The following is a 55,966-nucleotide window of genomic DNA, read 5'->3' on the forward strand; positions in this document are numbered from 1 at the left end:
CGAATACGACGGCCTTCCGCATTTCTGACGGGAATATTTTGTAAGTTTGGATCAGTTGAGGATAAGCGTCCGGTTGCGGCAATCGCTTGCTGATAAGAGGTGTGAACGCGTCCGGTGCTGTCATTAATCATCAGCGGCAGCTTGTCGGTATACGTCGATTTCAACTTACTCAATCCACGATGTTCCAACAGCAAGCGCGGTACTTCATGTTCCAGCGCCAGCTCACTTAACACATCCTCTGCGGTTGATGGCTGACCTTTTGGTGTTTTACGAATGACGGGAAGATTCAGCTTTTCCTCATCAAAGAAAATCGCCTGAATTTGCTTGGGTGAGCCAAGGTTAAACTCTTCACCGGCCAGCGCATAAATCTCTTTTTCCAGCTCGGCCATGCGCGTGGTGAGTTCTTTACTTTGCACGCCTAGCATCTCAGCATCGATCATAACGCCGGTGCGTTCGATATCGGATAATACCTTCAGCAGTGGCATTTCAATTTCGCGATACAGCTTTTCTTGATTGGGTGCTTTATCGTTTTTCAGCGCTTTAATTTGTGGCGCAAAGAAGCGATGCAAACGCAAGGTCACATCTGCATCTTCCGCAGCATAGGGTGTGGCTTCTTCCAAAGTAATTTGGTTGAAGGTGAGCTGTTTTTTGCCTTTGCCCGCAATGTCTTCAAACTTAATGGTTTGATGATTTAAGTGTTTCAGGCACAGCGTATCCATATCGTGACGGTTAGCCACAGAGTCCAATACATAGGATTCCAACATGGTGTCATGTGCAATGCCGCGCAACTCGATACCATGATTTAGCAGCACAGAGCGGTCATATTTCAGATTTTGACCGACTTTAAGTATCGTTGGATCTTCCAGCAATGGCTTGAGGCGCGCCAAAGTGGCATCAAAGTCCAACTGCTCAGGCACATCAATATAATCGTGACCTAATGGCAAGTAGGCGGCTTCACCAGGTGTCACTGAAAAGCATAGGCCAACCACACGGGCATCAATATAATTCAGGCTGGTGGTTTCACTATCAAACGATACCCACTTAGCGGTGCTGATTTTTTCAACCCACTCATCCAATTGTGCTTCGGTGAGAATGCATTGGTAGTCAACTTCATCAATGATTTCAACTGCAGGCACGCCGCCTTCCATTGGGGCTGGCTCATCCAATGTTGTAATGATATCGGGGCTGCTTTCTTGTAAGCGAGCTAAGCGCGTGCGCAAGCCCAGTTCGGTATACAGCTCAGCCAGTCGCTCAGTATTTTCTTTGCTGAAACTCAGTGAATCACCCGTGCAGCTTAGATCAAGATCACATTTTATCGTGACCAGCTCGTAAGACAGCGGCAGGCGGGGGATGGCTTCGCGTAAATATTCACCGACTTTGCCTTTGAAGTTATCCGCATTGGCGATGATGTTTTCAAGCGTGCCGTACTCGGCCAACCACTTCACTGCAGTTTTTGGGCCTACTTTATCAACCCCTGGAATATTATCGACTTTATCGCCCATCAGGGTGAGGTAGTCTTTGATCTGATCAGGCCGCACGCCGTATTTGTCGATGACTCCCTGAATGTCGTGGAAGCTGTTAGACATGGTATTGATCAGGCTAACCCGCTCGTTGACCAGTTGCGCCATGTCTTTATCGCCAGTGGAGATAATCACGTCGCCATCATAACCAACGGACAGGGTGCCAATGACGTCATCCGCTTCTACATCGGGGATTACTAACATCGGATAACCTTGCGCCAGTATGATCTCGTGCAGCGGCTCTATTTGATAGCGCAGCTCTTCCGGCATGGGCGGGCGAGTGGCTTTGTATTCCGGAAACAGGTCATTTCGGAAGGTTTTTCCCTTGGCATCGAACACCACGGCCATATGTTCTGGTTCATAGGTTTTGCGTAAGCTATCAAGCATACTCAGCACACCATGAATTGCGTTAGTTTGTCTACCATCTGGGCTAGTCAGGGTGTTGGGTAGGCCAAAAAAGGCGCGAAACAGATAGGATGATCCATCAACGAGAACAAGCGGTTTGCGGGGATTTTTATCTGACATGGTTTGTTGGTATGATGTCCGGAAATAATATGAGTGAGTATAAGCGATGTCCACCCAAGTAACAGCCCCTGTTCTGCCAGAGATTATTTATCCTGCGACAGCGAAGATTGAGTCGCTGCGGCCGGTTTACTCGCCTGAACAAAAAGAGGCGGTTAAGAATAAGATTAAAAAACTGCTTAAGGAGCAGAATGCCGTATTAATCGCGCACTATTACGTGTCTGCGGAGTTGCAAGAGCTGGCGGAAGAAACCGGCGGTTATGTGTCTGACTCGCTCGATATGGCGAAATTTGGTAATGAACATCCTGCGAAAACCTTAGTGGTAGCAGGGGTTCGTTTTATGGGTGAGACCGCGAAAATCCTGACGCCGGAAAAGCGGGTGATCATGCCGACGCTGGAAGCGGAATGTTCACTGGATTTGAGTTGTCCAATTGAAGACTTTGACAAGTTTTGTGATGAGCATCCTGAGCACACGGTGGTGGTGTATGCCAATACTAGTGCGGCGGTTAAAGCACGTGCTGATTATGTGGTGACTTCCGGTATTGCTTTGGATTTGGTCTCTTGGTTGGCTGATCAAGGTAAGAAAATCTTATGGGCACCCGATCGCCATTTGGGTACTTATATTCAGCGCGCTACACAAGTTGAAATGGTGCGCTGGCAGGGTGCTTGTATTGTACATGATGAGTTTAAGTCTCGTGCGCTGGGTGAGCTGATTGAGAAATATCCGGATGCGGCGGTTTTAGTGCATCCTGAGTCGCCAACCGATGTCATTGCATTGGCGGATGTAGTGGGGTCAACCACGCAAATCATCACCGCGGCCAAAGAGCTGCCTAACAAGCAATTCATTGTGGCAACCGATAAAGGCATCTTCTATAAAATGAAGAAGGCGGCTCCTGATAAGGAATTTATCGAAGCTCCAACCAATGGTACTGGCGCGACCTGTAAAAGCTGTGCGCACTGTCCTTGGATGGCGATGAACGGGCTGGATAATTTGTTAGCAGTGCTGGAAAATGGTGATAACGAAGTGTTTGTCGACGAAGAAATTCGTGTAAAGGCATTACGCTCAACCCAACGCATGCTGGACTTTGCTAAGGCATTTGCTGCGGGCGAGTTAGATTCAAAATAAAAAATAGAGTAATACCAGCTGCCTGAAGGAATCGGGCAGCTGGAAAAATTAATGGAATAAAATACATGCGCTCCACAAAAGATTTACTGCTTTATCTGAGTTTGGTTGGCATGGTCGGCTTTGCCGGACTGTCATATTATTTATACAAAGAGTCGGTGATGTCGGGCAAGGCCGCGATTTTCACTAGCAGTAAATCAGGAGAACAAAGTGCTGCGCCCGCTGGTCAAACGCCAACTGCCGGTACGGATGCTCAAAGCTCTGGCGCTATCGACCGCGATGAGGATGGCACTGACACGACTCAAACCGCTCAGGCACCTGTTGTTATTCCTGAAGATAAGCCGGTGGTTCCTGAGGTTCCAACCGAGGAAGACCGAACTGGTTTTCAGCGCGCAAGTCGCATCATGGGCATTAACACTGCCGATGTGAAAGAAGATACCTCCAGCGTCCAGTTCGTCAATATTTTCAAATCCGCCATTCCTTTTTATGAAACCACGCCATGGGGTAGTGGAAAGGACGTTGAGTACGATGCTCAAGGCTGGCCAATTGATTTGCATGGTGGTCAGGCGCTAACTAAATTCCTGAATCGTTTGCCAGTGAATACCGTTCCCGATGGCTTTTACACGGTGCTATACGATGGTAAGGGCACGATCCACTATGGGAATGATGCATCCCTTGTCGCGCACCGTGATGGTATGGATATTATCGAAATCAAAGCCGGCCCTGATCGCATTCTAAATGCGTCGTTGGCGATTAAAGAGATCGATAAGAAAGACTATATTCGCAATATTCGCGTGCTATTGCCGGGCGGTATTTGTAACGGTAACCCCTACATTCGAGTGGATGATGAAAGTGCCTGTAAGCCGGGTGCTTACTTATCATTTGCCTCTCATTACGAGCTGATTCGCTACAACCCTGATTACTTGAATTTTATTAAAGATTTTCAGGTGATTCGTTTTATGAATATGAGCGGCATGACGCGTAATCCAGTGATTGATTGGGATGATCGCAACAAGCCTGAAAAAGCCACTTGGGGGGGGCGCGAAGGGACTTATTCACGGGGCGCGCCGGTTGAGGTGATGATTGATATTGCCAATAAAGTGAATGCCGATGCGTGGTTCTCTATGCCGTATCAGGCTAGTGATGACTATATTCGTAAGTTTGCCGACATGGTAAATGAGCGCCTGAAACCGGGTCTGAAAGCGTATATTGAATACAGTAATGAAATCTGGAATCCAATCTTTGTGCATCATGATTATGCGATTAATCAGGGCCTTAAACTCGGTTTGGATACTGACAAAAATAAGGCGCGTACCAAGTACCATTCACTGCGCAGTGTGCAGGTGTTTGATATCTGGGAAGCGGCCTTTGGTGGTACAGATCGCTTGATTCGGGTAATGGGGGCATGGACAAGTAATCCTCGTATGTCGAATGCCTTGTTGACCTATCGCGATGCGTATAAAAAGACCGATGCTTTAGCCGTCGCGCCATATTTCGGTGCCACAATTAAAGAAATTCAGAACGCTAAAAATGTTGATGATATTTTCAAAGCGATCAATAACAGACGCTCTAAGAAAGGTTTTGCTGCCAGTGTGCGACAAATGGAGCAGCAGTCGAAAGTGGCTGAGGTATTTGATGTCGATATGATTGCCTATGAAGGTGGTCAGCATTTGGTGGATTGGAATACCCGTAAGGCAGATGACGGCAATAACGAACTGTTGTATGCCGCCAATCGTGACCGTCGTATGGGTGACCTCTACAAGAAATACATGGAAGCCTGGGAAAAGGCCGGCGGCAGGCTGTTTGTTCAATTTAGCGCGCCACGTATTTATAGCTGGTACGGCAGCTGGGGGATTAAAGAATACATTTCTCAGTCTCGCTCCGAAGCGCCTAAGTACGATGCGATCCTAAGTTATATGGAGCAAAAGGCTGGGATTAAAGGGCCGGAAGCGACCTCATTGATGAATACAGCCACGGCGCAAAGTGGTGTTGAGTTAAAGAAAGTCAGCTCACCGGATGTGTTGTGGTCGATGAATGATTTCTGGCCGGTGTATTTGCCGAATAAAGACCCATCGAAAGTCTCCAAAATCGCGGCAAAATGGCAGGCGTATTGGGATGAAACCAATCTGTATCTGGCCGTCGCCGTTGAAGATGGCCATGTTGAAACAGGTGATGGCATTGAGCTAACCGTAAAACTGGGTGAAGAAGAGCCCAAGTCACTGGAACTTAAGTACGGCGAAGCAGGGGAGTTTAATCCGTTCTTTACGCAGGTTGAGCATGGTTACAAAGTCTCTGCAGTGATTCCTTGGGAGAAGCTCTCTAAAGTCCCTGAGGTTGGCGATAGCATGGGCTTTGATATCCAAATTACTGATGTAGATAAAGATCGCAAGAAAGCCACTTTACACTGGGCTGAGCGTGCCTCTCAAAAGGCGGGAGACCATAAAATGCTCACTGCCGCAGTGAAAGATGCAACCAAACTCGGCAACACTAAATCAGAAATTGAGTTCATTTTACCCACGGTAACACTGATCGAAGAGTAGGGATGTTTGAGGTGTAATTGCACTTATCGGGTAAGTATTGCTAAGTCAGTACTTACCCTGTTTAATTGTGGACACTAATCAAAATAACAATAAGGTCCCTAGTATGGAGATGCTCACATTTCCAATTCTGATAGTCACATTCCTGATTACTCTGTGGTTGACTAGTCATATTGCCAAACAACTTTACGCGCGTCAGCCGGGCATGCCTTGGGTGTTTACCTCTTGGTTGGTTGGAATTATTTTTGGCATTGCCTCGTTAATCCTGTTGGATGTGTTGGCGCTTGAGCCAATGCTGACTGTGATTCTGCAAATTGCCATGCCGGTGTTCTTTTCAACGCTAGCATTTGTGCTATTTACTCAAGTCTCATGGGGCGGTGCACTCACAACCAATATTGCCGGTGTGTTTATTGGTTTAATTTTATCCGTGGTGGCAATGGTAGTGCTTGGCTTACCTCTGGAGAAAACCTTTAGCGCAGCTAGAGTGGTGTTACACAACGGCAAAGCAGAGATCACCTCAATGGTGACGGGCAAGCCTGCTGATTTGATTGTGACCGAAGCGCCAGTCGTTGAAGATGAAATCGAGCTGGAGCCCGTTTATTCCTCAAGAGACTTCTTGCCGGAAGAGGCTCAAAAAGCCTTAGCCAAGCAAGACGAGGTTGTTTTAAAAACGGCTAAGTATCGCGATATCAATGTGTTCAATGCACGTCGTGCGGTCGGTAAGTTGGTGCGTGCTTCGTGGAAAGACGGCCGTATTTCATCCGGTAAGTTAGAAGCTGTGCAGGGTGGTGATTTGATTGTGACTTTACGTCGTAAGGAAGGCTTAGCACAGGTACCGATCGCGATGTCTAAACTCAAAAAGCTTGAAGTTTATCGCTAGTACCCAGTTGTTAGACTAATTCAGAAAGTGGGGTTATTGATGTGGTTCTTTTTTCTCAGGAACCGGATCGTAGCCCCAAGTTCCCCAAGGGTGGCATTTGCCAACCCGCTTCACCGTAAGCCATAAGCCTTTCAAAGCGCCAAAGCGTTCAATTGCCTGAAAGGAATAACGTGAGCAAGTCGGCTCATGGCGGCAGTTCGCGCCAATCACCGGACTTAAAAATAACTGATAACCCCGGATTAACCAGAGAAAAATCTGCTTCATTTTCCGTAGAGTGTCTTAGGATCAATGAGTGGCTCTGAGTCTGTGATTAGCTCGTTGCCTTCCACGACTCGGTAGAAACAGCTGCGGCGGCCTGTGTGGCACGCTGGACCGGTTTGATCAACTTCTAATAGCAGTGTGTCGGCATCGCAATCAATGCGGAAGCCTTTTAGCAACTGCACCTGACCGGAGCTTTCACCCTTGCGCCATAAAGACTGACGCGAACGGGACCAGTAGCACACGCGGTTATTCTTCAATGTCTCAGCAATCGATGTGGAATTCATCCACGCCATCATCAAGACTTCGCCGGTATCATGCTGTTGAGCAATCGCCGGAATCAATCCATCCTCGTTAAACGTTAGCTGAGCGATAAATTGCTCGATAAAGGTATCATTTGGAATAGCGGCTTGAGTTGTGGAATCAGTCATTATTAGCTTACCTGTACATCAGTTTGACGAACGTAATTGGCCTCTTCGCAGCGACGTAAATAGTCTGCCCAGTGGGCTTCATAGTTATCGCCTAAGTCGCGCAGCAAGTTCCAGTCATACAAACCGCTGTCGTGCTTATCATCAAACACTAATTTCACTGCATAGCGACCAACGGGCTCAATGGCGGTGATATTGACCGACTCTTTGCCCAGTTGCAGTTTTTCCTGTCCCGGCCCGTGGCCACGCACCTCCGCTGAAGGCGAGTAAACCCGTAAATATTCACACGGCAATTGATGCACTACATTATCTGGCCAGGTCAGTTCCAGCACCCGTGATTTCTGATGCAGCGCGATATTGGTTGGTGTCATAACGGTTTTCTCTGTTCAATGGAGGTGAGTAGTGTAGCCACAGGTCGGTTTGAGCGAGACCTTGCTATACCTTACAAGATATAGCGAGACAGATCTTCATCCTGAACCAATGGGCCAAGCGTATCATCAACTTTCTTACCGTCAACAACAACCTCAGCTTCACAGTCTGGCGCACGATATAGCTCATCTTCCAGCAAACGCTCAACAATGGTGTGCAAACGACGCGCACCGATGTTCTCAGTGCTGGAGTTCACATCAAAGGCATGCTTGGCAATGCGCTCAATACCATCTTGAGTGAAGGTCAAATTAACGCCTTCAGTTTGCAGCAGGCCAACATATTGCTCAGTCAGTGATGCGTGAGGCTCAACCAAAATACGCTCAAAGTCTTTTGCAGTTAGAGCTTCTAACTCAACACGAATCGGTAAACGACCCTGCAGCTCCGGAATCAGATCAGAAGGCTTCGCTAAGTGGAACGCACCGGATGCGATAAACAGAATGTGATCGGTTTTGATAATACCGTGCTTAGTCGTTACGCTAGTGCCTTCGATTAATGGTAGTAAATCACGCTGAACGCCTTCACGTGATACATCAGCTCCACCTGATTGGCCTTTGCGAACCACTTTATCGATCTCATCCAAGAAGACGATACCGTTTTGCTCAACGTTTTTAATCGCAATCTGTTTGATTTCGTCGTTGTTCAGCATCTTGTGGGCTTCTTCTTCAGCCAACAGCTTCAGCGCTTCTTTGATCTTCACTTTGCGCTTTTGCTTTTTGTCTGCACCCATATTCGCGAACATGCCTTGTAACTGGCTCGCCATATCTTCCATGCCCGGTGGTGCCATGATGTCTACACTGGCCGCCGCTTGGGCGACATCAATTTCGATCTCTTTGTCGTCTAACTGGCCTTCGCGCAATTTCTTGCGGAATTTCTGACGCGTCGCACTATCGGTGGTTTCAGCGCTAGTCCAGCTAGCATCTGTCGTTTCTGTCTTGGGTGAAGGCAGCAGAATATCTAATACGCGGTCTTCTGCAGCATCTTCAGCACGGTATTTGTGCTTTTCAACTTCTTGTTCACGCGTTAGCTTAATCGCAATATCCGCTAAATCACGAATAATGGAGTCAACTTCCTTACCGACATAACCCACTTCGGTAAATTTAGTGGCTTCCACTTTAATGAATGGCGCGTTCGCCAGTTTCGCTAAGCGGCGTGCAATTTCGGTTTTACCGACACCGGTAGGCCCGATCATCAGAATATTTTTAGGGGTAACTTCATGGCGCAAATCTTCGCCTAACTGCTGCCGACGCCAGCGATTACGCAGCGCAATGGCTACCGCGCGCTTGGCTTGCTGTTGCCCGACAACATGTTTGTCGAGTTCCTGTACGATTTCCCGAGGAGTCATTGACATGGTGATGGATTCCTTAAAGTTCTTCGATAGTACGGTTGTGATTGGTGTAGATACAGATATCTGCTGCAATACCTAAGCCTTTTTCCACGATATCACGGGCCGACATATCAGTATTGTCCAAGAGCGCACGCGCGGCTGATTGCGCAAACGGGCCACCAGAGCCAATGGCGATCAGATTATCTTCCGGCTCAATAACATCCCCATTACCGGTAATGATTAATGAAGTTTCGCTATCGGCGACGGCCAACAAGGCTTCCAGACGGCGCATTGCGCGATCGCTTCGCCAGTCTTTAGCTAGCTCAATGGCTGCACGGGTCAGGTTACCGTTGTACTGCTCCAGTTTGGCTTCAAAGCGCTCAAACAGGGTAAAGGCATCGGCGGTACCGCCTGCGAAGCCTGCAATGACCTGACCATCGTGTAAACGTCGAACTTTGCGAGCGTTTCCTTTCATGACGGTGTTGCCCAATGAGACTTGACCGTCTCCGCCAATTACGACTTTGCCATTCCGGCGTACCGAAAGGATCGTTGTTCCTCGATATTGCTCCACTTATAAGCTCCGCTTTTGATTTAATTCAAGCAAATTATGTTGGGGTGACCAGTTCGTATTTCAAGCAACTTTAAAAATTCGGTATACTGCGCTCTTTACAAAGTGCGGGGAGTTTCCATGTTTAAGCAAGTTTGCTGGGGAAACCGGATTTTTTTAATCATGGTAATGGGGCTGTTTTTTGTCTCATTACTTAGTGGCTGTGGCACAAAGGGTGATCTTTACCTGCCAAAAGCGAAAGCAGCTGACACCACTCAAGATAAGCAGAAAACAAAATAATGGATTACTTTAATTATAAGCAAGGCCAGCTCTACGCTGAAGATGTGTCGGTCAAAGGCATTGCAAATACCTATGGCACACCCTGTTATATCTATTCACGGGCGACCTTGGAGCGCCACTGGCATGCCTTTAATAATGCCTTTGGCGATCATGACCACCTGATCTGCTATTCGGTAAAGGCGTGTTCTAACTTAGCCATTCTGAATTTATTTGCCCGCTTAGGCTCAGGCTTCGACATTGTATCGGTTGGCGAGCTGGAGCGTGTGATTGCGGCTGGTGGAGACCCTGGAAAAGTGGTTTTCTCAGGCGTTGGTAAGCGTGACGATGAAATGCGCCGTGCACTGGAAGTCGGTATTCGCTGCTTTAATATCGAATCTGAGGCTGAATTAGACCGTTTGAATAGCGTTGCTCGTGAAATGGGTAAGGCTGCTGCGATCTCTATTCGGGTTAATCCGGATGTTGATGCGAAAACTCACCCGTATATTTCTACCGGTTTGAAAGAAAATAAATTCGGCATTGATATTAAAACCGTTGAAGCGGTGTATGAGCGTGCGGAAAGCATGCCAAATATCAAAGTCGATGGAATTGATTGTCATATCGGTTCTCAGTTGACAGAAGTATCTCCATTTTTAGATGCGCTGGACCGCGTACTGGATCTGGCTGATCGCTTAAAAGAGAAAGGCATTACCATTAGCCATCTTGATTTAGGAGGTGGACTGGGCGTGCGTTACAACGAAGAAACCCCACCATTGCCTGCTGAATACATGCAGAAAATGATGGAAAACGAGCGCCTGAAAGATTACGAAGTGGTGATCGAGCCAGGCCGTGCGATTGTCGCGAATGCAGCAATTTTGGTGTCTCGTGTGGAATACCTGAAACCTGGCGAAACCAAGAGCTTTGCGATTGTTGATGCGGCGATGAATGACTTATTGCGCCCATCTTTGTATCAGGCATGGCAGCGGATTATTCCGGTGAAGGAAGAACCAGCGGTTGAAAGCAGCTTGTATGACATCGTTGGCCCAATTTGCGAAACTGGCGATTTCCTTGGAAAAGACCGTGAGTTGGCGCTGGAACAAGGCGATTTGATTGCGATTCGCTCTTCAGGCGCTTATGGCTTTAGCATGTCATCTAACTACAACACGCGTCCTCGGGCTTGTGAAGTATTGATCGATGGCGAGCAAGTGCATCAAATCCGTCGTCGCGAGACGATTCAGGAGTTATTTGCTGGTGAGTCTTTGCTGCCATAACTACAGTCAGCGGCAGCGCACCCCGCGTTGCCGCTTTGTAAATCCTCATTTCTACCTATTAGAATCCTTCAGTTGGAAAATACACTCATGAAATTGGAACGCGAAACAATCGAGCTGGGTACTGACATTCGTCATGCGGTCATCTGGTTACATGGCTTGGGTGCCGATGGTAATGACTTTGTGCCGATCGTGCCGGAGCTAAAGCTGGATAAAAGCATTGGCGTGCGCTTTATTTTTCCGCATGCGCCATCTCGCCCAGTCACGCTGAATAACGGTTATACGATGCCAGCTTGGTATGACATTATTTCTTTAGATCGCAGTAAAAATGCCAGTGAAGACGACATTCTGACGACGGTGGGCTGGATTAATGAACTGATCGAAGAGCAAATTCAGCTGGGCATCGAGCCTGAAAATATTATTATGGCTGGCTTCTCCCAAGGTGGTGTAATTGCCCTGCATACGGCATTGCGTTATCCCAAGCGTTTAGGTGGCCTAATGGCACTATCTACCTACTTTCCCTTTGCCGATGAAGTGTTGTCGAAATTGCCAAAAGGCTATGATCAGATTCCGGTATTTGCGGCGCATGGCACGTATGATCCGGTGATTCCAGTGGCATGGTGGGAAGACTATGTGCCAAAACTGGAAAAGCATGGCTTCGATGTACTTTCCAAAACGTATCCCATGGAACATTCGGTACACCCCTCTGAGATTCAGGACATGGGGATGTGGTTTCGGGATGTATTAACGGACTCAACAGACTAAGAGGAATAACTGAAATGACCCGTATCCATTTTGTCGGTGGTGAGAAAGGTGGTGTAGGTAAGTCGGTGTTAGCCAGAGTACTGGCGCAATATCATATTGATAAAGAGAAACCATTTACGGCGTTTGATGGTGATTTATCGCATGGCGCTTTAGTGCGTTATTACGGTGATTACACCCAAGCGGTTGATATTGCCTCGTTTGAAAGTGCTGACCAAATCGCAGAAGCAGCCGTTGAGTCGGGCTGTGATGTGATTGTTGATTTGGCGGCACAGGCTGCGCGTCCGCTGGATAGCTGGATTACAGAATCTGGTTTGGTCGATTTCAGTGAAGATGCTGGCGTGGGAATTACTCTATGGCATGTGATGGATGATGGGACTGATTCGGTCCGTTTGCTGGAAAAGGTATTGGATACCTATGGAGCAGGGCCTCAGTACATTTTAGTCCGCAATCATGGGCGCGGCGGTGATTTTTCCTTATTTGATGAGTCGGACGCTAAGGCCAGAGCGATGGCGCTGGGCGCACGTGTGATGGATCTGCCGAGCTTGCATGCGGGCTCTATGCGCAAGATTGATCGGGCGGGTGCGAGCTTGTGGGCAGCGGCTAATAATAAGGATAAAGTGAAAGGCCCAACGCTGGGTATGATGGAACGCCAGCGAGTTAAAGTCTGGTTGAGTAAAGCTTATGCGGAGTTGGATAAAGCGCTCTAGTTGCTCAAATCATTATTCGTGGCTTGCTAAACTTTTTTGCTGGTTAGCAAGCCACGAAGTTTAGCCTGAAGTATTATTCCTTATAATCAGGCTCACTACGATCAAGCAGCGTTTTCAGGTCATCAAAGTGGCGCTGCGACTGGTCGGGATAGTCATCCAATTCGCTAGCCGTTTTTTCTGCAACTTCATGAGATAGCACCCGTAATGGCTGACCTGTTTGCAGCGCGCGAATATAGGTTTCCGCGGAGCGCTCAAAGTAATATAGGCGATTAAAGGTGTCCGCCACGCTATCACCAAGTACTAGCAGGCCGTGATTACCCATAATCATCACCTTAACTTTGGGATCACCCAGCAAGCGTGAACAACGCTCACCCTCAGCTTCAAATGCCAAGCCCCCAAAGCTGTCATCAATCACATAGCGCTGGTAAAACGTGGCAGTATTTTGATCTATTGGCAGTAAGCGACTGTCGGCCAGTGAAGCTAATACCGTAGAAAACATGGAATGCACATGCATAACGCAGCGCGCATGTGGGCAGTAGCGATGTACTGAGCCATGTAAGCCCCACGCGGTTGGGTCTGGCGCATTGGGCTGCTTTAAGACATCCGGATCATTAGCATCCAACAGTAATAATTCGCTAGCCTTAATCAGCCCAAAGTGTCGTTGATTAGGGTTAATCAAAAACTCAGTACCATCATCATTCACCGCTAAGGAAAAGTGATTAGCGACGGCTTCGTTGAGGTTAAGCCGTGCAGCACTGCGAAAGGCGGCGGCTAAATCAACGCGTTGTTGCCAGTGTGGGTCTTGTGAGTGTGAAGTGGGCATGCTTATTCCTCTTGAGTGTCGGTAACGTTAGGATATTCCTTGCGCAATGCCCGGTAGGTACTACGCATTTCGCCTCGATCAATATAACAGCCGCGTAGGTGGCGCGCGCCACTGCCTTCAATAAATGAGCCGCGACCATGTGCAATGCGATGGTTATCAAACACAATGCATTCACCAGCATTCAGCCTGAAGCGCATTAGGTATTTAGGGTCTTGTAGCATTTGGCCAAATTTACGAAATGCCGGATAAAACTCATCCATAAACGTTTGTGGCATATCGAAAATGTCGGATAAATGTTGGCTAAAACTAATGCCACTGACTTCACCGTTGACCGGATCGAGTTCAATAATACGCTGGCGGGCACGAACATCTTGCGTGTCGGTGGTGTAGCGGAAGGGGACTTTGGTCTCGGTCAGTAGTTTGAAGTAGTCAGGATAATGCTCGCGGAACTCATTAGCAACGCTGGTGGCATCGACAAACAGGCTCTGGCCACCTTCAGCGTCATTGACTCGGCAATGCAGAAATTGCACACCGGGAGCGAGTTCTTCAGGGGGCAAATCGGTATGCAACTCCAATGCTCTGGCGGTATAAGCGAGATTGACGGGCTTTACTTCGGTGCGCACATTAAAGGCGTAACCTGAAAAAGAGGGGCGTACGGTACCAATTAGCTCGCAGGCTTGTTGCAAACCTTCATCGCTATCTGGCATGTCGGTAATCAGTGCAATGCCTTCATCAAGCAGCGCCTCAATCCAGTCAGCGACTTTGGCTGGGCGCGTAATGAGGTCATCAAAGCTAAAGCGGGCAATTTGCTCATATTGATCGGCGTACCAGCTGCGGCGTGCTCGGATGGCAATATCGCCATGGCCGGGTGCATTATCACTGCTTGGTGTGTGCCATTGGCTTAGCCAGTCTTTGTGGTAAGTGCTTTGGTGACCGCTTGGCCAAGTGAGGTATAGGTGATCAGCGTCATCACTGATTTCAAGCGGCCTTAGGTGGTCGGCTTCGGCGAGAATGTCGAAACTTCGTTCCTGCGTATCGGTATCCCAAGAGCTGGGGCAGTTATCCCGCAGCCAGTAATAGTTAAAATAGGCTGCGTCAGCATTGGGCAGGGAAAGGGTCAGACCGTTATCATGAAGCTGTAGCATGCGGATTACCTCGAGCAGGAATTTGGAAATTCCAAGATAATCTTGAGCTGAATTTTGAGATACACCCAAGCTGCCAAGTGATGGCAGATTGGGTGTCTTTACAATGGGGCTTTTAGCTAGCTGCTTCTGGCTGTTGGCGCTCAAATACCCACTTGTCTTTGCTGGATAATTCAGCTGCGTATTTATAGCCAGCGATATCGAAATCTTTGATACCCTCGGGTGACTCAATTCGGTTGCGGATAATGAAGTCTGCCATCATGCCACGGGCTTTTTTGGCATAGAAAGCAATGATGCGCGTCTTACCATCTTTGGTTTCTTTAAAGTCGATATTTAGAATACGGCCTTTAACCTGTTTGGGTTTGACCGATTTATAATACTCATTGGATGCCAGGTTAACCAAGACTGCTTCTTCCTGTTCTGCCAAGACGGCATTCAGACTATCGGTAATCTGATCACCCCAGAACTCATACAAGTTCGCACCGCGTGGGTTTTTCAGCTTGGTTTTCATTTCCAGGCGGTAAGGCTGAATCAAGTCCATCGGACGCAAGGCGCCATACAGGCCTGATAGAATCCGCAAATGATCTTGGGCATAGTTCAGATCATCTTTAGTGAAGCTGGCGCTATCAATCCCTGAATACACATCCCCTTTAAATGCAAACAATGCCGGTTTGGCATTCTCGGGATTAAATGGGGTGTGAAACTGTTGAAAGCGCTCAAAGTTTAGATTCGCGAGGTTCTCACTGATGCTCATCATGCTTTCGATTTGCGGTGGTGCATAGTCGCGCAATTCATCAATCAGAATTTGCGACTGATCAAGCTGAGCCGGCACGCTATAATCCGCGTCTGGCATTGGAAAATCGAAATTTTGGCCCTTAGAGGGCGACAATGTAACGAGCATCAGTGGTTTCCTGTTATCTTATTCTGCCATTAGGTGTTCGTATTTCTTCATCAGGGTATCCTGATCTTCAACGCGATTCGGATCTTTTGGAATGCAATCAACCGGGCACACTTCTACACACTGTGGCTCGTCAAAATGGCCAACACACTCGGTGCAGCGATCAGGGTCGATTTCATAGATCTCATCGCCCATAGAAATGGCGTCATTTGGGCACTCAGGCTCGCAAACATCACAATTGATGCATTCGTCAGTAATAATCAATGACATGGTATTTTCCTGTTACATATCGATAATGGGTTGAATTCTAACAGCGCAGCGTTACAAAAAACATTATTCCCTACAGAGTCTAGCCAAAAACATCCATTTGCCTTTGTGTGAGCCGCTCATAGGAGGTACCGACAAAGTATAAAATGCTATCGGCGACGGGTTGCAACTGCTTTTCCTGATAGTGCTGATAATCGGGCTTAGCGGTGATATTTTCAATGGGGTCGGGTCCATTGAGTGTCATCAGGTATTGGATTCGCTTGCCGGGCTTTTGCATTTTGCGAGCGGCTTTCACATGGGGTGGCTGGCTGCTGATATAGCTCTCTAGCGGGCGGCGCAGGCGTTTGGTGTAAACCAGTTGATCATCGCACTCGCCGGCAAATAGCTGATCAGTGACTTCGCGGACATAATCAGCATAGGGCAGGTCATTAAAGATGCGTCGGTAAAGCTCTTGCTGAAAGGTTTTGGCCAGCGTAGTCCAGTCGGTGCGGACGGTTTCTAAACCCTTAAACACCATGCTGAGTTCATCATTTCGGCGCACAACGCCGGCATAACGCTTTTTGCTACCCGCTTCACTGCCGCGAATAGTCGGCATTAAAAAGCGTAGATAATGCGTTTCGTATTCGATTTCCAGATTGGAGGGGATATCGAAGCGTTCTTGTAAGGTTTGAGCCCAGTGTTGATTGAGTGCCGCGGCGAGTTGCTGGCCGATTTCATTGGCTTCGGTTTCGCTGGCTTGCTCATCCAGATGCACAAAGACCGAGTCGGTATCGCCATAAATCACGGTATAGCCTTGTTCACCAATAAAGGCCGCGCTTTGCTGAATGATTTCATGGCCTCGGCGGGTGATGCTGCTGGCTAACTGCGGATTGAAAAAGCGACAACCAGATGAGCCAAGCACCCCGTAAAACGAATTCATAATAATCTTGATGGCATAGGATAATGGAGCGTCTTTATGCTGCTTGGCCATGTCGCGATCTTTCCAGAGCTGAGTAACTAAATCAGGAAGAATGTAATTATCACGAGAAAAACGTGCGCCTGCAAAACCGGGAATGGCGGGTGACTCAGGTTCGCTCAATCCAATAGCTAAGCCCAGCGGATCAATTTTAAAAGTGCGGATAATACTGGGATACAGGCTTTTAAAATCCAGCACTAACACATTGCGATACAGGCCCGGCATTGAGTCCATCACATAGCCACCGGGGCTGGTGGCTTGGTTTTGCTGGCTACCAATATCGGGCGCGACATAACCTTGGCGGTGCAAGCGTGGCAAATATAAATGATCAAAAGCGGCGGTAGAACCACCTTGGCGGTCCATCGCTAAACCTGTCATGCGGGCGCGTTCGATGGAGAAGTTAATCAGATCAGCTTTTTCAAAGATGCAGGCCACTAATACGCAATCCTGAATATTATAGGCGGCTAGCCGTAAGGGTTCTTCGCGGTATTGACGGCGAATTTCAGCAAGTTTGTCGCCTTCTGCACTGATTAGCTTATCTTCGCCGAGAATTTGCTGGGCTACATGGCCCAATTCGTAATGCTCGAAATTCCAGAATGCGCCTTTTAAACAGCTGATGCCATCGAGTACTACGCGACCGGGGACTCGGGCAACATCAATTTGACCGCCGTTTTTGGCTTCAAGTACCGTCGCGGTTTCATTGCCGCGGCCTAAAGCAAAGGGCAGTTTCAGTTGCTGACATTTCCATTTGATAAAACTTAAATCAAAGCCAATCACATTCCAGCCGAGAATCAGGTCGGGGTCTTCGCGCTGAATCCAGTCAAAACAGGCTTGCAGAGCGTCGCGCTCGGTATCAAACCAATCCAATTCAAAGTCTTGGGGGGTATCTGCCGTGACATTGGGTTGCTGGGGATGACACACCATAAATACGTGTCGCTTATCGGCGCTGGTGACAGCGATAGAATAGAGCTTGCCGCGTAAATCATGCGTTTCTATATCCAGAGAGACCCATTTTAGGCTAGGGGCGTAGTCGCTGGCTTTCAGCTGTGGCTGGAGCATTTCAAGATAGCCATCTCGCTGGATTAGCTCGCCACGCGCACAGACTGAGGCCGTAATAAAGCGCTCCATTAAATACCGCTCGGTGGGCTTTACTTCGGACTCATTCAGCTGTGTTTTATCGTGAGAGAGATGGTCGCGCAGGGCGTTAAGCTCACGCTGTTGCTGAAAATACAAGCCATCGACGGACTCGCCAGCCAATGTTTTCAGTGGTAAGGGTTTGCGGCTAATACGAGGCGGTAAACGCATTGGATTATCGTGGCGAATAAAGCAGACCGCTTGCTCGCCATTAATCACCAGACGTAGCGGCCCCTGATCTGTGCTAAGCCAGAAACTGAGTTCGATGCCAGTGGGCGTATCACGCCATTGTCTGGTGAGCAGAAAGCCGTTAAGTTGCGTTATCATGACGCTCAGTTTAACAGTTTGCACTAATCAGGAGTAGCAATGACACCGGCGACCAAGCAAGCGCAGAAAGCAGGAATTGCGTACAAAATCCATCAATATGAACATGACCCCGCTGCGCAGGGATATGGTGAGGAAGCGGCTCAGGCAATGGGTGTCGATGCTGTGCGGGTGTTTAAAACCTTATTGATTGCCTTAAATGGCGAGCCGAAAAATCTGGCGGTTGCTGTCGTGCCGGTTTCCGGACAGTTGAACCTTAAAGCGGCCGCCTCTGCTTTAGGCGCTAAAAAAGCGGCGATGGCAGATACCAAGATTGCGCAAAGTACCACCGGCTATATTTTGGGTGGCATTAGCCCGCTTGGGCAGAAGAAGCGATTGCCAACATTGATTGATAATTCTGCCTTTGAGTTTGAAACAATTTTTGTGAGTGGTGGGCGACGCGGGCTTGAAATTGAGTTGAGCGCCGCAGATTTAAAACAGCTGTGTAATGCCAAATCAGCAGCTTGTGCGAGTGGTTAATTGACTGACTCATAATGTGCTTTAATCTTACAAATAGGTCTGATTTTATCCAGTTAAAGAACTAATCCTATTTTTAAAGCTCAATATTAATGTTTGAACCACCGAAAACTTATTAATTCGATAACAAAATAAGTTATAGTTATGTCTATTTACTAGACATTTGATAGTCACTAGGATCGAATAACCAAAATGGATGAGGCTTAATGTGTCTTGCTTCATCCTAACCAGAGCCCGTTTCCTGCTTCTACCGCTGTGTGTTTTACCCCAAGCCCACACCGTCTTCATTAGAAATTAAGCAGCTCGAGACAAGCAATTGACGACGAATATGTTGTTCTGTGCGCCATGCCATTGCTGTCTGTTTCAGGTGCTCCAATAAAAAAACATCGACTTCGGAGATGATACGATGAAGCACAATTATACCCCCGCAATTCCCCACTCACATGCCCGTAGGAATAAAGCCCTTAGTTTGTTTGGCGCCTTAATGCTAAGCAGTACTGGCTTTGCCTCGGTTACGCCTGACACTCGGCCTACTTCGACGGCTTATACCAAAGCGACATTTGTAGAGTCACACGCCATGCTATCCCGTGCTGTGGAGCGTCCTAGCTATGCAGTTGCCGGTCGGCCACAAAACAAGGCCACCTCTGGAGCTCGTCCAGACCCGCGCCAGTTATTAGATGCCAGCCTGCGTGGCGATTTAGCCTTGGTGCAGGAGCTCGTGCGCCAAAAGGTGAATATTCAATTTGCCAATGAAGATGGCGAGCGTGCACTACACATGGCGGCCTCGCGTGGTCATTTAGCGATTGTGATCTTTTTGATCAGTCATGGTGCGAATATGAATGCCCGTACGGTGAATAACTGGATTCCGTTGCATCATGCCATTCGCTTTAATCATCCGGTAGTGGCTAATTATTTGCTGGCGAAAGGTGCACCACCATACTTTCGTACGGCTGATGGCGTGAACTCTCTGCAGATTGCCGAAACCATGCGTAACCAAAAAATGATTAGCTTGGTCATGAAGTATATGTAGGCATAGCCTTTCTGACTGAGCCATTCTATGATGCTCGCCTTAAATACTTAAGGGTGTAAGCATGGAGCAGGTTCAGTCATTGGCGACTCACTGGTTATTGATTCTGGTCGTTGTCGCCTTTTTTGCCGGTTATGTGGATGCTATTGCTGGCGGCGGCGGGATGATTTTGATTCCGGCGCTGCTATTTGCAGGCATTCCGGCAGTCGCGGCAATGGCGGCTAATAAAATCGTAGCCATGTCAGGTACTGCAATCGCAGTCGTTAAATTTGCCTTAGCTCGCCAAGTGAATTGGAAGGTTGTAGCCTGGAGTGCATTGCCGTGTTTATTGGCATCCTACTTAGGTGGTCGGGTGGCTTTGCATATGAGTGATGAGCTGTTAGCTTGGGCTATTCTGATCTGTATTCCTATCGCTTTGTACTTTGTCTTGCGTGGTAAACAAGCGATTAAGGCAGAGGAAGGCGCATCTGCAAAAAAATCTCCCTTAGCATTAGCACCGATCGGTTTTTATGATGGATTATTAGGGCCGGGGACGGGCACTTATATGACCATCGCAATGCGCCGAGTATTGAGCTTGGATTATTTGCAGGCGACGGCGACGACTAAGCCATTAAACCTGCTAACCAATGTAGGGGCTGCAATTGCATTTTTATTTGCAGGAAAAGTGATCTGGAGTCTGGCACTGCCGATGCTGCTGGCCAATATGGCCGGTGCGTGGCTGGGTAGTCATTCTGCCATTCGCAATGGTGAAAAATTCATTCGGTATATGCTGATCGTGGTGCTAACGGTGATGTTGGTTGCGAACTTATTTAAGCTGCTAATGGAATGATTCTGGGATGGAGTTCTTAGAGTCGCGACGGGCATTTTGAGAGTGGCAGTGTGTAAAAGAGGCAGTGTCTATGAGTATTTGTGCAGTTTTTTTGGTATAGGCCGTCAGATTAAATAGTCTGACAGCCTATACTTATCGCTTAGTAAAGCTGCATTTTCGGCAGCGCACCTTTGCGATTAATCAGGAAGGTACCATCAGGGCCGGGGTTGCCACCTTGTGAGCGCAAAAAGCCCTTAGCAACCGGATTCATATTTGCCTGTGGCTTCGCTGAAATATTAACCTGGTATTTCCAGTCATTTTGCAGTGTCAGCTTGCCATTGATATCCAGTGGCGCGCTGGCATTGGTGATTTCAGCAACCAGTGTATCGTTTTCAGAGCTAATATCTGCACGGTAATTGCCGGGGTCCAGTCTAACGGGTGCAAGGATTTCTCCCTGGCTAAAATTCAACACGCCATTGATTACAGGGAATCCTTCTGGATAAATCTCAGCATGCTCAATTAGCCCCTGAAATTCACCACCCAATTGTGCAAAGCGTTGTACTCGTGAGAGTAGGCTGGCATCGGCTTCAAAGTTGGTGTTATCCAGTTTAATGCCACGATCTAGTCCGTAACTGGCTTGTCCACTGGCTTTGAGTTGTGGGCTATCAATAGTCACATCGCTGACTAAAGATAAGCTTAGTAAGCTTTTAATCGGTAGCACTGTCCAATTAACCCGGCCTAAATCAAAGCCATTCACGCGAGCATTAGTTGCCTGACCTGACCAAATGGTACCACTGCTGCCAGTCAGCTGGACATTAGGTGCCATGCGCTCAATATGAGGTTCAACAAATGCCGCTGGGGTTAGCCATAGGGCGGTGATAATGAAGGTAATCAGACCTAATAAAATCAGCTTAACCGTTTTCATTTGGCCTCCAGTGTAACGACAGCAGTGGAGGTACCCACTTCTTTACCAGGCTTCATCGACAACTCTTTTACCGTAAAGCCAAACTTGGTTTCGGCATCGTATAGAAAGCGCATGACGTTATCGGCTTCCGCGCTGCTTTTCAGATCAAGTTTGACCGTATTGCTGGCGATGGTGCGCATTTCATTTAAGTCGGAGCGTAAGCGCCATGTTCTGAGCACACTTTCGATTTTCTGCTGTGGATTGCCACGGTTAGTTGAGGCTTGGCGACCGCCACTAGCGCGTAATTGCTTAATCTGAGTGCTTTGCTGGCGTACTTTTTCTAAAATCGTCAACCGGTCTTCTATCTGCTGTTGCAGAGCTGCATGCTCTTTAATCATCGGCTGCAAAAACAGCAACCAGATTAATAGAATGGGCACCACGATAGCCGCCACACTCACTAATGTTTTTTCGCGCGAGCTCAGCATCATAAACCACTGTTTCATAATGCCTCCTGCACAGTCAGTGTCGAGGTCACATTATTGGCCGTCGTCTTTGATGAGCCAATGCTCACACTCAATTGATTTTTTGAGGCCGCACTTTTAAAGTTTTCCAGCATACTGAGGTTTGGTGCCTCGACATTGATTTCGACTTTATTACGTCGGAAACCCAGTTCTTTAATGGTCATTTCCTGAAACTGTTTAAACAATGGGGCAACCTTGGCAATCGTCGGAAGCGGTGAAGTGCCACTCACTTCTGAGCCACCTTCAAGAATCGATAAAGTACTGGTCATTGAAGAGAGTTGCGCATCGGCTTCGGTGAGCCTGCCACCGCTAATGGTTGAGCGATACACGCTACCAATCTGATCTTCAACCGACTCCAGTTGTTGTTTTAATTGATGATTTTGCCAAGTGAACATGCCAACCCATGTCAGTAATAATAAACCGGCAATCACCGCAACCGGTTTCCATGGTGACCAGTTGATGCCGTTTAAAGCGCTTTCGCCACGGCTGTAATTATTGAGGAGATTGAGTTCTAAAGTGGGAGCAATGTCATTGTATTGAAGCAGGCCTGTGGCATTACCCGCGCGAATTTCAATATCCTGATCTTGTAGCAAGCGCGTCAATCGCAAGCTATCACCACTCACATACAGTGCTTCAGGTGGGTCTTGCTCAAGCTGTGGCGGTAACAAGAAATCAAGCGTATCAACATCGCAGGCAAAGCCTTTAAACATTGATTGGCGAATTTGCGCTTCCTGCTCACCAATTAATACTGACCAACCATCGCTAGGGACGGATAAGGCAAATACGCCGGGCAGTACATAATTGACGGTAAGATCTTGTGATTTGAGTGCATCAACCCAAACGCCTAAACGCTCGTGATTGATGATCGCGGCCTGTACCGGGTCGCTTTCCGTGGCGCGATAGGCACTGAAGTGCAAGTCTTCAATGTCTTCAGCCAGCGTTTCTTCCAAAGCATAGGGCAGGGCTTGTAGCATCTGCTTTTTATTTTTGCTGGGAATATGAGTTTCGGCCAGTAACACCTCATCATCAGGAATCAGCAGTAGTACCTTTCTACCACGCTGTTGTTTGCGGACGTCGTCCCAAGTGCCTTGAACAAAAGATGCTTCAGTCTGCTTATTACTTATACAAGCAAATAGCGGGGCATCCTCCGGACTTGATAGTTTGATGATAAGCAGCTGCATTGTTATTCTGATTCTAAGAGTTGTTGGTTGCTAAAATCGCGCGAAATGACGTTAACTTTACCATCATTTCGGTGCAAAATACTATTGATATAGATCCGAGCGGTACCGATGTTGATCTCACCTTGCAGCAAAAAATAGCTACTGGTAATCGAAATATCATGCCCGTAAACCAACACATTGCCATCGGCATCAGGCTGCATGGCAGGCTCGACCACGGCTAATCGCAAAAACTCTTCCAGTGCTTCAAATGGCGTATCATCACGAACTGAGACAATGTTTTCAGCGGCTTCTGGGGTAAAGCCGAGCGCTTGAATTACCTCATAGGAGGCGGTATTCACATTGACGCTAGTCATTTCAGGTAGGGCAGTGAAGTATTTACGCAGCAGCTTGTAGCCATCTTTATCGATGCCTTTTAGCAGGCGCAATTCCGTTGGGCTAACCATACGGCTATTGGCAGTGCTGTAAGCGATTTCTTGTGAGCGATAATGGTCAGATTCAGCGCCACCTTCAAGGGTGTTTTGATCTTCATCGATCCAATCTTGTAATACATCAACCACATTGATCGGTACACCCAGCGTTTCGTCAGGGTCAGCGACTACGACCATATTGGCGACTCGCTGCCTAGCAATAATATAGCGGTTGTGTTCCCGAGCCTGTGCAGCATCTTCAGGAGATAGCGGCTCGTTATCCGCATCCACTGTTTCGCTGACGACTTCATCCACTTCTGGAATCGGATTTTCAGGCGGGTAAACATTATTCACATTGATCAGCGCTTGCAGGTCATACAATCGACCAGTCATGCTGCCGCCGGGGATTGGAATCGGTGGGATTTCAGTGGCCCATGGCTCGGTTAAATTATCTGTTTCCGGCGCTTCTTCCGAGTCACGCGCGAGAATTGTTCGCGTCCAGTCTTCAATACCCGTAGCGTAAATATACGCTTGCTCCAGATTGTTGATATTGCTGGATAAGCGAGTATTTAACTGCTGGCGAAATAAGATATTCGCCGAAATCGTCACCGCAATCGTCATAATCACCAGCGCAATAATCAGCGCTGCGCCTTGCTGTTCGCGGGGTGATTTCTGGTTAAAACGATTGCGGTGAGAAGGGTGCATATTAAGGTTTTATTGGCGCTAGGCGTTCACTCAAGCGAGTCACTGGTTGGCCCGGTCCATTGAGCTTATATTCATAAATAACCATATAACTCATCACGGCCTGAACATAGTTGCGTGTTTCATTATACGGAATGCTCTCAATCCAACGAGCAGCTTCCAACGGATAATCCGGTGCCCATCTTGGCATGCGGTGTGGGCCAGCATTGTATGAAGCGGTCGCTAGTGCATAGTTGCCATCAAAACGCTTAAGTAATGATTTTAAGTAGCTTGCGCCGAGCAGCACATTGGTTTCAGGCTCAAAGACTTGTCTAGTGCTCAGGCGTTTAAGCCCCAGCTCTTTAGCCACTTGTTTAGCGGTCGGTGGAATCAGCTGCATCAAGCCTTGCGCTTTAGCACTAGACACAATATTGGGGTCAAAAGCACTTTCACGACGTGCCACACCATAAATCAATGATGCTGGTACGCCTTGTTTAGCTGCCGTTTGGCGAATGATTGATTCGTAAGCCATTGGGAAGCGTAGGCCAACCTCATTCCAATCTTTAGCACGTGAAATGGTCAAAATAGCGGTAAAGTGATAGCCACGATCTTGTGCCAGTTTTGCAGCCGCGAGCATTTGCTCTTTATTGCGGCCTTCAAGCACATGAAACCACTCAGCCCGAGCTTCGGTTTTCATATCCAGTGCCAGCAATTCCAGTGCACGTTGAATACCGGGTACTGTGAGTAACCCGGGAATCAAGTGATCTAAGGCAGGAGTCGTTCTGTCTAGGCTGGTGTATGGCTGCCCAAGTTGATCGGCGGATAAAAAGCCATAGAAAGAAGCATTCTCAGCAACTTTTTGGTAAATCGCTTTAGCCGCTTCGGGCTGCTTCTCGGCCTCTAGGGCGCGAGCCTTCCAATACTGCCAGCTGCTTTCTTCTTGCTGCTCAGCAGGCATCGCCTCAATGGCTTCCAACAGTACTCGCCAATTACCTTGACGAACCGCTAAGCGAGCCAGCCAGTTATTGGCATCGGTATCGCGATATTCTTCTGGAATAGCCGATAGCGAGGTGAGCGCATGATCTTCATGATCCAGTGCATCACGTACGGCGATATAGCGGCTGATTTCTGCTTGTTGCGGAATGCTGAACTTGTATTTCTTTAGTGCATTCTGAAATTCGTCGCGTGCCGACTCAGTGTCATTACGAGCCAAGCGCTTAATCGCATAGGCCGCGACTTCACGAGTGCGCGGCGTATCCTTATTCATTAACTTGGATGACAATGCAGACTGCGGTTTGCTGCGCGCAGTAATCCAAAGTTTCACTAGTTGTTGATCGCTTTTGGAGAGCGGACGGGAAATACTTTTGGCGAGCGAGGTTGCACCCCGATCAATCGCTAACTTAATACGCGCCCAGTAATCATCACGTTTTAACTGACCATTACTTTTAAGTTGTGCAAATAGGGCATCACACTGTTTTGGACGGTCACGACCCGACATCCAGATCGTTTTGCCTTCTTCCAGCGCTTTTTCTTTATCGCCTAGTTCGACACGTGCTTGCAGGTGTAAGCAGCGTGCTTTAATACTGTCATTGACTCCCTGATACTCGGTGAAGGTTTGACCCCATTGCCCTTCAACGTTGTAGCGCTGCATTAGGCTGACTTGTAGGTCTTTACTCAGTGGAGAGTCGCTGTTGTCACGAAGAAACTGCGTCAGTGTCTTAGTTGATGTGCCCGACAAGTTGTTAGTAAGACTCTGGTACTCAAGGTACGGGTACAGAATATAGTTTTTCAGCGAGCTGATATTCGCTGTCTTTCCTGCCTTTAATTGGGCGTAAGTGTCTTTAAATAGCGCACGGTCGCTCGCCTCGTCAGCCACGGCAGTGCCGGAGAAAACGATTAACAGGGAGAAACAAAGAGTACGAAAAGCAGGCATTCTGCCCCCAAATTTTTATAATAGATTTATCCCATCATCGCACCCGGCGCAATCCGGAGCAATATGGAAATTTACATACTGTTCAGTGCTGCAAGATAGCGTTCATAGCGTCGAGGTGAGATTTCTTCAGCCTCTGCTGCTGCCCGTATCGCACACTGAGGTTCATGATTATGCGTACAGTTGCTGAACTTACACTGATTCATATACGGTTTGAACTCACGATATCCATTGGCCAACTGAATTTCGCTAAGATTGTCCAAGGCATAATCACGAACACCCGGTGAATCAATCAGATAAGCCCCATCTGATAATTCATACAAGTTTGCAGTGGTCGTGGTGTGTCGTCCTTCGCCCGAGCCTGAAATATCCGAGGTTAGAATCTCGGCATCCGGCATAATTTTATTGGCAATTGATGATTTTCCAACGCCAGAGCGACCCAATAAAATATTCGTTTTGCCACGCATGACTTCATTGAGCTGCTCGCCGCTAGCATCATCCAAGGCATTGATATGCATAATGGAGTAACCAATGGCTTCATAGTCAGCCAGTGCTTGCCAGTCAACATCAGTCGCCAAGCCTGACAGGTCACTCTTATTCATAATGATAACTGCATCGGCAGATAAGCGCTCAGCAGCAATTAAATAGCGATCAACCAATTCCCAAATAGGCACTGGCAACCAGGCGCTAACAATCAGCAGCTGATCGACATTGGCCGCAATGGTGCGCGGCTTGCCCCGATACGTGGAGCGGGTAATGTCATTCTTGCGCGGTAGAATTTTGTCGATGCGCGCCGTACCCGTTGGGTTACTTTGCCATTCTACCCAGTCGCCACAGGCTACATTATCCAGCTTGCGCTTAGTGGTACAGCGCAAGCTAGTGCCGTCAGCGCATTGCACCAATAATTCGGCACCGAACCGGGTGATAACCCGACCGGTGCCTTGAGTTTGCACATGAGTCTCGTTGCTCATGATTGTAAAAACTTATGCATGGTGCGTAATGCGCATTATTGTGCCTCGGAATCCGGGAATTTGTAGTACTGCTTATTCAGATAAGCGACTACATCATGTATTTCTGTATCAAACCAATTAGTGTTCAAGTTTGAATCACAGAGTCTAACTTGTGCGTCGAGCGCTTTCAAACTTTTCACTTTGCGATCTTTGCTCACAAATACTTCAGTACCATGGCAAGATTGGCATTGTGATCCAGCAAACAGTTTAGCACCGTTTGCTGGATCGCCGGCGGCGAACGTGGTTCCTGCAAAAGCTAAAGTCATCGCTGCAAGGATTATTCGAAACATTTTTTTCTCCCAAATTTTATGAACCACGCTGCCTTGCACTACAAAAGTCAGTGAAGCCGGTAGCCTCTATTGCCTTCTTAAATGGGCAATACGAATTGAGGCAGGTGGGTGTGAATCGTAAAACGCTGAGTACAGTGGATCGGGTGTTAATGTACCGGCGTTCTTTTTGTATAGACCGACGAGGGCACTGATGAGTTCCTCAGCACTGGATTCTTTTGCGGCAAAAGCGTCGGCTTCAAACTCGTGTTTGCGGGACCACCATGACATGACAGGACCGATAAAAAAAGTAAATACCGGACTAACGAGGAGAAACAACAGCAGAGCCATATGGGTTGACTGATTCTGTACGCCAAGTTGCTGGTAAAACCATTCCTGCTTCATTAAAAAGGCCAATAACATAAAGCCAAGCAGGGTGCTTAGCACCGATACGATCATGCCTTTAAAGACGTGTTTATGTTTAAAATGACCGAGTTCATGAGCTAATACGGCTTCAACTTGCTTAGGTGTCAGCTGCTTTAGCAGGGTGTCGAAAAACACAATCCGCTTGTTTTTACCAAAGCCGGTAAAGTAGGCATTTCCATGACTGGAGCGGCGCGAGCCATCCATCATAAACACGCCTTGAGAGCTGAAACCATTGCGCTCTAACAAGGTGGTAATCCGGTCCAGTACTTCGCCTGATTCCAGCGGGGTAAATTTATTAAATATCGGTGCAATAAATTTTGGATATGCCCACATCATCACTAATGAAAAGGCGGTAATTGCTAGCCAAGCATAGAACCACCACAAGGAACCGGCTGAATTCATTAGCCACAGCACTAACATGATAAGCGGTACGCCGATCACTAATGACAGCATCAGGGTTTTGACTAAATCTACGGCTAATGTTTTGAGCGTGGATTTGTTAAAACCAAATTTTTCCTCTATCACGAAGGTGCGATACAGTGAGGTTGGAATGTCCAGCAGGCTGGAAATCACCATAAAGCTTAGAATCACGGCGGTACCGCTTGCCAGTTCCCCCCATCCGCTATCAGCCCACAAGCTATTTAGCCACTGTAAGCCGCCACCTAAGGTCCAGATCAGCAATAGAACGGTACTAATAATCAGCTCAATGCGGCCCAGTTTACCTTTAGCCTGCGTGTAATCCGCCGCTTTTTGGTGCTCTTTTAGCGTGATGGACTCGGCAAATTCTGCCGGTACTGCAGGGCGATGTTCTGCCACATATCGGGACTGGCGAAATGATAGCCAGAGTTGAGTGCCGATAGTCGCGATTATTGCTAAGATAAATATCAACGTGAAGGTAGGCATTTGCTAAGATACATCCTGAATTCAAAACGAGAAGAAAGTATAAACCATGCATGTAGACAACAATAATTTAATCTGGATTGATCTGGAAATGACCGGTCTGGATACTGTGAATGATCAGATCATCGAAATTGCGACGGTGATTACCGATAAAGAACTGAACATTTTGGCAGAAGGGCCAGTGATCGCCATTCATCAATCCGATGAGATCATGGCGGGAATGGACTCCTGGAACCAGAAACAGCATGGATCGTCCGGTTTGATTGAGCGAGTGCGTAACAGTACGCATACCGAAGCGATGGCTGAAGCGGAAACGATTGCGTTCCTGAGTCAGTACATTGATGCGGGCAAGTCGCCAATGTGTGGCAACAGCATTTGTCAGGATCGTCGCTTTATGGCGCGCACGATGCCGCTATTGGAAGATTTCTTCCATTACCGCAATTTGGATGTCAGCACATTGAAAGAGTTAGCAGTACGCTGGAAGCCGGAAGTAGCCAAAGGCTTTAAAAAGAAAGGCTCGCATTTGGCCATGGATGACATTGTGGATTCTATTGCTGAGCTACAGTATTACCGCAAAGAAATCATGTCGATCTGATGCTGGTATTCTCTGATATTTCATTGCGCCGTGGTGGGCGCGAGCTGATTGGTAGCAGTACCTTTAGCATTCATCCGGGCCAAAAAGTCGGCCTGACGGGTGCGAATGGCACCGGTAAATCGAGTTTGTTTGCCTTGATTCGGGGGGAGTTGTCCCTAGAGTCCGGACAGTTCTCCATGCCGCCCAATTGGGTAATGGCGCATGTGGCTCAGCACACACCTTCAAGCGAGCAGACCGCACTGAGTTATGCGCTGGAAGGCGATATTGAATTTGCCTCTTTGCAAGTCCAGATGAAAACCGCCGAAGGTGAGCATTTAGCCTCATTGCTAGGACAGCTGGAAGCGATCGATGGTTATACCACTGAAAGCCGCGCTGCGACCTTGCTGCAAGGCCTTGGCTTTAAGCAGGAGCAGATTAGCCGTCCGGTGAGCAGTTTCTCCGGTGGTTGGCGCATGCGCTTAAATCTGGCGCAGGCATTGATGTGCCGTTCCGACTTGTTATTGCTGGATGAGCCGACCAATCATTTGGACTTGGATGCGGTGATCTGGCTGCAGCAGTGGCTGATTCAATATCCGGGCACTTTGGTGCTAATTTCGCACGATCGCGAGTTTTTAGATGCCGTGACCAGCCACATTGCGCATGTGGAACATCAGAAAATTACTTTGTACACCGGTAACTATTCGGCTTTTGAACACTTACGAGCTGAGCGTTTATCGCAGCAACAAAGCACCTTTGAGCGTCAGCAACGCGAAGTCGCGCATATTCGTAAGTATGTGGATCGCTTTCGGGCGCAGGCAACTAAGGCTCGGCAGGCGCAAAGTCGCTTAAAAGCCTTGGAGCGGATGGAGCTGGTATCGCAAGCGCATATCGATTCACCGTTTAAATTCAGCTTTTTCGAGCCGCGTAAATTGCCAGACCGCTTGTTGAATCTCACCGAAGCTTCGGTGGGGTATGGCGGCGCACCGATTATTGAGAAGGTCGACTTTCAATTAATGCCGGGGCAGCGTATTGGTTTAATCGGGCCAAACGGTGCAGGTAAATCAACGCTGATTAAATGCTTGGCGGGTGAGTTGCCTGTGTTGGCAGGCTCCATGTGGTCTGCGCAGGATTTGCATCTTGGCTATTTCGCACAGCATCAGGTGGAACAGTTACATATTGACCAGTCGCCACTGGACCATATGCGCGCTTTAGATAAAGAAGCACGTGAACAGGATTTGCGTAATTATCTGGGTGGCTTCGGTTTTCAAGGCGAGCGTGTTGATGAAGCGGTTCAGCCATTTTCAGGTGGTGAGAAAGCGCGGCTGGTTTTGGCTTTATTAGTGTACCAACGGCCAAACTTATTGCTACTGGATGAGCCGACCAATCATCTTGATTTAGACATGCGTCATGCGTTGAGTATGGCACTGCAAGCCTTTGAAGGCGCTATGGTTATTGTCTCGCACGATCGACATTTGCTAAAATCAGTCACTGACGATCTGGTATTGGTGGATTCCGGCAAAGCGACTGTGTTTGAGGGCGATCTGGATGATTATTCGCTATGGTTGAAAAACCGCGAGCAGGCGCAAAACGCGCCAAAAACGGAAGATAGACCTGATAATCGTAAGGATAAACGCAAGCAAAATGCAGAACAACGCAAACGATTGCAGCCCCTAAAACGGATCGTTGATAAGCACGAAAAAGAGATGGATACTTTGAGTAAAGGCTCAGCTGAACTTGAAAAGCAGCTCGCTGACCCTGATATTTATAGCGAGCATAATAAAGAGAAGCTAAAAGCATTGCTGCTGAAGAAAAGCGAAATCGACGGTAAGCTTGAAGAAGTGGAACTTGCATGGATGGAAGCTGCCGAAGAGTACGAGCAAGCGATGAGTTAATAATTTGTCACTCAGTATTATTGGTTTCCATATATACTGATTGTTATCACAATAAAGATATTTTTTTATACTTAGGAGATTGTTTATGAGTTTTTTAGATGTGGGTTCTGGCCAGATTGTTGCCAATGCTGCAGAAAGTGAGCGCGCGGCGTTTATTCAGCGCACTTACCTGCACTTAGGCGGCGCGATTGTTGCCTATGCAGTAGCAGTGACCTTTTTCCTACAAACTGGAATCGCTAATGCCTTTATGGGCGTACTAGCTGGTTCTTCCTGGATGTGGCTGCTGGTAATGGCTGCATACATGGGTATTTCAATGTTGGCAGATAACTGGGCACACTCCGGTGTTTCTCGTGAGCGTCAATACATGGGACTCGGTTTGTACGTGGTGGCATTTGCCTTCCTGTCGACCTTACCAATTACACGCGCACTGATGACAGCGCCAGACACATTGACTTACGCGGTAGTCATTACTGCTGCGCTGGTGGGTGGACTGACGTTCACTGCGTTCTCAACCAAGATTAACTTCTCTTTCATGGGACGCTTCCTGATGATCGGTGGTTTCGTGGCAATGGGTGTTATCGTTGCAGCGATTCTGTTTGGTTTCTCATTAGGCCTGTGGTTCTCTGGTGCGATGATTCTGTTTGCAGCGGCTTCTGTCTTGTACAGCACGTCAAACATCATTCATGAGTATCACACTAACCAGCACGTAGCAGCGTCTTTGTCATTGTTCTCAAGCGTTGGTTTGTTGTTCTGGTATGTACTTCAGTTCCTGATGGCATTCATGGGCGACGACTAGTCACTACTGAACGTTAAGCTATAAAAAAAGCCCCGCATGATGCGGGGCTTTTTTGTATCTGACGTTTATCTAAAATCAATCAAAGATCGTAACCACGCTCTTCGTGATCCACGATATCCAGACCTTGTGCTTCCTCATCATCAGAGACTCTCACACCATTGGTGATCATGCCGACCGCCTTGAAAATTAGGTAAGTCACAACCGCTGTGTATAAGCCCGTTGCGATAATACCGACTAGCTGCACGCCCATTTGATGCATCATGCCACTGATATTTTCAGCATAGCCTTGGCCGCTGAATACACCCAGTTGATCGGATGCAAAAATCGCCGCAAGGAAGGTTCCTAAAATACCGCCGACGCCATGCACTGGGAATACATCCAGTGAGTCATCGATTTTGTATTTTTGCTTGATCAGCAGGGTCGCATTAAAGCAGACGATACCGGCTAATAAGCCAATAATCAGTGCGCCGCCAGGGCCTACAAAACCGGATGCCGGAGTAATCGTACCTAAGCCTGCAACCATACCGGTTACTGTTCCCAGTGCGGTAGGCTTGCCGTATTTTTTCCACTCGTAGAACATCCAGGTCAACGCACCAGTGGCGGCTGAGATGTGAGTGACCAGCATTGCCATGGCTGCGTCGCCATTCGCTGCCAGCGCTGAGCCGCCGTTAAAACCAAACCAGCCAACCCACAACATACCAGCACCAGTAATGGTCATTGTCATATTATGAGGTGCGGCATTTCCACGGACAAAGCTCTTGCGTGGGCCGATCATAATGGCCGTAACGAGTGCAGCAACACCTGCGGTAATGTGGACAACGGTTCCGCCAGCAAAATCCAGCAGTCCCATTTGTTGTAACCAGCCGCCACCCCAAACCCAGTGCGTGACCGGCGCATACACAAATGCCAACCAAATGGTGCTAAAGATTAATACCGCAGAGAACTTAATTCGCTCAGCAAAGGCACCAATAATCAAAGCGGGTGTAATGACGGCAAAGGTCATTTGGAATAGGGCAAATAGCGATTCTGGAATGTCGCCGGACACCGAGCCTTCGGTGACGCCATTGAACATAAACTTAGAGAAGTTTCCAATGAATGCACCGTCGCCATTAAAGGCTAAGCTGTAACCCATGACTAACCAAAACACGGAGCCAATGCCGGCAATCGCAAAGCATTGCATGAGGATGGATAGCACGTTGCGGCTTTTAACCAACCCGCCATAAAACAAGGCTAACCCGGGTAATGTCATAAACAAAACCAAGGCTGTTGAGGTTAAAATCCAGGCAGTATTAGCACCATTGACCAAGGGGGCCTCATCTGCGAGCGCAGTGAGGGGGGCCAGCATTAAAAGTAGTGCTGGCAATAAAAAATGTTTCATCTAGCAGTTTCCTCTCCGGGGTTAACTTACAGTGCGTCTGGACCAGTCTCTCCGGTACGAATCCGAATGGTTTGCTCGATATGAGTTACGAAGATTTTACCGTCACCAATTTTGCTGGTGTTGGCTGCTTTGATAATGGCTTCGATGGCTTCATCCACACGGTCATCATCCACAGCCGTTTCGATTTTTACTTTGGGGAGGAAATCCACCACGTATTCCGCGCCACGATAGAGCTCGGTATGGCCCTTTTGACGGCCGAAGCCTTTAACTTCAGTTACGGTCAAACCATAAATGCCCATCTCAGATAAAGATTCCCGTACATCATCCAATTTAAATGGCTTGATGATTGCGGTGATTAGTTTCATAGGGTGTTCCTCAGAAGTAGTAAAACAAGAATCAACGAATACGCGCTGCCCGACGTAGCCGCTTGTCGGGCGGCTACATGGTAACATATTAGTTGGAAATTATGGATTCAGGTACATGACGGGGGCACGTTGCTGCTGGGTCAAGGTTGGAATATCCAATCCCTCGATGGTCAGGTCTTCCGGTATCTCATCTGCGGTAATTAGCAGATAGAGTTTATCGGTAGCACGTGTCATTGCCATGTGTAGCAGGTGAGTATTTTCCAGCTTCAGACTGCGACGCTCGCGGCTATTTAACGCGGGATTGTCCTCATCATCAAAAATACGTTCCAGTCCGGTGATAAACACAACTTTGCTCTCTAGGCCCGTAGCCGATTCAATATCGCACAGGGTAATAGCTTCAACGTCATTCACACTGCCGGTTAGCGTGACCGTGGGAATATCGAGCGCTTTGCGGATGTCTTGTGCCAAAAAACGAGTCGTTTGCTTGTTGGCATTGATAATCAGAATATCCTGTGGTGCGCAGCCATTTTGTACCAACTGGTGCAGCTCGCTGAGCAGGCGCTTTTGCTGATATTCCTTACCTGAAAAATGCAGTAACTGCGGGTGCTGCTCGGAAGGAATCGGATCAACCTGATTCATGGAGTACAGCGGGTGGCGTACTTCTTCCATCAGGCGGTGCAGTCTGAAGTTATCCACCACGCGAGCAATGCCTTGGTTGCAACGATAGCTATGCTTCAAGCGAATGGTGTGGCCACGCAGATCAAATCCGGTTTCTTGCCAGTTCAGACTACGATTGCAAAAGCCTTGATCTTCATCGGCGGTCATAAATAACTGGGCGTGCGGCGACATAACGCGCTTGATGAGCTCAAACCAAACCGGTGCAAAATACTGTGCCTCATCAATCAGAACGTAGTCGTAAGGCTCGAAGATTTTTCCATCATCCAGTGCTTGCAGCAAAATGGCTGGCGCATCACCCCACAAATGGCTATTGCGATCTTTCAAATGCGTATCGATTTGAATCATGGCCTGCCAGACACGTTTACGCACTGGGTTAGGCAGGGCATAGCTACGACTGGAGCGCAGGGTACCCATGTATTCGGTTTCGGTTTGAATGCGGCGATCTTTAATGAAGTTAATTTCGCGAATCAGGCCGTGTCTGGACAGCTCGCCGACTTCAAAGTGGCGCTTGATCATTAAGTCGAGTAGCTCTGTTTCCTGGTCTTCGTAAACGAACTTCCAAGTGCCACCCAATAATTTGCGACACCACTCCATAAAGGGATGGCATTGAATTTTGGCTTGCTTAGGTGTTGAACATGAAATTTCATGTTTTAACTGATTATTGATGGCTTTATTATAGCTAAGTATTAAAATGCGGCTGTCTGGATGACTTTTGCACAGCTGTTTTGCATGCTCAATCAGTACTTTGCTCTTGCCGCTGCCCGATAAGCCGGTCACTAAACGTAGAGAGAATGGCTTACCATCGCTGTTGTTTTCATCAACTTTTAAGCTGGCTAGCTGCTCGGCGTCGAGCCGTTGCTCAGTATCGCTGGCTTCAGGACAAAAGCTGTTGTGAATGTAGTCTATGACCGTCTCAGAGGCCGCCAAGCCATAAAGTCGGTCGGTGACCAATTGCATGGCACCATCCATTAGCGCTTTACCAATCGCCAGTAATTTTGGAGATTTCAGATAAAGTGTTTGGCGAGCTTCAAGGTTATCCGGTAAGGCTAGTACGATCGGTAGCAGATGGTGAGTATGACCTTGCATAGCGGCAGGTAGTAGGGCATCACGTTCGGCAATGATACTTTTAACGGCGGGGTGTTCGGCGAGCGTTTCCGGCGTTAGTAGCATCGAGCGTGGGATGGCTCCGGCAGGCAGTGTGGCGAGCAATAATGACTGAGTGCCTTTAGTGAGCCAGTAGCGTAAGCCGTCGCTGGTTGGGTCAGCGCATTGGCTTTGGTAGGCCGTCACATCTTCTGGCAACTGCTGCAGACAGCTATGAAGTTGTGGTGCCGGATAGCTGGTCGTCAGCGATTCTTCTGGTATGATCAGTGCCATATAATAAGGTGATCCTAATTGGCTTCTGGCCGATTTTATAAAATCGAAAAATATTTAAGCTTTGGGGGCTATTTTGCCCGAAGCTGAGAACAATTTTAACATAAATTCTACTTTAGAATCGCCTCGATTCTGGATTGATAAGATTAGGAATACAGATAAGGCTATGGCTATCTACGCAGTTGGAGATTTACAGGGGTGTTACACTGCATTTCAGCGATTATTGGACAAAGTCCAGTTTTCACCGGAGCAGGATACCCTGTGGCTCGCCGGTGACTTAGTGAGTCGTGGAAAGCAGTCGTTGGAAGTGTTGAGGGCGGTTAAAGATTTGGGTGATTCTGCTGTTGCGGTGCTGGGTAATCATGATATTAGCCTGATTGCTGCCCATTATGGGGTAGTTAAAGCACACAATTCCTTGCAGCCGGTCATGAAAGCCCCTGATCGCGAAGAGCTGATCGAGTGGCTACGTTTTCGCCCCATCTTGCATGTTGATTCGGAGTTGGGCTATTGCATGGCGCATGCCGGTGTTTATCCGTTGTGGAATTTGAATCAGGCACAGCAGTTTGCTCGTGAAATTGAGGTTCCGATCCGTGGGGCGACCATTAAGCGCTGGCTAAAAAATGTGTATGGCGACAAGCCAGAGCTGTGGAATGAGTCATTAAAATCCTATGACCGTCATCGCTTTATTCTGAATGCCTTTACTCGAATGCGAGGCTGCCAACAAAATGGCGGGCTCAACTATTCGGTCAAGGGGACTGCCAGCGATCACCAAGCGGCAGGTTTGTATCCCTGGTTTCAGGTGCCACAACGGGTTTTATTACCCTACAAAGTAGTGTTTGGTCACTGGTCGGCGATGGGCTTTTATGAAAATAATCAGGTGGTTTCGCTGGATACTGGCTGCGTGTGGGGCGGAAAATTGACCGCTGTGCGCTTGGACAGTGATATCATCCAACCGATTCAGGTTGCTTGTAAGTAGGTTGGTGGCATGAAGACCACAAGTATTTTTGGTGTGTTTGCTTTGCTCGGTAAAGGTAAGCCACCCATTGATGAAGACGTCCCCACTGCGCCGGTAACGACTGGCAATGATGATGGCGAGGCGTCGGGAAAAGCAATTTTGGAAAAACCGAAAGTTACCGTGATTTCCGCGAATGGCTCGTTAAAAGTCTACGTGCGCGGCATTGAGTATAATCTGCGGGTAACCAAGCCAGCGCATGGCGTTGGAGTGAGTGAGCTTAAGCGGTCGCTGGACCGTAACCGTGAAATGCTGGGCCAGAGTTTTGACTCGATGGTCGAGATTTATCAGGCATATTGTTTGAACCCTGACCCTTTTGTTGAGTATAACGAGGGTGCGTTTCGAACCGCGACGAAGAATGCACTGGTTGCTAGGGCGAATATCGATGTGTTAATTCCGTTGATTAATATTCGTGGCGGGGATGCGGAGTATTGTGGTGCGGGCGAAGGACTGCCGATTGAGCAGCATGTAGAGTCGCTCCGTAAGCGCGCAGAAAAGCTGGTGGATGATGAGCTGGGTGTTGAGCTTGAAGAAGAGCCAACCGGTGAAGTTGAATGGCAGTCTGTGTTTATTGCGGGGGTGGTTGTGGTGCTGGTGGTGATGTTGTTGAAGGTTTTTTTGTGATGCGACTGCTCGCAGAATTACTTGAGCAGCCGACCCTGTCAGGATGTTATTTCACGTCAAACTGGTAACCTAACATCATTATATCCCGCTTAAAGTGCTCCGCGACTTGCTCTGCTACATCGTCATCATAGTAAGTACGGAAGTCCTTTTTACGATCTCCTGCTTTGCGCTTGTGCGGCAGCTCTATTGCCGGAATACCGACTGTTTTGCATATATGCGAGAAGTCCTCATTCAGCGACTCGTAATGCCCTAGATAGTTGACCTGCTTCACGCCGTGAAGGTCCACTAAATAATCCGACTGCAATGATAAAGAGGTATCAATATGGTATTGATACGGGCGTTCTGGGTTGAATTTCCAACGCATAAACTCATTAAAGTCAGTAATGCCATTCATGTATTGAGGGCGCTCACGAAGAATATGGTGGAACGAGCTGACCTGTAAATCCCAAGGGTTACGTACAAACGCAAATTTAAACAAGCCATCATAAAACTCAGCTGGCAACATTTCTTTAGCTGCGATTATGTGTGAGTGTCTAGGAAAGCGAGTCCCCAGTTTGTGCCCGGTCAAACCACTAAGGCGATGACAAGGCCACATCAGGTAATACATCGGGTCTTGCCAGCGCAGTTTGTTTAATGCCGAGCGCACACTGGTGCCTCCGGTCTTGGCGATATGAACAAACAGAAAGTTATGTTTATGGGATAGCAGCATTTTATTGTCCTTCAGATAGGCCTTTATTGGCCATGAGTTACCGGCTTGAACAGTCTAAATCCAATCCAAAGGTTTTTCACGTGTCGTTGGAATTGAGCTTCTGCCTTCAACAAATAGACCGTGCCAGATCGCAAACTGCATCATGCCCCAAATTTCACGGCTAAATGATTTCCCAGCCTTTTGTAGTGTGAAGATTTTGCGGCATTGTTGCACATCAAACCATTCATTGATTGCCTGATTCTGCATTAGTTTTGTTTCGAGCTGTTCCAGAAATTCACCCGACAGCCAGCCGGCTACCGGCACATGAAAACCTCGCTTTGGCAGGTTTAGGTGATCTTTGGCTAGTACCTTCTCAGCCCATCGTCGAATTAGGAATTTACCTCGCCCTTGCTGATACTTCACTTCATCAGGAAGTGATAATCCAAATTCAACCAATCGGTGATCTGAGAAGGGGACTCTGCCTTCCAAGCCATGAGCCATCAGAATTCGATCGGACTTCACTAATAGGTTATCTGGCAGGGATGTCGTTAAATCGACATATTGCAGCTTTTGCATCTTTGACCAATGCGAGGGGGCATCAGCCCAGGCCTGCTTAAAGACATCGCGCGGTGAGGTCTGCCGAAGTAGCGGGTTACGGGCTTTTGAGGTCTGTCTTCCTGTTGACCATTGGCCACGAGACTTAACGCCGCCACTCCCAAAAACCAGTGATTTCAGTTTACTTTCGATAGAGTCGGAATAGCGTCGGTAACCAGCGAAAGCCTCGTCACCGCCTTCACCAGAGAACACAACTTTCAGATCTTTAGATGCCACATCTGACAGCATCGCCAAGGGCAGGCAGGCATAGTCTCGCATCAGCTCATCGGTGGCCCAGACCATATACACAATCCGCTCAAACATATCCTGATTGGTAAGAACCAGCGGAGTGTGCTCTGTTCCAAATTGTTTGGCCAGTACGTTAGCTTGGCTTAATTCGTCTTTGCCATCCGGAAACCCAATCGAGTAGGTACGCAAGGGTTGGTCATATTTCTCGGTCAGTTCGGCAAGTAGTACGCTGGAGTCAATCCCGCCAGATAAAAACAACCCAAGCGGAACATCTGAACGCAAGTGCTCTTTCATTACTTGGTGGAATAGGGGCTCAAACTCCTCAATGGCTTCATCGACGGTCACTTGTCGCGACACGACTGTTTGCGCGGTCCAATACTGATGTTCTATGATTTTGCCATCAGCATGAATTTCTAAGCATTGCCCTGGTAATACTCGTTTAACTTGCTTGAATATGGTGTCTTTGCCGCCATGAAATTGATAATCCAGAAAACCGCTTAAGGCTTCCGGTTCGATTTGAGGCTGCTCATTCAATAAAGGACGGATTCCTTTTAATTCGGATGCAAACACTACTCCATCAGAGGTTTTGGCATAAAATAGCGGCTTGATTCCTAGTCGGTCACGCACTAAGAGAACACGCTCATTCCGCTCGTCATAGAGCGCGAAAGCAAACATTCCATTGAGCTGTTTAAAACCCTCGATACCATTACGTTGATAGACTTGCAGTATGGACTCGCAGTCTGAACCGGTTAAGGGTCTAAACGCGTGCTCCTTATTTTGATGAAGATCGGTGCGGCGTAACTCGGGGTCATTATAAACCTCACCGTTTGCTATCAAATGCAGGTGTCCATCTGGTGAGTGTAACGGTTGATCGCCACCGGCTAAGTCAACAATCGCTAAGCGCGTATGTACCAGCCCCACTTGTTTGTGGGAGTAGACGCCAAAACCATCCGGTCCTCGATGTTCTAGTGCTCTCGCTGAGCGCTGTAAGCGCTGCTCATCTAGCTTGCCTTTGAAATAATAGCCACCAGCAATCCCACACATCAGCGGTCACCTAGTAATAGTTGAAGATAATGTTTGGCGCTAATATCCGAGCGGTATTCGGCTACTGCTTCCTGTAGTGTCTCCCGACTGTGTGGAGCGCGTAAGGTTTTAAGCATCGCTGCTGCCAACTGATCAACATCCCCGACCGGAACGAGTTCACCATATTTACCTTCTGCCAGTACTTCATTAGGCCCACTAGGGCAACGAGTTGAAACCGACGGTACACCCAGAGCCAACGCTTCGGTGAGTACATTCGGCGAGCCTTCCCAACGTGACGATAGGACAAACAGGTCAGCCTGTTTTAACCAGCTATAAATGGATGACTGAAATCCCGGTAAGCTGACTTTGTCTTTCAGTTGGAGTGTTTTTAGTTGTATTTCTAAGTCTGCTCTCAGGCTTCCATCACCCAGAATGATCAGGCGACAAGGTTCTTCTTTAACCACTTTAGCAAAAGCACTGAGTAGGGTGGCGAAGTCTTTCTGTTTGCTCAGTCGGCCTGCACCCATTACAACTGGCAATGTTTTATTGTCGAGCCAGTCATGGGTTTTGATGGTTGGAAGTTCTAACATTGAATCCGTGATCACTGGATTGCGAACCACTGTTACTTTGTTCTCTGCAATTCCGGTGATTTTTAACGTGTCCTGGCGCACGCCTTCTGAAACTGCGATCACCTTATCGACCCATGGATAAATTACTCGCATGGGTGCAGTTCGCCACCAGCGACTGAGTGCTGATTTATGCTCTAGTGCAGTGGATAAGTTCGTGCCTAAGCGAATAACAATGCGAGTGTCGACCTTTGCTAGTTTACGTGCCATCAGAGCTGCACGACCTGCTCGATCTTTGGCTACCAGCATGGCGTCCGGTTGATGCGTTTTGAGGTAGGTTTTCAGCTCAGGGACAGCAGTTAATGTGTGTCCTGCCTTTAATTCTATTTGACGCACGTTATCCGGAATGTCGCGCAGGTGAGGGCCTTTAGCGCGGATCATCAATAAATCAATGTCAATATCAGGTCGCTTAGCAAACTCTCGTACCAAGTTCATTACCATGCGCTCTACGCCACCGGCACCTGAGAATGACAATAGTACGGATAGTTTTTTACGATCCTGCTGTTTGATTTGGTTGTCCATTTAAACCCTGTCTAAGCTCTAAAATTGTGAAATAGCAAAAGCGAGTGCTATTTATTAGCCTTTCGATTGTGTATCTAATAATTTTTGAAATAATTGCTGGTAAGCTTGTACAACACAGTCCGCCGAAAACGAGGTATCAAGCTTTTGTCGCCCATTTTTAATGAGCTGCTCAGCAAGCTTGGGTGATTCTTTTAGTTTGCGTACCGCCGCTTCAAACATCGCCTCATTATCTTTTTCACACAATAATCCATTAACCTCATGGTCGATTAGCCACGCAGGTCCCTCGATATCTGAAGTGATAATTGGGACTTCCTCCCTCCAAGCTTCAACGACAACATTCCCGAAAGGCTCAGAGCGAGTCGGAAATAAAATAACGTCGGCCGCGGAAAAAACTTCACCCATCTTACGGTGCCAACCCAAGAAGCGAACCCGATCAGCAACCCCCAAAGATTCTGCTAACCGTGTCAGTTCAGTCCGCTCAGAACCCTCTCCGGCAATTAATAGATATAGCCATGGAATGCGCACCGCAACACGAATCGCCAGGTCATGACCTTTTACCTGATGCAGTCGGCCGATACTGGCGGCTACAAAATAGTGTTGTGAGATCTTAAACTGTTGTCGAATTGCTTGAGTATCTGATTGCGAGTGAGGTAAAGCGTCTGAAAAATTGGGAATTAATTGAGTCTTTTCCCTCAAAACACCGCCTGCCACAAGGTGGTCAATTAGTTGAGGGGCATTGACGACCACTTTATCAAACCGAAGAAAATACTTACTTTTATAATAACCACCAACTCTAACCAGCTTTGCGAGGCCTTTGATATTTGGAATTGCATCAGCGCCACGACTCATCCAGCCCATTGCGATATTGCTATCTGTTTCTCTGATAATTCTGGCGATTGCCCAGCGAGAAAAATGCTTACGCCAACCGTTTAAGCGTACAACGCGAACATCACAGCCTGCATCGCGCAATTTTTGCTCGCGCGCTTTGTGTGGTTGGATAACCAAGACTTGGCGGATTCCTCGTTGCTGAAATGCAATGGCTAGCTTTTCAAAGAATGTTTCCGCGCCGCCATCACCAGAGGCGAGCATCACTTGGGTTAATCTAATATCTTTGGTCAAATAAATATCACTCAGGACGGTAGAGGTGGATGCTACAACTGTAACAAATACTCACCTTAAAACGTATGCTCATACCAAACTTCCTCTATAAATAAGTTAAGTAGTGCTTGTTTTTGAGTATCCTAATGCATAACAAATGATGATTTAATTTGAAGCTATAATTGATCATTAAGCGTGTTGTTGATTTTAGTGATCAAGAATCTAACAGTGTGATACATTTGCACACTTCATAAACTTACTCCGGGGATAATATGTACTTCCAGCAATCACGACCTGAGATGTGTGCATTTCTTCCCGAGAGCTACACGCGAGTTCTCGAAATAGGGTGTGGAGAGGGGACTTTTAGCAAGAATTTAGACTCAGGTCAGGTTGTTGAACTTTGGGGGATTGAGCCATCCAAAGATGCAGGATCCGTTGCAGAGACACAAGCTTACAAAGTGTTGTATGGGACATATGAAGACTGCTTCGATTTGCTACCAGATAACTTTTTTGATTTGGTTGTCTGCAATGATGTAATAGAACACATGGTGGATCATGACCATTTTTTCAGCTCTATCAAGAAAAAAATGCAAAAAAAAGGATTTATCACCGGCTCAATACCTAATGTTCGATATTATAGAAACTTGAAAAGTTTGTTGCTCAAGAAAGACTGGCAATATCAAAATTCAGGGGTCTTAGACAGAACGCATCTTCGATTTTTTACCGAGAAGAGTCTGTTAAGAACCTTTAAAGAGCATGATTATGTTATCAGTTCTTTTTCGGGGATCAACAAGGCACGAGGCTTCAAACTATTTATTATTCTGGCACTTGTTTTCAGTTTCTTCAGTTGGAAAGATATTCAATATACTCAGTTTGGGTTTCGTATTAGTCCTAAGTGATCTTCTCTTATATTCTAAAAGTAACTCATGGATACAGTAACGTTAGCTATGGCCTGCGTCAGACTGGACCTCATAAACCAGTTTACAAGCCATTTTCACTATGATTTTATGTATAATTAATCCATACCATCAATCACCCATGCCAGAGTCGAATGCCAAACAATAACAAAATCAATAACATCCTGATCGTTCGTCTAAGTGCGATTGGTGATATTGTGATGGCATCAGCCATTATCGCGCCTCTAAAGAAAAAATACCCGGATGCCAATATTTATTGGCTAGCGCAGCCCGAAAGCCGAGCCTTGCTAGAACATCATCCTGATATTAAGGGCGTTATTCCATGGCCTCGCTCAGAATGGTTGTCATTATGGAAGGCTAAGGAATATGGCAAGTTGTGGACAGTATTCCGTGCGTTTAGGCAGCAGCTACTGCGATATGATTTTGATCTGGCGCTGGACTTGCAGGGCTTGTTAAAAAGCGGTTTATTTACCCGTGCATCCGGGGCAAAGAAACGCATTGGGCTCGGGGCCCGTGAAGGCTCGCAATACTTCATGCATCAGGTGGTGTCTCGTAATAAAGGCAACACGCGCTTGATCGGATCAGAGTACCGCTATTTAGCTGAGCAGCTAGGACTTGAAAGTGAGCCATGGCTAATGCGGGTGGAGTATGATGATCAAGCTGCACAAAAAGCCAAAACAATACTGGATGAATCCACTAATGGACAGCCATTCCTTGTTATTTGTCCATTTACTACTCGCCCGCAAAAGCACTGGTTTAATGACTATTGGGTGGAGCTGATTGAAAAGCTTAAGACTACATACCAACTGCCAGTCGTCATGCTGGGAGGCCCGGCGGATTGTGAGGCGGCTAAATCGATCAGTGAGAATTCGGACGTTATTGACCTGACAGGCAAGACCTCGCTTACGGTTGCCACTGCAATTATTAATCAGTGTCACTTGCTGGTAGGAGTTGATACGGGATTGACACATATGGGTCATGCTGCACAGGTGCCGACGGTTGCCTTATTTGGTTCTACCCGACCATATCTTGAGACCGGTCTTGCTAGTAGCCATGTCATCTATCACGAAAGAGAGTGCTCACCTTGTAAGCGTAAGCCGACTTGTGATGGGCGCTTTGACTGCATGCGCGAAATTACACCGGACGAAGTGGTGGCTACTGCGCTTGCTCTAACGGGGCCTGTCCAATGAAAATTTTACATGTGGAAACGGGGCAGCACCTTTATGGTGGAGCCAAGCAGGTTGAGTTTTTACTGGATGGCTTACAGAAAAAGGGATTGGATAACGTGCTTTGCGCGCCGAAAGGCAGCGAGATTGCTAAGCGTGCAATGGCAAACCATATTCCTTGCCGGACAACGGATTCGGCCGGAGATGTTGATCTGAAGTTCTTATGGCAAATAAGACGTATTATGGCTCAGGAAAAGCCTGATGTCGTTCACTTGCATAGTCGACGTGGTGCCGATGTATTAGGTGCTTTGGCCGCAAGATCATTAGGTTTACCGACCGTTTTATCGCGCAGGGTAGACAACCGAGAGGCTAAATGGGTCGTTAATCTCAAGTACAAGATGTATGACCATATCATCACAATATCCAGAGGCATCTTGGATGTTTTGCTCGATGAGGGTGTTGACCCTCGAAAAATCACCTGCGTTCATAGTTCTGTTGATGCTTCTCAATATCAGCAACCCGCTACTCGTAAAGCGTTTTTGCAGGAGTTTAATCTGCCAAAGCAGTCGCTAACGGTCGGTGTCATTGCTCAGCTCATTCAGCGCAAAGGGCATCGTTACTTGCTCGATGTGATGCCGAAACTGATTGAGCAACATCCGCAATTGCAGGTGCTGATTTTTGGCAAAGGGCCGTTGGAGGCTGAGTTAAAAGCTAAGGTGCTGGAGCAAGGGTTGCAGGGGCATGTCCACTTCACTGGCTTCAGAGATGACTTACGCCATTGGTTGGGGTGTCTCGATTTAGTGGTTCATCCTGCAGATATTGAAGGGCTGGGAGTTTCATTGCTACAAGCTGCGGCCGCAGGCGTTCCTATCATCGCTAGTCGTACTGGTGGCATTCCGGAAATTGTGCACCATCGGGAAAATGGGTTACTCATCGATGTTGGTGATAAACAAGCACTACAAGCTGCGATCAGTGAGTTGGCCGGTGATCCGGTAACTCGCAAAGCAATGGGTGAAAAAGCGCAAATGATTGTCATGCAATCGTTTTCACTGCAGCAAATGATCGATGGAAATTATGCAGTTTATCAACGGGTATTGTCTGAGCGACGCCACTCCAATAAGAACAAGCAGGGCTAAATACTATGCATATCAAACTCCCGGATTTCACTCAAGCACGCGTTTTGGTCGTGGGCGACTTGATGCTGGATCAATACTGGTATGGCAATAGCAAACGAATTTCTCCAGAGGCGCCAGTGCCCGTAGTTCATGTGCGGAAAAATGAATTGCGCCCTGGGGGGGCGTGCAATGTTGCGTTGAATATTAGTGCTCTCGGTGCGCAGGTAAACTTATTAGGCCTCACTGGTGCAGATGACAATGCAGAAAAGCTACAGAATTTACTGGAAGGTAAAGGCATTGAGTGCCACTTCCAACGATGCCCTGAGCAAGATACCTGCGTTAAATTGCGTGTTATTGCCCAGCACCAACAAATGATCAGGCTAGACTTTGAAGATGAGTTTCAGTGTGTTGAAAAAGACACAATGTTCGAGCACTACAAAGCACAATTAGCGGATGCAGACATTGTTGTCCTTTCTGACTACAACAAAGGGACTCTGAGTAATGTTGACCAATTAATTGAGTTAGCTCGCAGTCAAAATAAAGCAGTCATTGTTGACCCGAAAGGGAGTAACTTTGATAAGTATAGTGGTGCTACTTTAATCACGCCCAATCGCAGTGAGTTTGAAACGGTGGCAGGTACCTTTAACGACAATGCTAGCTTAGAACAACAGGGCTTGGCATTTTGTGAGCGGTTGATGCTGGATGCAATTCTTGTAACGCGTGGTGAAGAAGGAATGACGTTACTACGCCATGATGGGCCAGCGGTTCATTTACCCACACATGCACGCGAAGTCTTTGATGTGACAGGGGCTGGCGATACGGTGGTGGCTACCTTAGCGACTGCGATGGCTGTTGGTATGAATAAGAAAGATGCGATGTATTTGGCGAACATTGCTGCGGGATTGGTCGTGCGAAAACTCGGAACGGCTAGTGTTACGCCGATAGAAATTCAACAAGCGCTCGCCACTCATAAATCGCCTGCTGGCATCGTAGATGAAGAGCAATTAAAGCAATTAATTTTACAAGCTCAGCAACAAGGTGAGCGTGTGATTATGACGAATGGTTGTTTTGATATCCTTCATGCCGGTCACATTAGCTACCTACAACAAGCACGGGAGCTTGGCGATCGTCTTATCATCGCTGTTAATACCGATGAGTCTGTGAGTGAGCTAAAAGGTCCTCAGCGTCCGGTTAATAATCTTCATAGCCGTATGACGGTGTTAGCAGCACTGGGTTGTGTGGACTGGGTTGTTCCATTTTCTGAAGAGACGCCAGAGCGTTTGTACTGTCATGTTTTACCTGATGTTATTGTAAAAGGTGGTGATTATGAGGAGCATGAAGTAGCAGGTGGTGATTGTGTGAAGGCGGCCGGTGGTGAAGTGCAAATATTATCATTTCTGAGTGGTCACTCTACGAGCGGTGTGATTGATAAAATTATTCGCTCACAAATAACCACCGACGGATAAGTGCATGGTAAGTCGTAAGAAATCCCGAATTGAACAGTGGCTGTCATTTAACCAGTATCGTAAGCGATTTGGCGCGGGAGCTGTTTTAGATAAAAGTGAATCCATTGACTTTGGTGCCTTGAAACAACAAGTGGTTGAGGGTGATGAATGCGTTTACAACTTAGGTGCTAGTCGTGATATTCAACAACATCTGAGCAATTTGCGGACAGAGTTTGCAGGACGCTCTGAGCTACTCTACCATCATGCCCGAATGATTGTTTTAATCCGTCGAGACTACAAAGTAGGCCAAAATTTTAAAAAGTTTGAGTTTCTTTGGGAGCAGGAGATGGAATATCTGCTACGGGAAATGAATTTACGTTGGCTGGTTTCTGCCGCGGATACGTTTGCAGATCATGCGAAAGAGCCTTTAGTTCGGGCGCTCACATTGAATGTATCACTCCTCTTTAACACCGTCAAAATGCAGGAGACCGAACGCTTTCTGCAGGAGTCCGAGCACTTTAAAGACAGCACGGAGCGCCAAGCAATACTCCAAAATGGGCGTACTGATTTATTTGATGGCACAGCTGCCTTCGTTGTTGGCACGGATGATACCTTGCGTAATATGCGCTGGCGCATAGATGAAGTGGCGGAGCTACATCCGGTTGGGAAAATTCTGCAGGAAGTTTTCAGGCGCTTGCAGAATGAGGATACGGTCTATGGGCGTTTTCGGAAAAGGCATACAAAAACCAAAACTGCGTGGTGGTGATATGGCTAACACACCCTCGGAGTCGCAGGTTTTTTTCGTTGGGTTTTGGCCCGATTATGAAACTTACTTTCTGAACGCAGCGAACCAAGGTGCCTGTAACTATACACTGGTGAACCCGAAGGATAACCTTAAACGCCTAAGCGGTTTTCGATGGCTTCCTCGAGCTATACAAAATGCCTTCGTTGTTCGGGTAATCAAAAAAATATTCCAAAAGTACCCAAATGCGTTATTCATTTTCCAAGGTGATACAACATTGCTTACACTTCTAAGTAAGCAAAAAGACTTACCAAAGGTTGCTGTTTTGATGCGTAACATTATCTCAGCAGAAAGCCAGCCGGCTTTGCTCCTACATGAGCTGAGTAAAAGAAGTGTACCTATCTTCAGTTTTGATCAGCAAAACTGTAAGCAATTCAACTTTAGCCACTATCAACAGTTCGCAGAAAAGCTACCTCTGGCAGAACAAAAAGTTGATTATGACTTTTGCTTTATAGGGCGAGGAAAAGGGCGTCAGACATTGTTGAAGACGATAAAGCACGAGTCTGAGAAGCTCGGATTTAGAGCGAACATTGAGATACTGGGTGTTAAAAAAGTCCAAACAAAGACTGGTGTAAAGCCTAAGCGGATATTGGACTATCAGGAATATCTGAAGCGACAATTAAACTGTCACTGCATTATTGACATAAACCAATCAGAACAGCTTGGTTTGACATTACGTCCTATTGAAGCGATGTTGTATGAGAAAAAACTGCTGACTAATAACGAAAGTATTCGACATGAAGCATTCTATCGCCCTGATAACATTTTCATTATTTCAGAGGATATGGACTATCACGATGTTAAATCATTCATGGCAAAGCCCTACATCAAAATACCGACAGAAGTGATGGAGCAATACCAAGCAGCTCCTGTCATCAGCGACATCATTCAACAAATCGAGCTTTCGTATAATAGCTGATGCGTCACCCAATTCTGCTGAGACAGCCAGATCTTAATTAGGAGAAACCATGAAGCTTGTCATTTTGGATCGCGACGGTGTTATTAATCATGACTCTGATCAATACATTAAGTCGGTAGATGAATGGATACCAATTGACGGCAGCTTAACTGCAATCGCTAAGCTCAATAGGGCTGGGGTTAAGGTGGGGGTCGCTACTAATCAATCGGGCATTGCACGTGGATATTATGGTGAAGATACGCTTCATGCCATGCACGACAAAATGTTCGAACTGTTACAAGTTCAGGGCGGGAGGGTTGATCAATTACGCTTTTGTCCTCATGGGCCAGATGAGGATTGTTTGTGTCGAAAACCAAAGGCTGGAATGTTGCTCGATATTATGTCTGCAGAAAGGGTTGATGCGACAGAGACTATATTTGTTGGCGATACGGTTGGAGATCAAAAGGCGGCTGCCGGTGCAGGGGTTGAGTTCGCATTGGTGAAAACAGGAAAAGGTCAACGAACTCTTCAGGCACATCCAGATCTTTTTGCTGGAGTTCCTGTTTATGAAAACTTGGCCACTTTTGCTGCTGAGTTGATAGCAAAAGAGTCAGGCAACGGGTAATTCAGATCGCAGCCTAGTAAAAGGCTTCATGGGATCTAATAATAGCGCGCTCAGAAGTCGCAGCTTCAGGGTTGCAAAGGAATTGAGCAACGTACTCTTTTATAGTAATTGACCTTTCGCTGCCTTATCGGCTTGTCCGCACCACCAATGAGCGACAAGAATATGCACTTCCTGAACTCTAGCAGTCACTCGGCTTGGTGCAGAGATGTTGATATCAACTAACTCCTTCAATGCGCCCCCATGCTCCCCCGTCATACCTATCACAGACATTCCTCGAGCCTTAGCTTGCTTGACTGCAGCAATGATATTCTCACTGTTTCCAGAGGTAGAAATAGCAATCAAGCAATCACCTGATTGAGCAAGCGCCTGAACCTGACGTGAGAACACCGTGCTAAATTCAAAATCATTGGTGTGAGCAGTTAGAATTGAAGTATCCGTCGTCAATGCAATCGCGGGAAGTGGCCTACGATCTTCCTCAAAGCGAACCATAAACTCTGCCGCTATATGCTGGCTATCCGCGGCACTACCGCCGTTACCGCACAATAAAAGCTTATTTCCAGCTGCAAAGGTTTTGATAATTAAATCACTGGCATCAAGGACAGATTGATGATTGTTCGCAAGTTTAGCAATAACATCAGAATGCTCTTCGATTGCGGAGATAAACGTACTGTTTGTAGTCATGAAAAATGAATCCAAAATTATTTAATTATCTTATTCGCCTAAGCGCAATAATGCTCACGCCAAGAAACACTAACGCTGGCGTAAATGCACTCAACATCGGGGATAAACCATAAACACTTCCCAGCTCATTCAGTACCTTATTAATCAGGAAAAACGCAATCCCTGCAATGATACCAATAAACACCCGCTGACCTGCACCGCCGCCACGCTGTGAGCCAAACAAAAACGGCATGGCTAAAATTAGCATAATTAACGCAGATACCGGTGCCGAGAAACGCTTCCAATAGGCTAATTTAAACTTATCGGCATTGAGCTTATTCGCTTCTTGATAGCTGATCAATTCTGATAGTTCAGCAATCGAGAGCTGCTCTGCTTGTACCGAGGCAATCGAAATAAACTTAGGGTCTAACAAATCAGGATCGATACGACGCTCTGTTTCTTTAGTGACCACGCCATTGTCTGTAAACGTTTGCTCGATAATATTTTGCATTTCCCAGCCCTCAGGCGTGGCTAATATTGCCTCAACCTGAGAGAGCGACTGTAAGCCGGTATAGTTTGGCTTAATGGCGTAGATGGTGACATCGGTCAGTTTTTCTTCTGACCAAACCTGTCCGATATGGAAGATGCGTTGCTTATCTTTAACCCATAAGCTAGCACCACGCACCATCACGATATTCTTCGTATTGAGTGATGACTTGAAATTACGTCCCGCTAAGTCAGCCTGAGGTACAACATACTCACCCATCAGAAAAACGGCAATCACTAGCACTACACCCAGCTTTAGCACCGAGACGATAATATTAGCAATGGAAATACCCGCTGCGCGCATGGCGATAAATTCGGAATTGGCCGCCAGATTACCCAGTCCCAATAAGGTGCCAATCAGCATGGCAGTGGGGAATAGCTCATACAACCTGCTTGGAATAGAGTACAGCAGGTAAATAATGGCCTGTAAGCTGGAGTAATTCTCGTTGACCTTGCCTGACTCACTGATGAAGTCAAAAAACAACAGTAGGGTTGTCAACGCAAACCACGCCATAAACAAACCTAAGAAAACAGACTTCCAGAGGTAGCGATCGATAATATTCATCGCAAGCCACCATAGCGTCGCCAAACCAACCATAAAGCTAAGATGACAAAGGGGATATGCACCCACCACAAGCCTAAAAAGCCTGGAATTTTGCCATCTTCCAGCATCGACTTACCGGTAATCATGAGGTTGGCATAGACCGCATACAGCAAAATGCCTACGGCTAGTTTGCCAAATCGACCTTGACGCGGAGTGGTGTAACTCAAAGGGAAGGCTAGTAAAGCCATAATGGGGGCCGATAAAATGATCCCAAAGCGCCAGTGTAATTCAGCATTGCTGGGGGCGTCGGTGGCTTTCAATAACGCTAAAGTCGGAGCTGCTGAAAGCTCCTGATCAACACCTGAAATCAGCGATGGCACGCGAATGCCATGCTCGCTAAAGGTAAATAGGGTGAAGCTACCATCAGATATTTTCTGATCATAGCGGCTGCCATTATTAATTTGCAGCACTCGCTCGCCACTAGCTTGGTCAATAAATAGCAACGCTTGTTCCGCCATCATGACGCGCTTTTCTTTGCCATCATCGGTTTGCATAAAGAAGTTATTCATCACCACATTTTGCTCATTAAGCGATTCAACAAACAATGTGAATGAGCGACCACCTGACTGACTATGCATAAACTCGCCTACCGGAATGCCGGATGACTCTGGTCGTTGCTTAATTTCGGAGGTGATGGATTTTTGTGACTGCTCAAGTAGTGGAAATACGTACAACACTTGCACAGCCAAAAACAAAGTAAGCGGCAGTAATAAAAGAAAAATGGCCTGATAAAACTGTCCGGGCCCAATGCCAGAAGCATGCATGGCTGAGACTTCGTTATCCCGATACAAACGGCCAAATGCCAACATCATACCGATTAATAAGGCCACTGGAGCTAGCTGAATAGCACCTTTGATTGAGCCAATTAATACCAAAATACCCAAGGCATCGACGGGCAGCTGGCCCGAGCTAACGTTACCTAGCAGGCGCGCCACGGTGTTACCCACAATAATGAGTAGTAAAACCAGCAGGGTCGCCAAGAAGGCTTGGAGTATTTCTTTTATAAGATAGCGATTAAGTATCATTCAGCGGTGTCGTGGTTGGCATACCATTTGTATAAATCGATTCCGTCAATCTGGCAGCCTTTGTAGCGCTTATGGGTCCAGAGATATTGCTCGGGATACTGTGTTATTTGCTGCTCTACCAGTTGGCTAATACGTAGTGTATCACTATTAATATCATCGCCCGGAAAATTTTCCAGTGCTGGCATCAGGTGCAAGGTATAGCCTGGTGTTGAGGATTCACTGCGGGTGCAATAAATCGGAATGACTTGTGCATTGGTGAGCTTTGACAATCGGGAGGTGGCTGGGTTAGTTGGCGCATCTACACCAAAAAACGGCACCATAATGTGGTTTTTGCCGCGGAAGTTCTGGTCGGGCGCATACCACACTGCAACCCCTTGCTTCAGGATACGCACCATATCGCGGATATTGTCTTTAGCAATGGTTCGGCCAAAACGGGCTTCACGGCGTTGAATGCTGATCGTATTGAGTAGGGCGTTTTGGTGAGGTCTAAAGACAAAGCAAGAACTGAGTCTGTCCGCAATAATGCTGCCGCTGACTTCTAAACTGGTAAAGTGAGTACTTAGAAAGATGATTGGGCGTTTATTTTCCAAAGCTGTCTCTAAGTGCTCTAGCCCATCAATATGCGAGAGCTTACGCAGTGAGTCTAATCGTCCCCACCAGCTAAATGAGGCATCCATCAGGCCTTTGCCTAAAGAGCGGAAATGCGCTTTATTGAGTGCAGTAAGTTCTGCTGCTGATTTTTGCGGATAGGCGATGCGTAGATTGGTCTGACAAACTTGCCGACGCTTTGGTAACAGGAGATAAAGCAGGCCTCCCATTGCCCCGCCGATAGTCATTTGCCAGCGCCAAGGGAGCTGGCTCATTAACCAAAGAAGGCCAATGCCAAACCAGCTTAGCCAATATTTAGGATGTAGAAATTGCGTCATGCCAGCTATTTAAAAGAACAATCAACTCGCCAGCATACACGCTGTCATATGCGAACTCTAGTGTTTAGCCGCTGCTTATATTATAAGCCAGCCGTCTTCAGGCGTTTATATTCTGCCATGATAGTTTTCACATAATGCTGCGTTTCGCGATAGGGCGGTATACCACCGTATTTATCTACTTTCCCCGGGCCTGCATTATAGGCTGCCAGTGCAAAGGACTTGTTGCCGTTGAAGCGCTTCAACATCCATGACAGGTACTTAACGCCGCCTTGAATATTCTGCTCAGGGTTCCAGGGGTTTTTAACCTTCAAATGGGATGCTGTGCCCGGCATGAGCTGCATTAAGCCGATTGCACCCGCACGAGAGAGTGCTTTTTCATTAAAGCAGGACTCTTGTTTTACCACCGAATGGACTAAGGCTTCATCAACACCATATTTCGCCGCGTAATGGCGGATAGTATTTTGATAAGTCTGTTTTTTGCGTTGCAGGTAAGCGGCGCTGGCACATTGCTTGCGCAGCTGTTTTCCGGATGGGATACCTTTGCTTGTTGCCGCCGTACGAGTGACCGCTTTACTCGCGGCTGGCTTTGTCAACGGTGCGATACGCGGTGTTTTGTAGGTTTTAACTAAGCGGAAGTGCTTATCGTTAAGACGTTTGTCGGTGAGAATCCGCTCACCATTGGCACCATGATAGGCGTAAACATCTGCAAAAGCAGGCGTTGTGCTAACTGCAGCACATACGATCAGACCACACAGGCCTGATATAGCAGTAAGAGAAGATTTCATGAGTCATGACAGGTTTGTCTTGAGCGCTAACAAGTACAGGTACTTTAGGGGGCGCTAGCGAGTCGCCGACAAACATCCTTTATAAGTTTTATTATTTCCAGAGTATAAACTCCGGCATTAGTCATCTTCGAGTGTATGGCGTGCTGAGAAAATGAGCTAGTAACTTGCGACGAATGGCTCTGTCTTTGAATTTGCACCGTTGTTCCGAATCGGCTGGTGCTGAGTGTGGGTAACTCGTAATGTGGATTCGTGGTCAGCGCTGCGACACCGCTGGCTGATCAAGCTTGTGATTACTCATAAGGATTTGATGATCACAGACCCCCTGGAGCTATCTTAGGATAGCTCCACTTTTTTATCTGCAATTAATGAAGAACGCCCGGAACCGCCAGGGTGAATGGTGCAATCACTGCATCAAACGTGTGGCCATCATCGGCTTGCATCTGATAACTCCCCTGCATAGACCCCACTGGTGTTTCAATCATCGTACCGCTGGTATATTGGAATGACTCCCCATGTTTCAAATGTGGCTGCTCACCAATCACTCCCTTGCCTTTCACCTCTTGTACCCGGTTCTCAGCATCGGTGATAATCCAATGCCGCGATAATAGCTTCGCTGCTACCTCGCCATGGTTTTCAACCGTAATGGTGTAGGCAAACACAAATCGATTAGTGTCTGTATCTGACTCAGAAGGCAGATATTCTGTTTTCACGCTCACGCGGATGTCGTATTGTTTTATTTCACTCATAGCCGTGCAGTATAATCCCTTTTAATGAATAATTTTACTTTTTCACCGGTTGCCACAATCGCCTCCTGCTTTAAGGATAAGTTTACCATTCCCCGTCAACCAGGGTTAGTGACCGCAGTGACTGCCGAGGTGGTTTTGCTGAAACCTTATGCAACGCCTGAGATTGTCAGAGGCTTGGAAGGCTATTCGCATTTGTGGATAATATTTGCATTTCACGCGATTCCACTGGGGCAATGGCGGCCAACGGTTCGACCTCCAAGGTTGCAGGGTAAACAACGCTTGGGTGTATTTGCCACGCGCTCTACCCATCGACCTAATCCAATTGGCTTATCCGTGGTTAAATTGTTGGATATCCAGATTCGAGACGGGGATGTCCGGTTAATTCTCGAAGGTTGCGATCTACTAGATGGGACTCCGGTGCTGGATATCAAGCCCTACCTGCCTTATGCTGACGCGATAAGTGATGCTCGCGGGGGCTTTGCCACCAGTATTCCGGATAGACGATTGCGGGTGGAGTTTAGCGAGCAAGCAGCGGCCGAATGTGCGGTGATTAGTCAGGAACTATCAAAGGACATTGCTCTGCTTATTCGCCAGTTATTGGAAATGGACCCACGACCTCATTACCAAATGGGAAAATTGGGGGATCGAGTTTATGCGACCCAGTTATATGATTTTAATTTACGCTGGCGCTATCTGCAGCCAGAAGTCGTTGAAGTGATTGAGTTATCTTCTGAGCTACCGTCTAAGGAATTCTAATAATAATGCAATATTTTGCGTCTCGATGCCTGCTAAGTAGTGGTCTCGCATTACTGTTAAGCGCTGGAGCGACTCAGGCAGATACCACCACAGCACTGTTGTCTCCTAAGCCTGCGCTAGCGCATCAAACCATCAATGAATCAACTCAGGCAGAGTTGCCGGAAGCGGTTTTGCAGTCGCTCAAAGAAAATAGAGTGCCGGCTGAAAATATCAGTATCTATGTTCGCGACCTGTACGCTGACCAAGCCATGTTGGCGCACAATGTCGACCTAATACGGGCACCGGCATCCACTATCAAGTTAGTCACTACCTATGCGGCACTCAAGCAGCTTGGGCCAAATTATGCCTGGCGTACCGAAGCGTGGCTGCGCGGTAGCTTGCAGGATGGCGTTTTGGATGGTGATTTGATTTTAAAAGGCTATGGCGACCCGTTTTTAGTCTATGAGCGCTTTTGGAAGTTTCTTCACGAGCTTCGGGAGCAAGGCTTACAGCAGATCAATGGCGATATTATCATTGATAATCAGTACTTTGATATTCCAGAGCATGATCCCGGTGCGTTCGATGGCCAGAGCTATAACGTGTATAATGCAGGTCCATCACCTTTGATGTTCAACTTTCAGGCATCTCGCATCTTAATAAAGGCCTCGGCGGATGAAGCAGCCACCCAGCCGGATGTGATGTTGGAGCCGGCATCCTCTCAAGCGATAGACAATCGGGTGACTTTGGTACAAGGGCGTTGTAAGCGAATGCATA

At 47.4% G+C, this 55,966-nt stretch carries 56 protein-coding genes (2 of these 56 cut by a window edge); 24 read left to right on the plus strand and 32 right to left on the minus strand.

Features of this window, described 5'->3' with window-relative positions:
* Positions 1–2,045, minus strand: the 5' portion of a protein-coding gene (polA, locus tag LEUMU_RS0101115) for a DNA polymerase I (RefSeq protein WP_022950434.1). It extends 718 nt beyond the left edge of the window; the window shows 2,045 of its 2,763 coding nt (coding positions 1–2,045); the start codon lies at positions 2,043–2,045; its stop codon lies beyond the left edge, outside the window.
* Between the two features lie 46 nt (positions 2,046–2,091).
* Here polA and nadA point away from each other — a divergent pair, with 46 nt between their 5' ends.
* The 3 genes from nadA to LEUMU_RS0101130 all read left to right on the plus strand — a co-directional run bounded on the left by nadA (position 2,092) and on the right by LEUMU_RS0101130 (position 6,582).
* Positions 2,092–3,168, plus strand: coding sequence for a quinolinate synthase NadA (nadA, locus tag LEUMU_RS0101120; protein ID WP_022950435.1), 1,077 nt, complete (start codon positions 2,092–2,094; stop codon positions 3,166–3,168).
* 65 nt (positions 3,169–3,233) lie between these two features.
* Positions 3,234–5,705, plus strand: a complete 2,472-nt coding sequence (locus tag LEUMU_RS27635; RefSeq protein WP_022950436.1) for a DOMON domain-containing protein — start codon at positions 3,234–3,236, stop codon at positions 5,703–5,705.
* Between the two features lie 103 nt (positions 5,706–5,808).
* Positions 5,809–6,582, plus strand: a complete 774-nt coding sequence (locus tag LEUMU_RS0101130) for a hypothetical protein (protein ID WP_022950437.1) — start codon at positions 5,809–5,811, stop codon at positions 6,580–6,582.
* 33 nt (positions 6,583–6,615) lie between these two features.
* On the opposite strand, the gene yidD is transcribed toward LEUMU_RS0101130, so the two are convergent.
* The 5 genes from yidD to hslV all read right to left on the minus strand — a co-directional run bounded on the left by yidD (position 6,616) and on the right by hslV (position 9,592).
* On the minus strand, positions 6,616–6,846 hold the full coding sequence (yidD, locus tag LEUMU_RS0101135; protein WP_022950438.1) for a membrane protein insertion efficiency factor YidD: 231 nt from the start codon (positions 6,844–6,846) through the stop codon (positions 6,616–6,618).
* Positions 6,843–7,271 carry a phosphoribosyl-AMP cyclohydrolase gene (gene hisI, locus LEUMU_RS0101140; RefSeq protein WP_022950439.1) on the minus strand — a complete coding sequence of 143 codons (429 nt, stop codon included), beginning with the start codon at positions 7,269–7,271 and terminating at the stop codon, positions 6,843–6,845. The genes yidD and hisI overlap by 4 nt, the downstream gene beginning before the upstream one ends.
* 2 nt (positions 7,272–7,273) lie before the next feature.
* Positions 7,274–7,639, minus strand: coding sequence for a gamma-butyrobetaine hydroxylase family protein (locus LEUMU_RS0101145; protein WP_022950440.1), 366 nt, complete (start codon positions 7,637–7,639; stop codon positions 7,274–7,276).
* A 71-nt stretch (positions 7,640–7,710) separates the two neighbouring features.
* Positions 7,711–9,045 carry an ATP-dependent protease ATPase subunit HslU gene (gene hslU, locus LEUMU_RS0101150; RefSeq protein ID WP_022950441.1) on the minus strand — a complete coding sequence of 445 codons (1,335 nt, stop codon included), beginning with the start codon at positions 9,043–9,045 and terminating at the stop codon, positions 7,711–7,713.
* Between the two features lie 13 nt (positions 9,046–9,058).
* The gene (gene hslV, locus LEUMU_RS0101155) at positions 9,059–9,592 is read right to left on the minus strand and encodes an ATP-dependent protease subunit HslV (RefSeq protein ID WP_022950442.1); all 534 of its coding nucleotides are present in this window, start codon (positions 9,590–9,592) and stop codon (positions 9,059–9,061) included.
* Positions 9,593–9,709: 117 nt separating this feature from the next.
* Here hslV and lptM point away from each other — a divergent pair, with 117 nt between their 5' ends.
* From lptM to LEUMU_RS0101175, 4 genes are all read left to right on the plus strand, one after another.
* Complete coding sequence (lptM, locus tag LEUMU_RS28460; protein ID WP_022950443.1) at positions 9,710–9,868, plus strand: LPS translocon maturation chaperone LptM; 159 nt, start codon at positions 9,710–9,712, stop codon at positions 9,866–9,868.
* A complete protein-coding gene (lysA, locus tag LEUMU_RS0101165) occupies positions 9,868–11,115 on the plus strand; it encodes a diaminopimelate decarboxylase (protein WP_022950444.1) in 1,248 nt (415 codons plus the stop codon). The genes lptM and lysA overlap by 1 nt, the downstream gene beginning before the upstream one ends.
* An 87-nt stretch (positions 11,116–11,202) precedes the next feature.
* Complete coding sequence (locus tag LEUMU_RS0101170; RefSeq protein ID WP_022950445.1) at positions 11,203–11,877, plus strand: alpha/beta hydrolase; 675 nt, start codon at positions 11,203–11,205, stop codon at positions 11,875–11,877.
* 14 nt (positions 11,878–11,891) lie between these two features.
* Complete coding sequence (locus tag LEUMU_RS0101175) at positions 11,892–12,584, plus strand: P-loop NTPase family protein (RefSeq protein WP_022950446.1); 693 nt, start codon at positions 11,892–11,894, stop codon at positions 12,582–12,584.
* A gap of 73 nt (positions 12,585–12,657) precedes the next feature.
* Here the strand turns inward: LEUMU_RS0101175 and LEUMU_RS0101180 are convergent, their stop codons facing one another.
* The 5 genes from LEUMU_RS0101180 to LEUMU_RS0101200 form a co-directional block, all read right to left on the minus strand.
* Entirely contained in the window at positions 12,658–13,407 is a 750-nt protein-coding gene (locus tag LEUMU_RS0101180; protein ID WP_022950447.1) for a class II aldolase and adducin N-terminal domain-containing protein, read from the minus strand.
* A 2-nt stretch (positions 13,408–13,409) separates the two neighbouring features.
* Positions 13,410–14,552, minus strand: coding sequence for a TauD/TfdA family dioxygenase (locus LEUMU_RS0101185; protein WP_022950448.1), 1,143 nt, complete (start codon positions 14,550–14,552; stop codon positions 13,410–13,412).
* A gap of 112 nt (positions 14,553–14,664) precedes the next feature.
* Complete coding sequence (yaaA, locus tag LEUMU_RS0101190; RefSeq protein WP_022950449.1) at positions 14,665–15,450, minus strand: peroxide stress protein YaaA; 786 nt, start codon at positions 15,448–15,450, stop codon at positions 14,665–14,667.
* Positions 15,451–15,468: 18 nt separating this feature from the next.
* Positions 15,469–15,717 carry a YfhL family 4Fe-4S dicluster ferredoxin gene (locus tag LEUMU_RS0101195; RefSeq protein ID WP_022950450.1) on the minus strand — a complete coding sequence of 83 codons (249 nt, stop codon included), beginning with the start codon at positions 15,715–15,717 and terminating at the stop codon, positions 15,469–15,471.
* Positions 15,718–15,796: 79 nt separating this feature from the next.
* The gene (locus LEUMU_RS0101200) at positions 15,797–18,130 is read right to left on the minus strand and encodes a DNA polymerase II (protein ID WP_022950451.1); all 2,334 of its coding nucleotides are present in this window, start codon (positions 18,128–18,130) and stop codon (positions 15,797–15,799) included.
* Between the two features lie 39 nt (positions 18,131–18,169).
* Here LEUMU_RS0101200 and ybaK point away from each other — a divergent pair, with 39 nt between their 5' ends.
* From ybaK to LEUMU_RS0101215, 3 genes are all read left to right on the plus strand, one after another.
* Positions 18,170–18,646, plus strand: coding sequence for a Cys-tRNA(Pro) deacylase (ybaK, locus tag LEUMU_RS0101205; protein ID WP_022950452.1), 477 nt, complete (start codon positions 18,170–18,172; stop codon positions 18,644–18,646).
* Positions 18,647–19,127: 481 nt separating this feature from the next.
* Positions 19,128–19,673: an ankyrin repeat domain-containing protein gene (locus LEUMU_RS0101210; protein WP_026744384.1), complete on the plus strand. Its 546-nt coding sequence runs from the start codon at positions 19,128–19,130 to the stop codon at positions 19,671–19,673.
* Between the two features lie 61 nt (positions 19,674–19,734).
* Positions 19,735–20,499: a sulfite exporter TauE/SafE family protein gene (locus LEUMU_RS0101215; protein ID WP_022950454.1), complete on the plus strand. Its 765-nt coding sequence runs from the start codon at positions 19,735–19,737 to the stop codon at positions 20,497–20,499.
* Positions 20,500–20,638: 139 nt separating this feature from the next.
* Here LEUMU_RS0101215 and LEUMU_RS0101220 read toward each other — a convergent pair whose 3' ends face one another.
* The 8 genes from LEUMU_RS0101220 to LEUMU_RS0101255 form a co-directional block, all read right to left on the minus strand.
* Positions 20,639–21,403 carry a type II secretion system protein N gene (locus tag LEUMU_RS0101220; protein ID WP_022950455.1) on the minus strand — a complete coding sequence of 255 codons (765 nt, stop codon included), beginning with the start codon at positions 21,401–21,403 and terminating at the stop codon, positions 20,639–20,641.
* On the minus strand, positions 21,400–21,885 hold the full coding sequence (gene gspM, locus LEUMU_RS0101225; protein WP_022950456.1) for a type II secretion system protein GspM: 486 nt from the start codon (positions 21,883–21,885) through the stop codon (positions 21,400–21,402). The genes LEUMU_RS0101220 and gspM overlap by 4 nt, the downstream gene beginning before the upstream one ends.
* Positions 21,882–23,084 (minus strand): type II secretion system protein GspL, encoded by a 1,203-nt coding sequence (gene gspL, locus LEUMU_RS0101230; RefSeq protein ID WP_022950457.1) that lies wholly within the window; start codon positions 23,082–23,084, stop codon positions 21,882–21,884. Before gspL ends, gspM begins: the two co-directional genes overlap by 4 nt.
* Positions 23,085–23,086: 2 nt before the next feature.
* Positions 23,087–24,196: a type II secretion system minor pseudopilin GspK gene (gene gspK, locus LEUMU_RS0101235; protein ID WP_022950458.1), complete on the minus strand. Its 1,110-nt coding sequence runs from the start codon at positions 24,194–24,196 to the stop codon at positions 23,087–23,089.
* 1 nt (position 24,197) lies between these two features.
* Entirely contained in the window at positions 24,198–26,105 is a 1,908-nt protein-coding gene (locus LEUMU_RS0101240; RefSeq protein ID WP_022950459.1) for a transglycosylase SLT domain-containing protein, read from the minus strand.
* A 71-nt stretch (positions 26,106–26,176) separates the two neighbouring features.
* Positions 26,177–27,073 (minus strand): ribosome small subunit-dependent GTPase A, encoded by an 897-nt coding sequence (rsgA, locus tag LEUMU_RS24065; RefSeq protein WP_022950460.1) that lies wholly within the window; start codon positions 27,071–27,073, stop codon positions 26,177–26,179.
* A gap of 35 nt (positions 27,074–27,108) precedes the next feature.
* Positions 27,109–27,402: a hypothetical protein gene (locus LEUMU_RS24070; protein ID WP_040504042.1), complete on the minus strand. Its 294-nt coding sequence runs from the start codon at positions 27,400–27,402 to the stop codon at positions 27,109–27,111.
* A 66-nt stretch (positions 27,403–27,468) separates the two neighbouring features.
* Positions 27,469–28,707: a M48 family metallopeptidase gene (locus tag LEUMU_RS0101255; RefSeq protein WP_022950462.1), complete on the minus strand. Its 1,239-nt coding sequence runs from the start codon at positions 28,705–28,707 to the stop codon at positions 27,469–27,471.
* Between the two features lie 46 nt (positions 28,708–28,753).
* Here LEUMU_RS0101255 and orn point away from each other — a divergent pair, with 46 nt between their 5' ends.
* The 3 genes from orn (at position 28,754) to LEUMU_RS0101270 (ending at position 31,966) form a co-directional block, all read left to right on the plus strand.
* Positions 28,754–29,299: an oligoribonuclease gene (gene orn / locus LEUMU_RS0101260; RefSeq protein ID WP_022950463.1), complete on the plus strand. Its 546-nt coding sequence runs from the start codon at positions 28,754–28,756 to the stop codon at positions 29,297–29,299.
* Positions 29,299–31,170 (plus strand): ATP-binding cassette domain-containing protein, encoded by a 1,872-nt coding sequence (locus tag LEUMU_RS0101265; protein WP_022950464.1) that lies wholly within the window; start codon positions 29,299–29,301, stop codon positions 31,168–31,170. Before orn ends, LEUMU_RS0101265 begins: the two co-directional genes overlap by 1 nt.
* 85 nt (positions 31,171–31,255) lie before the next feature.
* The gene (locus LEUMU_RS0101270; RefSeq protein ID WP_022950465.1) at positions 31,256–31,966 is read left to right on the plus strand and encodes a Bax inhibitor-1/YccA family protein; all 711 of its coding nucleotides are present in this window, start codon (positions 31,256–31,258) and stop codon (positions 31,964–31,966) included.
* A gap of 79 nt (positions 31,967–32,045) precedes the next feature.
* Here LEUMU_RS0101270 and LEUMU_RS0101275 read toward each other — a convergent pair whose 3' ends face one another.
* The 3 genes from LEUMU_RS0101275 to LEUMU_RS0101285 all read right to left on the minus strand — a co-directional run bounded on the left by LEUMU_RS0101275 (position 32,046) and on the right by LEUMU_RS0101285 (position 35,764).
* Positions 32,046–33,344 carry an ammonium transporter gene (locus tag LEUMU_RS0101275; protein WP_022950466.1) on the minus strand — a complete coding sequence of 433 codons (1,299 nt, stop codon included), beginning with the start codon at positions 33,342–33,344 and terminating at the stop codon, positions 32,046–32,048.
* Positions 33,345–33,370: 26 nt separating this feature from the next.
* Positions 33,371–33,709, minus strand: a complete 339-nt coding sequence (gene glnK, locus LEUMU_RS0101280) for a P-II family nitrogen regulator (RefSeq protein ID WP_022950467.1) — start codon at positions 33,707–33,709, stop codon at positions 33,371–33,373.
* A gap of 99 nt (positions 33,710–33,808) precedes the next feature.
* On the minus strand, positions 33,809–35,764 hold the full coding sequence (locus LEUMU_RS0101285; RefSeq protein WP_022950468.1) for a UvrD-helicase domain-containing protein: 1,956 nt from the start codon (positions 35,762–35,764) through the stop codon (positions 33,809–33,811).
* Positions 35,765–35,927: 163 nt separating this feature from the next.
* Here LEUMU_RS0101285 and LEUMU_RS0101290 point away from each other — a divergent pair, with 163 nt between their 5' ends.
* Both LEUMU_RS0101290 and LEUMU_RS0101295 read left to right on the plus strand, forming a co-directional pair.
* The gene (locus LEUMU_RS0101290; RefSeq protein WP_022950469.1) at positions 35,928–36,737 is read left to right on the plus strand and encodes a symmetrical bis(5'-nucleosyl)-tetraphosphatase; all 810 of its coding nucleotides are present in this window, start codon (positions 35,928–35,930) and stop codon (positions 36,735–36,737) included.
* A 9-nt stretch (positions 36,738–36,746) separates the two neighbouring features.
* Entirely contained in the window at positions 36,747–37,397 is a 651-nt protein-coding gene (locus LEUMU_RS0101295; RefSeq protein ID WP_022950470.1) for a hypothetical protein, read from the plus strand.
* Between the two features lie 46 nt (positions 37,398–37,443).
* Here LEUMU_RS0101295 and LEUMU_RS0101300 read toward each other — a convergent pair whose 3' ends face one another.
* Genes LEUMU_RS0101300 through LEUMU_RS0101315 form a run of 4 tightly spaced genes read right to left on the minus strand, consistent with a single transcriptional unit; the run spans position 37,444 to position 42,218 of the window.
* A complete protein-coding gene (locus LEUMU_RS0101300) occupies positions 37,444–38,106 on the minus strand; it encodes a sulfotransferase family 2 domain-containing protein (RefSeq protein ID WP_022950471.1) in 663 nt (220 codons plus the stop codon).
* A gap of 54 nt (positions 38,107–38,160) precedes the next feature.
* Positions 38,161–39,972 carry an asparagine synthase (glutamine-hydrolyzing) gene (gene asnB, locus LEUMU_RS0101305; protein ID WP_022950472.1) on the minus strand — a complete coding sequence of 604 codons (1,812 nt, stop codon included), beginning with the start codon at positions 39,970–39,972 and terminating at the stop codon, positions 38,161–38,163.
* Positions 39,972–41,099: a glycosyltransferase gene (locus LEUMU_RS0101310; RefSeq protein ID WP_022950473.1), complete on the minus strand. Its 1,128-nt coding sequence runs from the start codon at positions 41,097–41,099 to the stop codon at positions 39,972–39,974. The genes asnB and LEUMU_RS0101310 overlap by 1 nt, the downstream gene beginning before the upstream one ends.
* A 54-nt stretch (positions 41,100–41,153) precedes the next feature.
* Entirely contained in the window at positions 41,154–42,218 is a 1,065-nt protein-coding gene (locus LEUMU_RS0101315; protein WP_022950474.1) for a glycosyltransferase, read from the minus strand.
* Positions 42,219–42,469: 251 nt separating this feature from the next.
* Here LEUMU_RS0101315 and LEUMU_RS24075 point away from each other — a divergent pair, with 251 nt between their 5' ends.
* The 7 genes from LEUMU_RS24075 to gmhB all read left to right on the plus strand — a co-directional run bounded on the left by LEUMU_RS24075 (position 42,470) and on the right by gmhB (position 49,165).
* Positions 42,470–43,096: a class I SAM-dependent methyltransferase gene (locus LEUMU_RS24075; RefSeq protein WP_022950475.1), complete on the plus strand. Its 627-nt coding sequence runs from the start codon at positions 42,470–42,472 to the stop codon at positions 43,094–43,096.
* 152 nt (positions 43,097–43,248) lie between these two features.
* Entirely contained in the window at positions 43,249–44,304 is a 1,056-nt protein-coding gene (locus LEUMU_RS0101325; RefSeq protein WP_022950476.1) for a glycosyltransferase family 9 protein, read from the plus strand.
* On the plus strand, positions 44,301–45,416 hold the full coding sequence (locus LEUMU_RS0101330) for a glycosyltransferase family 4 protein (protein WP_022950477.1): 1,116 nt from the start codon (positions 44,301–44,303) through the stop codon (positions 45,414–45,416). Before LEUMU_RS0101325 ends, LEUMU_RS0101330 begins: the two co-directional genes overlap by 4 nt.
* A 5-nt stretch (positions 45,417–45,421) precedes the next feature.
* Positions 45,422–46,861: a bifunctional D-glycero-beta-D-manno-heptose-7-phosphate kinase/D-glycero-beta-D-manno-heptose 1-phosphate adenylyltransferase HldE gene (hldE, locus tag LEUMU_RS0101335; RefSeq protein WP_022950478.1), complete on the plus strand. Its 1,440-nt coding sequence runs from the start codon at positions 45,422–45,424 to the stop codon at positions 46,859–46,861.
* Positions 46,862–46,865: 4 nt separating this feature from the next.
* The gene (locus LEUMU_RS0101340) at positions 46,866–47,606 is read left to right on the plus strand and encodes a hypothetical protein (RefSeq protein WP_022950479.1); all 741 of its coding nucleotides are present in this window, start codon (positions 46,866–46,868) and stop codon (positions 47,604–47,606) included.
* Entirely contained in the window at positions 47,557–48,561 is a 1,005-nt protein-coding gene (locus tag LEUMU_RS0101345; RefSeq protein WP_022950480.1) for a WaaS/CpsH family glycosyltransferase, read from the plus strand. The genes LEUMU_RS0101340 and LEUMU_RS0101345 overlap by 50 nt, the downstream gene beginning before the upstream one ends.
* 49 nt (positions 48,562–48,610) lie before the next feature.
* The gene (gene gmhB / locus LEUMU_RS0101350; protein ID WP_022950481.1) at positions 48,611–49,165 is read left to right on the plus strand and encodes a D-glycero-beta-D-manno-heptose 1,7-bisphosphate 7-phosphatase; all 555 of its coding nucleotides are present in this window, start codon (positions 48,611–48,613) and stop codon (positions 49,163–49,165) included.
* A gap of 99 nt (positions 49,166–49,264) precedes the next feature.
* Here gmhB and LEUMU_RS0101355 read toward each other — a convergent pair whose 3' ends face one another.
* The 6 genes from LEUMU_RS0101355 to apaG all read right to left on the minus strand — a co-directional run bounded on the left by LEUMU_RS0101355 (position 49,265) and on the right by apaG (position 54,457).
* Positions 49,265–49,846, minus strand: coding sequence for a D-sedoheptulose-7-phosphate isomerase (locus LEUMU_RS0101355; protein WP_022950482.1), 582 nt, complete (start codon positions 49,844–49,846; stop codon positions 49,265–49,267).
* 25 nt (positions 49,847–49,871) lie between these two features.
* Entirely contained in the window at positions 49,872–50,936 is a 1,065-nt protein-coding gene (gene lptG / locus LEUMU_RS0101360; RefSeq protein ID WP_022950483.1) for an LPS export ABC transporter permease LptG, read from the minus strand.
* Positions 50,933–52,000 carry an LPS export ABC transporter permease LptF gene (gene lptF, locus LEUMU_RS0101365; RefSeq protein WP_026744389.1) on the minus strand — a complete coding sequence of 356 codons (1,068 nt, stop codon included), beginning with the start codon at positions 51,998–52,000 and terminating at the stop codon, positions 50,933–50,935. The genes lptG and lptF overlap by 4 nt, the downstream gene beginning before the upstream one ends.
* Positions 51,997–52,926: an LpxL/LpxP family acyltransferase gene (locus LEUMU_RS0101370; protein ID WP_022950484.1), complete on the minus strand. Its 930-nt coding sequence runs from the start codon at positions 52,924–52,926 to the stop codon at positions 51,997–51,999. The genes lptF and LEUMU_RS0101370 overlap by 4 nt, the downstream gene beginning before the upstream one ends.
* A gap of 80 nt (positions 52,927–53,006) precedes the next feature.
* Complete coding sequence (locus LEUMU_RS29270; protein ID WP_022950485.1) at positions 53,007–53,711, minus strand: lytic transglycosylase domain-containing protein; 705 nt, start codon at positions 53,709–53,711, stop codon at positions 53,007–53,009.
* Positions 53,712–54,073: 362 nt separating this feature from the next.
* Positions 54,074–54,457, minus strand: a complete 384-nt coding sequence (gene apaG, locus LEUMU_RS0101380) for a Co2+/Mg2+ efflux protein ApaG (protein WP_022950486.1) — start codon at positions 54,455–54,457, stop codon at positions 54,074–54,076.
* Between the two features lie 24 nt (positions 54,458–54,481).
* Here apaG and tsaA point away from each other — a divergent pair, with 24 nt between their 5' ends.
* Together tsaA and dacB are read left to right on the plus strand one after the other, a co-directional pair.
* Positions 54,482–55,213, plus strand: a complete 732-nt coding sequence (tsaA, locus tag LEUMU_RS0101385) for a tRNA (N6-threonylcarbamoyladenosine(37)-N6)-methyltransferase TrmO (protein ID WP_022950487.1) — start codon at positions 54,482–54,484, stop codon at positions 55,211–55,213.
* 5 nt (positions 55,214–55,218) lie between these two features.
* Positions 55,219–55,966, plus strand: the start of a protein-coding gene (gene dacB, locus LEUMU_RS24085) for a D-alanyl-D-alanine carboxypeptidase/D-alanyl-D-alanine endopeptidase (RefSeq protein WP_022950488.1). Its footprint extends 749 nt past the window's final position; 748 of the gene's 1,497 nt are visible here — the first part of the coding sequence; its start codon is at positions 55,219–55,221; the stop codon falls past the right edge of the window.

Source organism: Leucothrix mucor DSM 2157 (assembly GCF_000419525.1).
Classification (GTDB): domain Bacteria; phylum Pseudomonadota; class Gammaproteobacteria; order Thiotrichales; family Thiotrichaceae; genus Leucothrix; species Leucothrix mucor.

What these genes read in the sequence shown, in the direction of transcription:
- nadA (WP_022950435.1), top strand. Translation starts at nt 2,092, where the DNA reads ATGTCCACCCAAGTAACAGCCCCTGTTCTGCCAGAGATTATTTATCCT.
- LEUMU_RS27635 (WP_022950436.1), top strand. Translation starts at nt 3,234, where the DNA reads ATGCGCTCCACAAAAGATTTACTGCTTTATCTGAGTTTGGTTGGCATG.
- LEUMU_RS0101130 (WP_022950437.1), top strand. Translation starts at nt 5,809, where the DNA reads ATGGAGATGCTCACATTTCCAATTCTGATAGTCACATTCCTGATTACT.
- yidD (WP_022950438.1), bottom strand. Translation starts at nt 6,846, where the DNA reads ATGAAGCAGATTTTTCTCTGGTTAATCCGGGGTTATCAGTTATTTTTA.
- hisI (WP_022950439.1), bottom strand. Translation starts at nt 7,271, where the DNA reads ATGACTGATTCCACAACTCAAGCCGCTATTCCAAATGATACCTTTATC.
- LEUMU_RS0101145 (WP_022950440.1), bottom strand. Translation starts at nt 7,639, where the DNA reads ATGACACCAACCAATATCGCGCTGCATCAGAAATCACGGGTGCTGGAA.
- hslU (WP_022950441.1), bottom strand. Translation starts at nt 9,045, where the DNA reads ATGTCAATGACTCCTCGGGAAATCGTACAGGAACTCGACAAACATGTT.
- lptM (WP_022950443.1), top strand. Translation starts at nt 9,710, where the DNA reads ATGTTTAAGCAAGTTTGCTGGGGAAACCGGATTTTTTTAATCATGGTA.
- lysA (WP_022950444.1), top strand. Translation starts at nt 9,868, where the DNA reads ATGGATTACTTTAATTATAAGCAAGGCCAGCTCTACGCTGAAGATGTG.
- LEUMU_RS0101170 (WP_022950445.1), top strand. Translation starts at nt 11,203, where the DNA reads ATGAAATTGGAACGCGAAACAATCGAGCTGGGTACTGACATTCGTCAT.
- LEUMU_RS0101175 (WP_022950446.1), top strand. Translation starts at nt 11,892, where the DNA reads ATGACCCGTATCCATTTTGTCGGTGGTGAGAAAGGTGGTGTAGGTAAG.
- LEUMU_RS0101180 (WP_022950447.1), bottom strand. Translation starts at nt 13,407, where the DNA reads ATGCCCACTTCACACTCACAAGACCCACACTGGCAACAACGCGTTGAT.
- LEUMU_RS0101185 (WP_022950448.1), bottom strand. Translation starts at nt 14,552, where the DNA reads ATGCTACAGCTTCATGATAACGGTCTGACCCTTTCCCTGCCCAATGCT.
- yaaA (WP_022950449.1), bottom strand. Translation starts at nt 15,450, where the DNA reads ATGCTCGTTACATTGTCGCCCTCTAAGGGCCAAAATTTCGATTTTCCA.
- LEUMU_RS0101195 (WP_022950450.1), bottom strand. Translation starts at nt 15,717, where the DNA reads ATGTCATTGATTATTACTGACGAATGCATCAATTGTGATGTTTGCGAG.
- LEUMU_RS0101200 (WP_022950451.1), bottom strand. Translation starts at nt 18,130, where the DNA reads ATGATAACGCAACTTAACGGCTTTCTGCTCACCAGACAATGGCGTGAT.
- ybaK (WP_022950452.1), top strand. Translation starts at nt 18,170, where the DNA reads ATGACACCGGCGACCAAGCAAGCGCAGAAAGCAGGAATTGCGTACAAA.
- LEUMU_RS0101210 (WP_026744384.1), top strand. Translation starts at nt 19,128, where the DNA reads ATGCTAAGCAGTACTGGCTTTGCCTCGGTTACGCCTGACACTCGGCCT.
- LEUMU_RS0101215 (WP_022950454.1), top strand. Translation starts at nt 19,735, where the DNA reads ATGGAGCAGGTTCAGTCATTGGCGACTCACTGGTTATTGATTCTGGTC.
- LEUMU_RS0101220 (WP_022950455.1), bottom strand. Translation starts at nt 21,403, where the DNA reads ATGAAAACGGTTAAGCTGATTTTATTAGGTCTGATTACCTTCATTATC.
- gspM (WP_022950456.1), bottom strand. Translation starts at nt 21,885, where the DNA reads ATGAAACAGTGGTTTATGATGCTGAGCTCGCGCGAAAAAACATTAGTG.
- gspL (WP_022950457.1), bottom strand. Translation starts at nt 23,084, where the DNA reads ATGCAGCTGCTTATCATCAAACTATCAAGTCCGGAGGATGCCCCGCTA.
- gspK (WP_022950458.1), bottom strand. Translation starts at nt 24,196, where the DNA reads ATGCACCCTTCTCACCGCAATCGTTTTAACCAGAAATCACCCCGCGAA.
- LEUMU_RS0101240 (WP_022950459.1), bottom strand. Translation starts at nt 26,105, where the DNA reads ATGCCTGCTTTTCGTACTCTTTGTTTCTCCCTGTTAATCGTTTTCTCC.
- rsgA (WP_022950460.1), bottom strand. Translation starts at nt 27,073, where the DNA reads ATGAGCAACGAGACTCATGTGCAAACTCAAGGCACCGGTCGGGTTATC.
- LEUMU_RS24070 (WP_040504042.1), bottom strand. Translation starts at nt 27,402, where the DNA reads ATGTTTCGAATAATCCTTGCAGCGATGACTTTAGCTTTTGCAGGAACC.
- LEUMU_RS0101255 (WP_022950462.1), bottom strand. Translation starts at nt 28,707, where the DNA reads ATGCCTACCTTCACGTTGATATTTATCTTAGCAATAATCGCGACTATC.
- orn (WP_022950463.1), top strand. Translation starts at nt 28,754, where the DNA reads ATGCATGTAGACAACAATAATTTAATCTGGATTGATCTGGAAATGACC.
- LEUMU_RS0101265 (WP_022950464.1), top strand. Translation starts at nt 29,299, where the DNA reads ATGCTGGTATTCTCTGATATTTCATTGCGCCGTGGTGGGCGCGAGCTG.
- LEUMU_RS0101270 (WP_022950465.1), top strand. Translation starts at nt 31,256, where the DNA reads ATGAGTTTTTTAGATGTGGGTTCTGGCCAGATTGTTGCCAATGCTGCA.
- LEUMU_RS0101275 (WP_022950466.1), bottom strand. Translation starts at nt 33,344, where the DNA reads ATGAAACATTTTTTATTGCCAGCACTACTTTTAATGCTGGCCCCCCTC.
- glnK (WP_022950467.1), bottom strand. Translation starts at nt 33,709, where the DNA reads ATGAAACTAATCACCGCAATCATCAAGCCATTTAAATTGGATGATGTA.
- LEUMU_RS0101285 (WP_022950468.1), bottom strand. Translation starts at nt 35,764, where the DNA reads ATGGCACTGATCATACCAGAAGAATCGCTGACGACCAGCTATCCGGCA.
- LEUMU_RS0101290 (WP_022950469.1), top strand. Translation starts at nt 35,928, where the DNA reads ATGGCTATCTACGCAGTTGGAGATTTACAGGGGTGTTACACTGCATTT.
- LEUMU_RS0101295 (WP_022950470.1), top strand. Translation starts at nt 36,747, where the DNA reads ATGAAGACCACAAGTATTTTTGGTGTGTTTGCTTTGCTCGGTAAAGGT.
- LEUMU_RS0101300 (WP_022950471.1), bottom strand. Translation starts at nt 38,106, where the DNA reads ATGCTGCTATCCCATAAACATAACTTTCTGTTTGTTCATATCGCCAAG.
- asnB (WP_022950472.1), bottom strand. Translation starts at nt 39,972, where the DNA reads ATGTGTGGGATTGCTGGTGGCTATTATTTCAAAGGCAAGCTAGATGAG.
- LEUMU_RS0101310 (WP_022950473.1), bottom strand. Translation starts at nt 41,099, where the DNA reads ATGGACAACCAAATCAAACAGCAGGATCGTAAAAAACTATCCGTACTA.
- LEUMU_RS24075 (WP_022950475.1), top strand. Translation starts at nt 42,470, where the DNA reads ATGTACTTCCAGCAATCACGACCTGAGATGTGTGCATTTCTTCCCGAG.
- LEUMU_RS0101325 (WP_022950476.1), top strand. Translation starts at nt 43,249, where the DNA reads ATGCCAAACAATAACAAAATCAATAACATCCTGATCGTTCGTCTAAGT.
- LEUMU_RS0101330 (WP_022950477.1), top strand. Translation starts at nt 44,301, where the DNA reads ATGAAAATTTTACATGTGGAAACGGGGCAGCACCTTTATGGTGGAGCC.
- hldE (WP_022950478.1), top strand. Translation starts at nt 45,422, where the DNA reads ATGCATATCAAACTCCCGGATTTCACTCAAGCACGCGTTTTGGTCGTG.
- LEUMU_RS0101340 (WP_022950479.1), top strand. Translation starts at nt 46,866, where the DNA reads ATGGTAAGTCGTAAGAAATCCCGAATTGAACAGTGGCTGTCATTTAAC.
- LEUMU_RS0101345 (WP_022950480.1), top strand. Translation starts at nt 47,557, where the DNA reads ATGGGCGTTTTCGGAAAAGGCATACAAAAACCAAAACTGCGTGGTGGT.
- gmhB (WP_022950481.1), top strand. Translation starts at nt 48,611, where the DNA reads ATGAAGCTTGTCATTTTGGATCGCGACGGTGTTATTAATCATGACTCT.
- LEUMU_RS0101355 (WP_022950482.1), bottom strand. Translation starts at nt 49,846, where the DNA reads ATGACTACAAACAGTACGTTTATCTCCGCAATCGAAGAGCATTCTGAT.
- lptG (WP_022950483.1), bottom strand. Translation starts at nt 50,936, where the DNA reads ATGAATATTATCGATCGCTACCTCTGGAAGTCTGTTTTCTTAGGTTTG.
- lptF (WP_026744389.1), bottom strand. Translation starts at nt 52,000, where the DNA reads ATGATACTTAATCGCTATCTTATAAAAGAAATACTCCAAGCCTTCTTG.
- LEUMU_RS0101370 (WP_022950484.1), bottom strand. Translation starts at nt 52,926, where the DNA reads ATGACGCAATTTCTACATCCTAAATATTGGCTAAGCTGGTTTGGCATT.
- LEUMU_RS29270 (WP_022950485.1), bottom strand. Translation starts at nt 53,711, where the DNA reads ATGAAATCTTCTCTTACTGCTATATCAGGCCTGTGTGGTCTGATCGTA.
- apaG (WP_022950486.1), bottom strand. Translation starts at nt 54,457, where the DNA reads ATGAGTGAAATAAAACAATACGACATCCGCGTGAGCGTGAAAACAGAA.
- tsaA (WP_022950487.1), top strand. Translation starts at nt 54,482, where the DNA reads ATGAATAATTTTACTTTTTCACCGGTTGCCACAATCGCCTCCTGCTTT.